Raw genomic sequence first — 57,671 nt, forward strand, 5'->3', positions numbered from 1 at the left:
GGCTTCCATAAACTTATTGGTTTGGTCACCTCTAGTTTAGGCCGATTCCCGCTTTTTTCCAATTCAAAACATACTCTTAAAAATATTGGATGGGTTAGGTAAAACCCGGTGAAAGCGAAAACGACCTGCGGCGACACCTGCGCGGGCACCTATTTCCGGAACTGGCGGAATTAGCCGGTTTTGCGGGAGCCGCCGTTTACCAGCGGCCACGGGAGGAAACGGTGGAGTTTCTGATCGAGATGGGCTGGGCATCAATAAATGCCCCATTAAAGCGTTTGCCGGAGAGATACCCGACACGGCAGTGGTGCCGCTGGAAGCGCAGCAACTAATGGTGCAGTACGACAAAGGAATGTGGCGCTATGAGATGGTGGAAAAGCTGCTGCCTTGATACCCAAGACAAGTATAAAAGCAGAAGTCGCTGAAATCAAAAATCTCAGCGGCCTTCGCTTTTATGCGCATTCAGGTTGTATGGCCCCTGTTATGTTCCAGGTGGACTTGCTGCCATTAACTGGAGGGTTTGTGATGGCAGATTTAAGTAAGTTGCAAGGCCACTGACTCCAGCCACACTTATGCAGTGGCGGAGAACTACCTCTCCAGGGACTTTGCAGTTGAGAGATGGCTAAGAAATGGATGTCGGACCTGACCTACATCAGAACCTGGAAAAGCTGGCTGTACCTGACGGTGGTGCTGGACTTGGTGGACAGGGAGGTGTTGTTACCTGGCTGCTATGCTGGAAAAGCTCCTCAAGCAGGGGCTGCATCTGGTCATCAAGATTAGAAAGAACATGAAAAACATGCTCCTAAGCCTCTCCGGCAAGCTAAACCTGAGAAAAAGAGGCACTGTTGAGGCCGTCAATAACATGCTGATGCGTGTCTGTGATGTTGACCACTCTCGCCACAGAAACCCGCTTAATGCCTTAGTACACAACCTCGCCGGCCTGAGCGCCTATACCTTTCTCGACCTTCAAAACAAAAAATTTAACCCGGCTCGTATAGTAGCTTAATTCCCGGGTTCACGTTAATTAATATTTATCACAGTAACTGCACCATTAAAAGTAATATGAACTACAGAAAACTAGGAAAAACCGGATTCAACATATCAGAGGTTTCATTAGGCACCTGGCAGGTAGGAGGCCGCTGGGGAGAACCGTTTAACGAGGTAAACGCAGCGCGTATCATCAACAAAGCCATAGATCAGGGCGTAAATTTTATTGATACGGCTGATGTATACAGTAATGGGGAAAGTGAGGCAGTTGTAGCGAAAGTGGTGAAGAGCCGAAGTGAAGAAATTTATATTGCTACCAAGTGCGGCAGGCAAATTCAGCCGCATACGAATGAAGGTTATACACCAGAAAAGCTGATTAGCTATGTGGAAGCCAGCCTCAAAAATATGAAACTGGAAACGCTGGACCTGCTCCAACTGCATTGTCCACCGACGGAAGTATACAGAAGGCCTGAAATTTTTGAGACCTTTGACAAGCTAAAGGAGCAGGGGAAAATACGTAACCTAGGTGTAAGTGTGGAGATGGTAGACGAAGCGCTGATGGCCATGCTGTATCCGAATGTGACGACGGTGCAGGTTATTTTCAACTTGTTCCGCTTAAAACCAAGTGAGAAGTTCTTTGCTGCTGCGAAAGAAAACGACTGCGGCATTATTGTACGGGTGCCACTAGCCAGTGGCTTGCTCACAGGCAAAATGAGCAAAGGCACCCAGTTTGGCGTAGACGATCACCGTCACTTTAACCGCAACGGCGAAGCCTTTGATAAAGGAGAGACTTTCTCGGGTGTGAATTTTGATTTAGGGCTGGAGGCGGTAGAGGAACTCAAGCAGCTGTTTGCTGGGCAAGAGCCTTTGGCGGCATGGGCGCTACGGTGGGTGCTGATGTTCCCGGAAGTAAGTACCGTTATTCCAGGCGCCTCTAAGCCTGAACAGGTCGACTCGAACATTAAAGCTTCGGGGCTGCCTGCACTTTCAGAGGAGCAGATGCAGGGTGTGCGGCAAGTGTATGACAGGTATATCAAACCTTCGGTGCACCAGCTTTGGTAGAGACATTAAGTTTATAAATTATCAAAGCCGAACAACTGTGCTATCATCACAGTTGTTCGGCTTTTTCCTATTTCTCCCTTTGAAGGTAGGGCTGATTCATTCTTCGTTCTTTGTCATCCTGTAAGGATCTTGTTAAGAAGGAGCATCTGCTTAACCTCCTTTCAACCAAGTTCCTTAACAGAATGACATGAAATTTTAGTGTTTGATTTTTAAAATGAAACGGCCCTACCTTTGAAGGTAGGGCTAGGTGTGATGAACTTTTTATGGCGGCGTGCTCGGCATGTTCTATAGTGGGTGAAGGTAGGAAGTACAGCAGACCTTTAATGCTGCAAATAATCTCTTCTAATTTTGTAACGAACTAGGCTCATCCTACTCTAATAGGTGTAAACCAAAAACAAAAGAAGATGAAAACACGCCAATCATTAACTTCATGGGCTGTAGGGACAATAGCATGTCTTGCCCTCTTCGCGGCCCCTGCCGCCGCACAGGACAGCCCCAAGCTATCGGACGCCGAAGTGGCTTCGGTGGCCGTGATTGCCAACCAGATCGACATTGACCAGGCCGAGCTGGCTAAGCAGAAATCAAGAAACGAGGACGTGCTGCAGTTTGCCCAGACCATGGCCAGTGACCACCAGGCGGTGATTGACCAGGCGGCGGCCCTTGTCGGGAAGCTGGGTGTGACACCACAGGAGAACGCCATGGGAAAGCAGCTGCAGGCTGCCGCTGAGAAGACAAGGGAAATGCTGCGTGCCAAGTCCGGCGAGGCCTTTGACAGAGCCTATGTTAACAACGAGGTTGCCTACCACAAGGCTGTCATTTCGGCAGTGGAGGATCTGCTGATACCTGAGACGGAGAACCCCGAGTTAAAGGCGCTGCTGCAAACCGTGGTGCCCGCACTCAAGGAGCACCTGGAGCATGCCCAGATGCTACAAAAGCAGTTATCAGGCAAATGAAGGCGCCAGCGGTACCCATGAAAAACACCCTGCTCCTCCTATGCTGTCTCACCCTTTTGAATGGCCTCCTGCCTTCCTTCGGGAGTAGCTCCCTTGGGAGCCACAGGGTTGAAATCGTCCAAATGAGATTCCAGCCTGCTGAGCTGTCGGTGAAGAAGGGAGACACGGTGGTCTTCGTAAACAAGGATGTTGTGACGCACAACGTGACGGAGGAGTCAGGCAAGTCCTGGAAGTCACCCGCCCTGGCTAGCGGAGAGTCCTGGATAGTGGTTGTGAGCCGGACCTCAGATTACTACTGCAGCTTTCACCCCATGATGAAAGGAAAAATCCTTATAGAGTAAGCTTACGCTCAGTACAGCAAGCAGTCCAGCCGCTCATTTACCGTTTTGATTGCAGTTGTATCCATGGCTGACCCTACTCAGAAAGGTTCGAATAGTTTCTGATTAATTAGAGGCCTCATATGCAAATTCTCAAGCTTTTTGTGATGCGGGCCTGCTTGCTGCTCTTTTGAATCAGGCTGATGATGTGCAGTGTTTCATCACTTTTCGTTGTGCCCCGCTTCCGCCAGAAGGGAAGCCAAGCTTTGAATTATGGATAGCTTTGGTACGTGGATTTTAAAGGAGGTAACTCTTGGCCCCTTATCTTGATGTAATCAACTTAGAAGAGTTTATTGAGTAGAAAAACAGATAAAGCCAACTACTATCAGGTGGCTTTATCTGTTTTATACTTTGTATACGGTGCTGTACTGCCTCAGTCCTTTAATTTTTCTGTACACCTGAGGGAAGCGGTTGAGGTGTAGTTGTAGGGCCAAAGACTTTTATCTTTCCGTCCTTCACCTGCATCCTGTCAATAAAAACGACCCGCTCGTCTCCGGTCTTGGTTGTTCTGCCGTGGTAGACAATGAACATCTCTTTGCCATCAGGGGAGTAGGTGATGCTGTTGTGCCCTGTACCCGTTACGGAACCGCCTTCATCGGTGTTCCGCTGCAGCACGGGGTTGTTAGCCGCCTTTGTATAGGGACCTAAAGGCGAAGTAGCGGTGGCGTATCCCACGGCATAATGCTGTCCGCCAAAATAGTTAGCCGAATACATGATGTAATAAATACCATCTTTCTTGAACGTGACTGAACCCTCCGTCCAGCGGCGGTTTACTTCGTGAGATGTCACCGAGCGGCTTTCCCATTCAGCCTGTTTGTCGCTGAGGCTGATGGGCGGGCGCAGCAACAGCACCGGTTCGCCTATAACGCCGGAAAAGTCCGGCTTCAGTTCTACGCCATATACCCAGCTTTCCTCTACTTCTTTAAACCAGTTTTTCTTGCGTGCCCAATCGGCAATTTCGCTCTCCACGGGGTGCTTGTATGCCGCGCGGGAGTAGTACAGGTAAGCTTTGCCGTCGGTGTCTAAGAACACATTGGCGTCAAGGACAGGATAGCCCGGGTCGAATACCGGCTTGTTGGCCAGATCAACGAAAGGTCCTGTGGGTTTATCCGCCACCGCCACTCCTATGCGGAAATTTTCTTCTTCGTGGCTTGGGTTTATCTTCCATTGCGCACTGTAAAACATGTAGAACTTTCCATTCACCTCATATACTTCGGGCGCCCAATACGCACCACCCCAACTGGCAGCAGGGGCACTCCAGCCGTTGCTGTTATCGTGGAAGTATACCTGACCTTCCGGCTGCCAATGTACCAAATCTGTAGATGAGTAAGCGGCAAAGCCTTTCTCAGCTCCGCCGCCCGTGCCATACATATAATATGTACCCCCGGTGTACAGCACGTAGGGATCTCCCAGTTGCACGTTAAGCGGGTTTGAAAAGGTCATCCTGGTTGTAGCAGCCTGTTGGGTTGTCTGGGCTGAAGCAGGAGGCAGAGCCAGCCCTGCGGAACAGAGTAAAAACAAAAGCAGGGTCTTCTCCATAGGAGCGATGGCATTCCTTCGTAATACAGACAAGCTACTTTTTCCATAACAGGAATCCTTGGGACAAAGAATTTTTAACATAAAGTACTTATAATAAGGAGCGACATAGACGGCTAAAACCCATGAGGAGGGAAAGAGCTGTCTTGAAAGCAAATTACAAAAATTCCACGCAATGCACTGACTTACCGGCTCAATTCACGTTGCTAAAGCGCTCATTCACAATGAAAGTTGAATTTTCCAATGCATCAATGGGCAGGGCTATTGAGTTTATGCTCATCATTTAGCCACTTATGGGTTTCCGAAGGCCTCTTATCTGGTTTCTCAGCTAATGACTTCTGCGTATATCCCTTCTCTTTTAAAACAGAATTGATTCGCATAACTATATCAGTATAAAGCCTGGTGAAGATCTTAACATCTTTAGGCGTTCTGGCTAAAATTCTCTCTGCCACTTTACTTCTCATAATAATTTCAGTTATAAAACTATATCATCACTACCTAAGTATGTCAGAAGCTTAACCTGAGGGAGTTGCACTTATTATGATTGGTGAGAAATACCGGTTTATGATTATTATCATCAACTACAAGTATGTACACTTCTTTTGAATAGCTATGAATTATTAATATGGCTAAAAAATAGCTATTTATGATATTACGGCTTATTTTGCTTCTGGAGTACTGTGTTTGGTTCTTGAACTAAACCAATAATGTACTTATGGCTTATTTGTTAAAAATTAGGATGAAAAGAAGCAGGAGTGTATTCCTTCTGGACACGGTAATGAAATACTCGCTAGACATGATCTGCACAATCGATGCGGACGGATGCTTTAGGGAGGTGAGTGAGGCCAGCAGGCACATATTAGGCTACGATAGCGGAGAGTTAGAGGGTAAGCAGTACCTGAGCTTTGTCCATCCTGAAGATCGTGCCATGACAGCAGGCATAGCTCTCGGCCTGGCTGGTGGTGAGCCCGCCGTTAGCTTCACCAACCGCTATATCCATAAGTCGGGAGCGGAGGTTTGGCTGACATGGTCTGCCGTTTGGTCCTGTGAAGAGGGCCTGCTCTTCTGCATAGCTCGGGTTTCAACTGAGGCCAATTTCGCCAAGCAGGAGCTGCACGTGCGGGCGGAGCTGTATAATGCGCTTTTAAAGCACGAAGAAGACATGCTGGCCCTTCTTGACAGCCGCTTAAACTATAAATACGTAGGGGGAACCACTCTGAAAGAGCTGGGATATGCCCCGGAGCAGCTGTTGGGTTCTAACGCCAAAGACTTCATACACCCGGAGGATGTTCCCAAGGTGCAGGCCTCCCTAATTGAGGTGCTTGAATCTGAAGGCTCTGTTTCGGTGCCGCACTTCCGATTCAGAAATGCCAAGGGAGAGTGGAGGTGGGTTGAAACGGTTGTCAGCAACCGGCTTGCCGACGCATCCATCGGGGCGCTTGTAGCCAACTCGCGCGACATTACGGAGCAGAAGGCAGCCGCCCAGAAGCTACAGGAAAGCGAGCTGCGCTTCAGGGCGCTGTTCGACAATAACCCGGACACAGTGCTGGTAGAGAACAGAGAAGGGATCGTGTTAGATGTGAACCGTGCAGGTGAAGCATTGTTGCAGCTTAAAAGGCATCAGGTAATAGGCCGCCCCCTTGCGTGCTTTCTCCCCCCTAGTGCCGCGAGTGTCTGTTTAGAGCATTTAAGGACCGCCTGCTGTGGAGAGATCGTGAAGTTCGTGTTAGAGATTGAAGAAGGCCCGGAAAGCAAAGTATTGGAGGTCACCAAAATACCTGTCAGCGTTGACGGGGAGGTTGTTGCCGTTCACTCCGTTATAAAGGACATAACGGCAGTTAACCGGTATCATAGCACCGTCAGGCAGCATGCGGATAAGCTGAACACTATCTTTGATAGCATCACGGATGGCTTCTTCATACTCGACAGGGACTGGAACTTTGCCTACATCAACAGGGAGGCGGAGCGGCTGCTGTCCCTGGACCGGAAGCACCACATGGGAAAAAACGCGTGGCGCGAATTTCCGGCTGAAGTCAGCGGTGAGTTCTTCCGGCAGTATCACCATGCAGTTGAGACAGGGAAGGCCGTGCATTTTGAGGCTTACTACGGCGGCACCAACAGGTGGGTGGAAGTAAAGGCTTTTCCTTCGGAGGAGGGGCTGTCCATTTACTTCGACGATATCACAGAGAAGATGAGCTCAAGACAGGAGCTTGAGAAACTCTCGTTGGTAGCCAGCAAGACCACAAATGGTGTCATCATCACCGACAGGATGCGCAGGATTGAGTGGGTAAACGAGGGGTTTACCAAGCTTACGGGATACTGTTTAGAAGAGGCTGTGGGGAAGAGACCGTCTGAATTGCTGCACAACCACACCACAGACACTAGGGCTTTCGAATCTGTAAGCGATAAGATGATGAGCGGTGAACCAGTGTCTTTTGAAATCCTGAACAGCAGAAAAAACGGGGAAGAGATATGGCTCTCTGTGCAGGTAAATCCTATCTACGACGAGAATGGAGTCCTGTCAAAGTACATTACCATACAGACTGACATTACGCAAAGGGTAAAGTCACAGCAGGAGCTTGAGAAGCTCTCGCTGGTGGCAAGCAGCACGGACAATGGCGTCATCATCACAGACGCCGATGGGCTGACAGAGTGGGTGAACGAAGGTTTCACCAGGCTCACGGGCTACACCCTCTCTGAAACGTTGGGGAGAAAGCCCGGAGACCTGCTGCAGGGCCCGGAGACCAATGAAGCAGCTGTCAGGGTGATGCGTGAAAGCCTGAAACAGGGCATTCACTTCAGTGCAGTGCTTGCCAATTACAAGAAGTCGGGTGAGAAGTTCTGGGTCTCGATGGACATTACGCCTATCTATGGTAGCGCCGGCGTAATCACACAGTTCATCGCTATTCAGAAAGACATTACATTTAAGATGGAGGCAGAAACTAATCTGTTAAAAATGGCGCAGGATCTTTATGCTCACAACAAGGATCTGGAGCAGTTCACCTACATCGTGTCCCACAACTTAAGGGCGCCAGTCGCCAATGCCCTCGGGTTTGCCAACCTGCTGACCAGAATCGACAAAGGAACGAAGGTGTTTGATACATCCTTGGCTAACCTGAAAGAGAGCGTGTTCAGGCTAGATACGGTCATGAAGGACATGACACGATCCTTAGCATACGCGACAGCAGGAGGACTCTAGAGCAGGAGCAGGTGGATGTAAAGCTAACAGTGCAGCAAGCGTTATCATCTTTGCAGGAACCGCTCCTCAAATGTGGCGGCATGGTCATGGATGATATTGAGGAGGAACTTCACGTCAGGGCGAACAAGGCGTACCTATACAGCATATTCTATAATTTGCTATCAAACGCCATCAACTACAGATCAAGGGATCGTTCCCTTGTGGTGCACATCAAGTGCTTCGGCAACACGGAGAAGGGCACGCTTATCTCCTTCTCCGACAATGGGTCTGGTTTTGATATGGATAAGGCGGGCGACGATGTTTTCAAATTGTACAAGCGGTTCCATACCGATAAAAGAGGAAGAGGCATTGGCCTGTACTTAGTGAAGACACATTTAGAAGCGATGGGCGGGCATGTGGAGGTTAGCAGCCAGCTTGGAGTAGGTACGAAATTCTTGATTTATTTACCTAAAAACTGATATGGAAGTTTTCATCATCGACGATGACGAGCTAAGCCTTTTTCTAACCGAGAATATGCTGTTGCTGGAGGATGAGACGCTTGGCATCAAGGGCTTTCTTTCGGGCGCAGAGGCTTTGGAGGCTTTAAGCTCAGACGGTATACCGGATCTTATTTTCCTGGACCTGAACATGCCTGTCATGGATGGGTGGGGCTTTCTGGATGCGCTGACACCACTTGCACCGGGGCTTCGCAAAAGCTGTAACATCTACATTCTGACGTCTTCTCTTGCTCCATCAGATGCTGCCAGGATCACAAAGTACCCTTTTGTGGCAGGTCTTATTCATAAGCCGATAGAAAGTGATGAATTGAGGACTATTTTCTCTCAACACAGAAAAAAGTAACCATAACAGTTTGCAAAGCGGTTCAGAATAATGGTAATGCATGTGCAGAATATAGCCTACTCCAAACCGGAAGGATGTTGGGCAACAAGTACTGCCAGGTTTGGCAACAGAAGACTTACAGGTTCATCTTTCTTTCGTAATCGCCTCAGAGGTTAATGAGAGGGGATTACGAAAGAAAAATGTTAAGTAGGGAATGTCAGGTAATCTATTGTTCAATGCCACAGCATGTCAGCTTACATCCTGAATATTATACTTAATTATTCTAGTCTACTTATACTTCGGCTGATAACCACTCAATATTAAACCCCCTCTGAAATGATGTCATTTCCCGACGGCAAATAGATTTGCCATTTAAGTACAATTCCCTTCACCCATCGCATAGCACCTAATATGTATAAAACTTTCCATGAGCTTGATTCAATGTTTCCGGGATAGTGGAGTACGCCTGCTTCATACCTCCCAGGTCGATGATGATGCTATCGAACACCACGCCGGGGTCAATCATGTATATTTTCAAAGTATGCTTTCCCCTGTTTAGATGCCCATACTTTACCTGGCGCTCTGCGGCGTTTCTCAGCACGTTCTGCTTCCACTCATCGCTTCTGCCAAAGGTGCGGAAATCCACTACTTCTACAGGGCCGTCATCAATGGAGACAGCATAACGGAGGCTGTAGTCGCTGGTAACCGGATGGGTCGGCAGCGTGGAGACAGTGATGGTTGGTGCCGCCGCTGTCAAAGTATAAAAGTCATAGGCCACATAAGGCGCGTTCTCTTTTACGCCTGCCGTTTCTTTTACAGGTGCTATCTGCAGTGGCAGCGCCATCAGCGACTTGCCAGTATGGCCGAGATCCTCTACCAACTTCCACCCTTTTGCCTGCCTGTCGGTTTTGCGGCTGTAGTCTTCCGCGAAAATGGAGACATAGCCATTGCTTTCGACAAAGCCCTCATACGCAGCCAGGTCCGACTCGGCAGCGTTTGACGCTTTCACCTCTACCTTGAATACCTTTCCTGCACCTTTAAAAGTGATATGCCCTGTTGATTCCGCGCGTTTAGGCACTTTGCTCCAATCGATGCTGACCCAAATGCGCTGTTGCTTTTGCCCGAAAGTAGGTGTTAGCTTACCCCGTTGTTCCGAGAGCTTTATCCATTTGTCGGACGCAGTTGCTTTCCAGGACACTGCCTGGTTGCCTGTCAGGAACAGATCCACAAAGTACTCCTGCCTGCTCCACTCGTTGAAGGCCGGCAGAGCCAATCGCTGCGCAGAGATAAGTGAGGAATCTGCTGTCACGAATCCCTCCGGCGCGATGCTCCATTTTTTGGAGCCGTCTATATTTATCTCCGGCAGTTCAGGCTCCTGGTAAACAGGCAGGTCCCGGGGCTTCATCGACATGATGCCGTTCCATTTGCCGTTCGCCAGCTGCTGGTTATAGTAGTTCGTTTCCTCCACGATGCCCTCGTAGGCTTGGCGGGAGAGCCGGGCGTAGTCGCTGGCACTGGTTCTGTTTTGTCTGGCATACAGGTAACTCTTGTCCCGATAAAGAAATTTTTTATTTATGAGCGAAGCTCCCACTACCGGATAGTACACCAGTTGGTAGAAGGCATCTGCATCTTTAGCAGGTAGCTGGCTGCGCAATTCTTTTACCTGCTTCTCCAGGGTTTCATACTTGTCTATCCGTTTCTGCGCCTCGTCGCCAAAGTAGAAGTGATTGTAGGCCGTCAGTTTGGTTGGTGTAGTGGGTTCTGTGCGGCTCCAGCCCATGAACTCCGGCCTCCGTTCAAAAGCCAGGTCGTAGTATTCCCACAATACCTTCGTGATGGGGCCTGATTTTGCTTCTCCGAATGTCTCTTCCACCCACTGGTGCAGATGCTTTTTCACAGCGCTGCTTTCCTGAAAAGCGGTTGCATCGTAGGCCATATCCAAAAACAGGCTGATGTTATACTCCAGCGGCTTTATGTCCCCAACGTTCAGCACCCACAGCCGGTCGGCTTTCATGTTATAGGCTTTCATCATTTCCTCTCTTATCAGGGCCGGATGCGTAGAGCTGAGCCAGAGGTAATCGTGGGGACGGCCCCAGTAAGAGGCGTGGTAGTATACGCCCGAGCCGCCGCTGCGGCATTGCTCCTGTGGATTGCTTAGCCGGTGAATATAGCCATAGTTGTCGTCAGGCCACACAATGGTGATGTCCTCGGGTAGCTTCAGGCCCTGGTCATAAATGTCCAGCACCTCTTTGTAGGCGGTGAAGGCCTGCGGAACAGCGGCTATGTTTTTATTCACATGCTTTTCCAGCATCTCCCGCTGGTCTGCAATAATCTTTTCCAGCATGGCCGCTGCCTCCGACGCGTTCTTGGCACCCTCCATGCCGCTGTCATGCACGCCCCGCATGCCCATGGTATAGACGGCTTCCATGTCTTTGGCCTCCTTCACCCGCTTCTCCCAGTACTCCTGCACAGCCTGCTTGTTGCTGAAGTAGTCGAAGTCGCCCATCGTTTTCTCGTCCCACTCGTCCACGTTGTTGCGCAGCATGGGTTCGGCATGCGAGGTGCCCACCACAATAGCATAGGCGTCGGCCACTGCAGCATTGGCCGGGTAGTGAAAGAAGGCCTTGGTGCTCGGGTGCATGGCCGGCCAAATCAGGTTGGCCTTCAGGCGCAGCAGCAGCTCGAAGATTCTGGCGTAGGTGTTCGGGCCAATGTCTTTGATGTCCTTGTCCATGCTCCGAGCCGCCCACGGCTGGAGGCCCCAGTCCTCGTCGTTGAGAAAGATGCCTCTATACTTTACAGTGGGCGGCCCTTGCACCAGCGCTCCTGCCGTTATAAAGAGATTGTCCTGATGCCTGGGCTTCACGTCGGCCCACCAGTACCAGGGCGATACGCCCAGCCGCCGGGAGAGCTCGAATACCCCGAATGCTGCTCCCCGGCGGTCGCTTCCTGCAATCACCAAAGCCTTATCTACGCCGTCGAAGGGCTTTTCCACTACCGTGATGCTGTAGCTCTCCCACTTCCCTTTGATTTGACTGATGTTAAGCGCTTTCCTTTCGGCCAGTTGTGCTATCAAGGCGGACTGCCCAACCGTGCCGATGATGACCGGGTAGCCGGAGATATCTTTCCAACTGCTGCTGCTTTTTACTTCCGGTTTAACGCTGGTTACTCTTTCCACGTCTCTTGCCAAAGCCTCCGCTGCAATTCCAACCACCTCTGCATCCTGAGCATCTATAAAAACAATAGATGCTTTAGCTGAATGAACGAGTGGGAAAGCTCCTTGCGTGGCATCAGCAGCGACTTTAATGTTGTTCTTTGCGAGCTCCTGCGACTGAAGTTTGCTGCCTGTCAGGCAAGAGATAAAAAAGATAATTACAGCTACGCTATTTTTCATGAAGAATAAGGTGAATTTTAGGGTATTGACAATTAAATAGTTACCTCAGAAGTCATAGCTGCTCATCCACCGTCTTTTCTGCATTTGATTAAAAAGAAGGGATAGTTTTCATCTACTTCTGTGATTTCAAACAAGCCTGCTTTGCCGAACTCCGCCTGAATAGATGCTTTGTCATAGAAAAACATCCGCACGCCGCCGAACATCTCATAGCGGTCCTTGCTTATGAACTCGCCTTTGCCATAGGTAGGCGCTTGTTTCGATATGGCTGTAAAGACCATGTAGCCCTTTTCTGACAATTGGTTATAGCAGTCACGGATGAGCCTTTCTCTTTCGCTGCTGTCGAGCAGGTGAATCAGGGCATAGCAAAATATGCCATCATACCTGCAGTCATCGAAGGGCATATCCGTTACAGAACCATGATAGATGGGCATAGCTGCTCCATAGTGTTTTCTGGCCATTCCTATAGCAGTTGCGGATATTTCAATGCCTGTCACAGCAATTCCTGCCTCTATGAAAACCTGCGCGTTCCGCCCATACCCGATGCCGGGTATAAGGATATTCTTTACTGATTTTTGAAGGAAAAAATCCTTTGTGAGTACGGCGGAACGGGATGGGGCAAAGCCCCACATTTCCTTTTTTTCAATGAAGCTGGACTCCCAAAACTCAGACTTTTCAGTTTGATCTATCATAGTTTCTTTTCAGTGTATTATTGAGTTGTGCTGTGTTAGAGGCTTTATATCTTTATTTTGTTGAATTCCATCCACCGGTTTGCGGTTTGAATCCAGTACTTGAGGAACTCTTGGCTTAGGAACTGATTGGAGAAATCATCAAACCGCTGAACGTGAATTCCTGTATAGTGCAGCCAAATTGCCAAACCACCATAAGGGATTAACCTTTTTTCTTCTTCTAATATGGAAGCAATTGACTCATAGCCTCGATAAAAAGCAGCTCTTTTCGCTTCAAAGCCTTCCTTGCTTGGCTCATTTCTGTAAAGCGTCATAAGGCTATAAGCAATGTCCAGGAACAACCATCCATTCCCGCAGTTGTCAAAGTCGAAAATGGTGATCTCGGAACCGTTTTTGACTTTCATGTTCTCATACCATAGGTCAAGGTGAACTATCCCATACCTTAGAGCCTTGGAATCTGCCTTTTCGAACTCAGAAGAAATGATGGAGTTCGCCCGCTCAAAATACTGCATTTCAGCGGAAGGCCCGGGAAAATGGCTTCTTGCAGACGCAAATGCCCAGCTGACAAGTGTGTTCGCGTCATAGTTTTCTCGCTTGACAGTTCTACCAATTGTCAGTTGATGCATCCTTGCCATAGTCACGCCAAGCTGGTAACTGACCTCTTCCGATGGCACTCTGACAGACTCCCCTTCGGCAAAGGAGAACAAAACCGCGAAGCGTTCTCCTTCAAAGGCTGTAATCCGGTTGATATAGTTGCCGTCACAGTCCTTTATGGGATAGGAGACCAAAATGCCGTTTTCATCGAGATACTCCAATAACTGCAGTTCTTCCCTTATCTCGCTTTCAGTTCGCCAGCCAAGGCAATAAACCCTCAGCACAAACTTCCCATCAGAGGTGGTAATCAAGTAGCTGTGATTTATACCGGTTTTCAGTATCCGGCAAGTAGTGTTTCGGTCAAATCCATAATGGTCGACAGCAAATCCTGCCAGATAATCCGGTGAAAGGATGGAGCTGATAGCTGGAGCGTACTTCATTCTATACTGTCTCTAACTAGTATAAATAATCGGCTACAACGCATCGCCGAACAACAACAGTTGGCCACTCGGAGCTGAATTAACGAATATACTGTATATCAAACAGATTGTAATAAAATGTCGTTTACCTTTCCTCTTTCCGGAGACAAGCCTGTATAAGGGGGCCCGTCGGGATACCCATTTTGTTTGGACTACCTTGTCCTGTGGCCGGATCGCAAGGCTACCTTTGCACTGAAATGAATGGCCATAAACTTTTGTTTTGGTGTGTCTTGAACGGTGTACCAGTGGGATTCCCGACTTCCTTTCTTCTAATGAAAGAGAAATAATTGGGAGCATTTGAATTGATTAACTCTCGCGGGTTCTCTTACACCAGTCGAACTGAGCAATTAGAGTCGAGTAGATGTAGCGTTGTTGTTCTTTATGGAACTTGTGACAAATAGAATTGTCAGGTAATCTTCTAAGAAAAAGACTGGTCCAAAACAACCAGGTAGTTCTTCAAGCAGACGAAATACCTTAGGGAGTTAACTAAGAGGAAAGAGAGTAGAAAGGCCTTAAAATCAATAAGTTTGTGTGCAAATTGCGCGCAAACAAAAAAGCCACTTAACGATTTAACTCGTAAGTGGCTGATTATTAAGCTCCCCCTCCTGGGCTCGAACCAGGGACCCCATGATTAACAGTCATGTGCTCTAACCAACTGAGCTAAGGAGGAATTTGGTAGGTCAATAACGGCTTTTCCGCTGATTGATGCTGCAATATTACGGCAGTTTTCGATAGGACGCAAGCCTGCTTCCAAAAAAAGTTTGCTACAAGTATAAGCTGCTGTAAATCAACTTCAAATTTTCAGTTCAAAATATACAGGATCGAGCCCGACATGGTGGTCTGGTACTGTTTTAAGCCATACGTAGCAGGCCCCGCCATTACATTACCCTGAAAGTTGAACTGTGAGCCGCAGCACGTATCCACAATAAACAGGTTCGACTGATCGACTTCTACCTGCGAGCAGGGTGCGGTAGGATCGTAAGGGCAGGCACGTTCAAAAGCAGTGTAAAGATTGGCGTTCTGGCGCACCAGCAGGATGCCCTTGTAGCCGCCCTCCAGGTATACGTAACCGCCATCCTGCCGCAATTCCGGGTATTGCAGGCTGCTCACGTTTATCTGAATGTTTACCGGCACATCGGGTATATAAGGGTTAATGCCGGTGTCTTTGCAGCCTGTAAAAACCAGAAACAGGAGCGACAGCGCTATCCATAGTTTACTCATAGGTATAAAATCCTTTACCTGACTTGCGGCCGTGGTGGCCTGCATCTACTTTTTGCTGCTGTATGCGGCTTGGCCTGAACTTGGCGTCATACTGAAAAGCCTCGAACATAGAGGTAGTAACAGCATAGTTGGTATCCACGCCAATCAGATCCATGAGCTCGAAAGGCCCCATTTTAAAGCCGCTGGCCTGCATCAGCTTGTCTATAGTCTGCATGTCGGCTACGTTTTCTTCCAGCAGCTTCAGGGCTTCAACATAAAAATGGCGCGCCACGCGGTTCACGATAAAGCCGGGCGAATCTTTGGCCATTACGGGTGTCTTATTCAGCTTCAGGGCCAGTTGCCGGACGGTTTCGGCCACTGCCGGAGAAGTAGCGGCGCCGGATATCACCTCCACCAGCTTCATCAGATGAGCCGGATTAAAGAAATGCATCCCTACCACACGCTCCGGGTTCGGCACAGGCGCCGCTATCCGGGTGATAGGGATAGAAGAAGTGTTGGAGGCAAGTATGGTGTTCGGGTGATTGATAGCGGCCAGTTCCTGAAAGATACTTTGCTTCACCTCCAGGCGCTCTACCACCGCCTCCACAATCACATCGCAGCATAGTTGCAGCGTATCGCCGGTAAACGTAAGGTTGGCGAGAGCGTTTTGCTTGTCCGCTTCGGTTAGTTTACCGCGTGCAATGCCCTTGTTTATACTTTCGGAGGTAGTGGTTTGCGCCTTCTGCAGCACCTGCTCATTTATATCGAACAGGATAGTTTTAAAACCAGCCAGCGCACAAATCTGCGCGATGCCCTGCCCCATGGTGCCCGCACCCACTATGCCGATTGTCTTTATCTCCTCCAAGGTCATTCTTTATTAAATTGATGAAGGTTATACTGCTGCCCGAACTGGTAAATTAAGGTTAAACCATGCTCTCTTTTATCGTCTTGAAAGATTCTCTCCAATTTGATTCGGAGCACCTGGCAGGAATAGGTAATAAGCTGATGCGCCTTGCTCACAAGATCCTGTCAGGATGACAGAAAAAAGAAAAGAACATCATTTCTATACTTCAACCTTTCAACAACACCACCATTCACTCATTCAAAACTAAATAACACCTTCAAACTGCCGCAGGAAGCGCACATCATTTTCGGTAAACAGGCGCAGGTCTTTTATCTGGTACTTGAGCATCGAAATGCGCTCGATACCCATGCCGAAGGCAAAACCTGAGTATTCCTGCGGATCGATGCCGCTGCTTTCCAATACGGCAGGGTCTACCATGCCGGAGCCGCCAATTTCTACCCAGCCGGTGCCTTTACAAATGTTACAGCCTTCGCCTTTGCAGATCAGGCAGGTGATATCTATTTCGGCGCTTGGCTCCGTGAACGGGAAAAACGACGGACGGAAACGCACCTGCGTGTCCTGACCAAACATCTCTTTGGCAAAATAATAAAGCGTCTGCTTGAGGTCGGCAAAGCTCACATCCTTGTTTACATACAAGCCCTCTACCTGGTGAAACACCATGTGTGCCCGCGCCGAAATGGCCTCGTTACGGTACACACGGCCGGGCATGATGCTGCGCAGTGGCGGTTTCTGATTTTCCATCAGGCGCACCTGCACCGTAGACGTATGAGTACGCAGCAGGTGCTGGCGGTCCGGGCTGAGAAAGAAGGTGTCCTGCATTTCGCGGGCCGGGTGGTTCTCCGGGAAGTTCAGTGCCGAGAAGTTATGCCAGTCGTCTTCCATCTCCGGCCCTTCAGACACGTTAAAGCCGATCCGCTCGAAAATGCGCACTATCTCGCGGCGCACCAGCGACAGCGGGTGGCGCGTGCCCAGTGTATTGGGTACTGGTGGCAGGCTGAAGTCGAAGGTTTGCTCGCCGGCATTGTTGGCTGCGGTGCTGGCTAATTGCTCCTGTGCCTGATCGAAGCGCTCCTGGGCCTGGTTCTTCAGGCCATTCAGCTCCTGGCCTACCTGGCGACGCTGCTCAGGCGCAACCTGCTTCATATCGTCAAACAGATCGGCAATACGGCCTTTGCGGCCCATGTATGCAATCCGGAACTGCTCCAATTCAGCCGCATTACCCAGTGGCGCGGTTGCTATTTCTTGTGCTATTTGTTGTATTTTCTCCACCATCATATGCAAAGATAATAAATTGCAGCTTTCAGCTTCATGCTCGTCAGCTTCCTAATGTATACTAAATAATTTTGAGGTGCTAAACAAGTATAATGGTAATCCTGCCCCATACCTGTTCCAATATCTCAAAGCTATTTAGCACCCATACTTTTACCTATACTTCGCAAACGCTGGAATGCCGGGTGCAGGTATAAACAGGGAGGGGAAACACCGATCCGGAGAGTTTCTGTTTTGGTTTACCGACGCAATCCTGCGGTTTACCGACTTTCTGCCAAGGCAAGCCTAATTGTTGTTGTGCAGCGGAACGTGTTGCTGTACTTTTAAATCAGAAATTAACACCTAAAAACATGGAAGATAACAATATGAAATCAACGGAAAAGTATGGCAACGGATGGGAGCACCCGCGCCGGAGAAGTAATGGCAGGGTGGCAGGAGGCCTGGTGCTGGTAATAGTAGGACTGGTCATCCTAGCTGTTAAAGTGCATGTTATTTTTCTGCCCCATTGGGTGTTTTCGTGGCAGATGTTCCTGATTGTGCTGGGCCTGTTCCTCGGATTCCGCCATGGCTTCCGCAGGCCAGGCTGGCTGGTGTTAATGCTGATCGGCTCTTATTTTCTGCTCAGCGACTTCTTTGAGGCTACCTTTAACCTGCACCTCTACTTCTGGCCTATTCTTATTATTTGTATCGGCCTCTGGATAATGCTGAAACCCAGGAGAGACTATCACCCCGGACAGTTCGGCCGTCGGACGAGAATGCCCGGCCCGCCGGATTTCGCGGGCCCCACAGCCTCCGGCAACTATAATAACCCTGCTACAGACAAAGATGTTTCTACAGAGGATTACGTGGATGCGACCACTATTTTCGGAGGCACGAAAAGAACCATCATCTCTAAGAATTTTAAAGGCGGCGAGATAGTAAGTGTATTCGGCGGCACCGAACTGAACCTGACGCAGGCAGACATACAGCACCCGGTTGTGCTGGAAACCACACAGATTTTTGGCGGCACCAGCCTGATTGTGCCGGCGCACTGGGAGGTAAAATCAGAAGTAACAGCCATCATGGGCGGTGTAGACGACAAGCGGCCTGTTATGCCGCATGGCTATGAACCAAATAAAGTCTTGGTGATTAAGGGGCTGACGTTATTTGGCGGCCTCAACATCAAGAACTATTAAATAAAAGGACACAAGTATCCGGGCATTAGACACAAGACTTTTCAAGTATAAAGTTATCGTTGTCAGTCGTTTGGATAGAAGGGCCGCTAACCGAAGTATAATTTAAATCGAACCTGTTACTTAAAGGGTAAAGAGCATGTCTTCTCTCCGCATCGAATGGGTTTACCTGGGATGGGCGCTGCTGTGGGCAATGGTGCAAACCATCGTACTCCGGCAGGCCGGCCTTAACCTGCCGATAGCTGCCTCGGATGCCCTGCTCACCAACCTGCTGCTGGCAGGAGGAGGCTATGCGGTAGGTACCGGCCTTCGCTTTTACCAGCCGGGTATCAAGCAAAGTGCTTACCTGCTGGGCTGGAGCCTGGGCCTGGCAGTTATCTGTACGGCCTTGTTCTTCTGGCTCACCCTGAAGCTTTTTAAAGGAGAGCTGGCCTACCTGGAACTGGTGGAGGCAACCATACTGGTGCGGGTGGCTTTTGCCTGGCTGACGCTGTTGTTGATGCTCCTCCTGAGCTGGTTATGGTTTTATAACCGTGCACAGCAGCAGGCCGAGGAGCGCAAAGCCGCCACCGAGAAAATGGTGCGAGAGGCCGAACTGTTTAACCTGCGCCAGCAACTGCAGCCGCACTTCCTTTTTAACAGCCTCAATTCCATCAGCGCCCTGGCCGGCGCCAGGCCAGAACAGGCGCGCAAAATGATTCAGCAGCTATCGGATTTTCTGCGGGGCACGCTGCGCAAAGACAACCAGCAACTGATGGCGCTGACCGATGAACTGCAACACCTGCAACTGTACCTGGAAATAGAGAAAGTGCGCTTCGGTCATCGTCTGAACACGGTTATAGATATGGAGGAAGCAAGTATGGCTATGCGCCTGCCTGCCCTGCTGCTGCAGCCGGTTGTTGAAAATGCCATCAAATTCGGACTCTATGACACAACGGGTGACACAACGATAAAACTCCGTGCCGGCGCTGAAGGCAATTATTTACTTATCAGCATCGAAAATCCTTATGATCCTGCTTCGCTGCGCCCGCAGCAGGGTACCGGCTTCGGGCTGGACTCCATCCGGCGACGGCTATACCTGCTGTATGCCCGGCACGACCTGCTGACTACTGCGCAGGAAGGCAACCTGTTTATCACCAACCTTAAAATTCCGCAAATCCCATGATTAAGTGCCTGATTATAGACGACGAACCGCTGGCCAGAAGCCTGGTGCAGGAATTCCTGCAACACCATCCGGATATTGAAGTGGTACAGGAGTGCAGCGATGGGTTTGAGGGGGTGAAAGCCATTATGCAGCACCAGCCCGATCTGATATTCCTGGACATCCAGATGCCCAGAATTACGGGCTTTGAGATGCTGGAACTGCTGGACACAGCGCCAGGCGTTATTTTCACGACTGCTTTTGATGCTTATGCTATCAAGGCGTTTGAGGCTAATGCAGTGGATTATTTACTGAAGCCGTTCAGCCAGGAGCGTTTTGATGCTGCCGTGAAAAAGTGGCTGATGCAGCGGAGCAATAAATCTGCAAATGCTGGCGGAAGTATGCCGCAGGAGGATGCGGTGCAGCAGCCCGAGGAACAGGTGCGCATTGTGGTAAAGGCCGGCAACGACATACGCATTATACCTGTGGGCGATGTGCTATACCTGGAGGCTTATGATGACTATGTAAAAGTACACACCGCCTCCGGCTACTTCCTGAAAAAGAAAACCATGGGCTATTACGAACATACTTTGAGCCCCACGCAGTTTGTAAGGGTGCACCGCTCCTTTATGATTGCCCTTTCTCAGCTCACCCGGATAGAGCCTTTCGAAAAAGACAGCCATGTGGCTTTGCTGAAGAATGGTGTGCGCGTACCGCTGAGTAAAACCGGATATAGCAGGCTGAAAGCGGTGTTGGGAATATAGCCGCAGCTAAGCTGCTACATAACTAAGTGCCAGTAGGTTATACAAGGCCCAAGGAGCCGTTTGGTTTGGTCAGGTAAAAACGCCTGTTAGGATATAAAAATGAGGCGCTTGGCTAATATCTCAGGAGATATGTACTGGAAACTTTGGCCATGAAAAATGTTTCCATAGTTTTGTGCGGATATTAAACTCATGAATACAAGCGAATTAACTGTAGCAGAAAGTAAAATTACCGAAGCGGCTTTTGAGCTATTCTGCCAGAAGGGCATCAAGAGCGTGTCGATGGATGACATTGCGCAGCACCTGGGCATGTCGAAGAAAACGATTTATAAATGGTTCGAAAACAAGGATAAGGTAGTGTATGCAGCCTGCTATACTTACCTGACAACGATAGAAGGCAGGTGTGAGAATATTACGGCAGCAGCTGATAATGCCATTGAAGAACTGCTGCACCTGATGGAACTGAATAAGCATGTTTTTACCAAAATTCATCCTTCCATCTTTCATGATCTGCAGAAGTACCACCGCACCAGTTGGGAGCTGTGGGTGAGCCACAAGAACAACTTTATACTACAGCATATCAGGCAGAACATTGCGCGCGGCATGCGGGAAGGGTTGTTCAGAAGCGATTTGGAAATAGACATTGTGGCCCGCCTGCGCCTGTCGATGATTGAAATGCCGTTTAACCCGGCGCTGTTTCCGCCGCACCAGTTTGATGTAACCAAAGTGCAGCTGGCCAGCCTGGGGCACTACATGCTAGGCATGGCCACCCTGAAAGGACATAAGATGATTAATGCTTACAAGCACATAACGGAAGAAGAATAACCCCCACTACCTACCTATCTGTAAAATTATGAAAAAGAATATTAGCCTGGTGCTGGCAGTTGTTGCCTGGCTGGGTGCCGTAAATGCCCGTGCGCAGGAGGTGCCGTCTTTCAGTCTAGGGCAAAGTATAGCGTATGCGCTGCAAAACAGGGCCAGTTTAAAAGCTGTGCGCAACCAGCAGCAAATCGACAAAGCCAAGATAGGCGAGATACGATCGATAGGCTTGCCGCAACTGAATGCCGCCGCAGAAGTAGGCAACAACTTTATCCAGCAAAAAACGCTTTTCGACCCCAGCGCTTTTGGCGGAGCACCTGCCACCCTGGACCCTTTTGTGATTACGCCGGAGCAACTCGCCTCCGGCCAGCCGATTACGCTTAATCCTACTTATACGACGCCGGAGCCGGAGCCCGGCAGCGGTTTGCAGGCGATAACGTTTGTGCAGCCATACACGGGCAGCCTCGCGGTAACCGGCAGCCAGTTGCTGTTCGATGGCTCTTACCTGATTGGCCTGAAAGCTGCTAAAACGTACGCCGAACTGTCGCAGAAGAGTGCGGTGCAGAGCGAGATAGACGTGGCAGAGCAGGTAAGCAAAGCCTATTACGGTGTACTCGTCAGCCGCGAGCGCATGGAACTGCTGAACCAGAACCTGGTACGGCTCGATACCCTGCTGAGCCAGACCCAGGTCATGTTCCGCAACGGCGTGGCGGAGAAGCTGGATGTGGATCGCCTGCGCGTATCGCTCAACAACCTGGTAGTGGAAAAGCAGAAAACAGCGCGCCTGCTGGAACTGAGCGAAAGTCTGCTCAAATTCCAGATGGGGCTGCCCCAGAACCAGCCAATCCAACTAACGGATGAGCTGCAGGAAGTAGAAGTGGAAGTGGCGAAGGTAAATCCGGCCAGTTTCAACTACAGCAGCCGCATTGAATATTCCCTGTTGGAAACGCAGCAGGAACTGGCCAACCTGGACCTGCGCAACAAGCGTTCGGGTTACCTGCCCAAGTTATACCTGAACGCCCGCTACGGCTACAACGGAGTGGGCAATACGCTCGGTGATGTGCTGAACGTGCGTGCAGGTGCCAACAACATGATCGACCGCAACTGGTTTGATTTCGGGTATGTGGGCGCCCAACTGCAGGTGCCGATTTTTGACGGCCTACGCAAACTCTACCAGATACAACAGGCCAAACTTACGCTGGAAAATACTAAGTATGGCTTTGAAACCCTGCGCCAGAGTATAGACCTGCAGCTAAAACAAGCATCCACTGACCTGACTAACTCGCTGGATGTGCTTAAGTCGCAGCAGGAAAACATGGAGCTGGCCCAGGAAATAGCCCGCGTCGCCAAGATAAAATTCCAGGAAGGCGTTGGCTCAAACCTGGAGGTGGTAACCGCCGAAACAGACCTGCGCCAGGCTCAGACCAATTATTACGCGGCCATCTACGACGCCCTCATCGCCAAAGTGAATCTTGACAAAGCTACCGGCACACTGCTATCTAAATAAAACTATCGGAAAACCATTTGCTCCTATCAAAATGAAAAGAATAACAGGAATCTCTTTTGTAGCCCTGCTGCTAAGTATGGCGGCCTGCAACAAAGGCACCGATAAAGCAACGCAACTGGCCCAACTTAAAGAGGAACAGGCAACTATACAAAATAAAATAGCAGATTTAGAGGCAGAACTAAAGGCCAATGGCAAAACGGTAGCGGTAGAAAAAAAGACAGTGCCGGTGTCGGTGGCCTCGCTGGAGCAGGATACGTTCCGCCATTACCTGGATGTGCAGGGCAAGGTTGATTTCGATAAGAATGTGCTGGTAAGCGCCAGAGTGCCCGGCGTGCTGACCAGCGTGCGCGTAGAGCCGGGCGATCGGGTGGCCAAAGGACAAACCATGGCCACGATTGATGCGCTGGTGCTGGAACAAAGTATAGCCGAACTGAGAACCCGCATGGAGCTGGCCAATATCGCCTATCAAAAACAGCAAAACCTCTGGAACCAGAAGATTGGCACCGAAATGCAGTACCTGACAGCCAAAAACAACAAAGAGGCGCTGGAGCGAAGCCTGGCAACCCTGCAGCAGCAGCGCGAGCAGTATAACATCAAAGCCCCCATCAGCGGCGTGGTAGACGAGGTGATACCTAATGCGGGCGAGGCTGTAGCGCCCGGCATCGGCATTATCCGGGTGGTAAACACCCAGGGCAGCAAAATTGTGGCGGAAGTATCGGAGGCATACCTCTCAAAAATCAGCAAAGGCGATGAGGCCACGGTATACTTCCCTGATCTGGATAAAGAAATAGCCGCAACGGTGGATGTAGTGAGCCAGGTCATTAACCCCACCAGCCGCACTTTTACCGTGGAGCTTCGCCTGAAAGACAGACAGGATATAGCGTTACGCCCGAACCTGGTGGCGGTGGTGCAAATCCAGGATTATAAAAAAGAAGGCACGATGGTGGTGCCTGTTAACCTGGTGCAGCAGGACGGAAATTCCGCTTATGTGTATGTGGCCCGGAAAGACGGCGGCCGCTACGTGGCCGAAAAGCGCGAGGTGAAAACCGGAATGACTTACAAAGGCCAGGTAGAGGTACTGAGCGGGCTTTCGGCCGGAGATCAGGTGATTACGGCCGGCTACCTGAACCTGAACGACGGACAACCTGTGGTATTTGACCAGCCTGCCAAACTAAGCCAGAAGTAACCTGCTAAAGTATAAAACTATGAAACAGTTTAAGCCAACCAACTGGGCCATCGATAACAGAACAAGTATCTACATCATCACTGTTATTCTGGCTATTGCGGGTATATTTTCTTATGTCAATCTTCAGAAAGAGAACTTCCCCGACATTGTAATTCCAACCATTTTCGTGGGCACGGTATACCCCGGCACCTCACCTTCCGATATGGAGAACCTCGTGACTCGGCCCATCGAGAAAGAGATAAAAGCTATCTCAGGCGTGAAAAAAGTAACTTCCAACTCGGTGCAGGACTTCTCGATGATTACAGTGGAGTTTAATACAGACGTGGAGGTAGCTGAAGCCAAACAGCAGGTGAAAGATGCGGTAGACAAAGCCCGCGCCGATTTGCCCACCGACCTCGACCAGGAACCCGACGTGCAGGAGATTAATTTCTCCGAATTTCCAATCATGTATGTGAACGTATCAGGCAACTATAGCCTGGGCCAGTTGAAGAAGTATGCCGAGGATTTGCAGGATCGGATTGAAGCAGAACCTGAAATTACCCGTGTGGATATGATTGGCGCGCTGGACAAGGAAATCCAGGTGAATGTAGACCTGTATAAAGCGCAGGCCTCTAAAGTTACCCTGGGCGATATTGAGCGCGCTATTGCCTACGAGAACATGACTATCTCGGGCGGCAACATTACGGTAGGCGAGATGAAACGTTCGGTGCGTGTGGTAGGCCAATACGCAGACCCCAACCGGATTGGCGACATTGTGGTAAAATCCTTGTCAGGGGCCAATATCCAGTTAAAAGACATTGCCGAGGTAAAAGAAGGCTTTGAGGAGCAGGAAAGTTTCGCCCGCCTGGATCACAAGCCCGTAATCACGCTCAACGTCATCAAGCGAAGCGGCGAGAACCTGATCGAAGCGTCCGATAAAATACGTGAGACGGTGGAGGAAATGAAAGGCACGGTACTGCCGAACGATCTCAAGATTACCATCACCGGCGATCAGTCTACCATGACGCGCCATACTTTGGATGATCTGATCAACACTATTATCATCGGCTTTATACTGGTAACCATCATCCTCATGTTTTTTATGGGCACCACCAACGCACTGTTTGTGGGCCTGTCAGTGCCGATTTCGATGTTCCTGGCGTTTATTGTTATGCCAATACTGGGATTCTCACTGAACATGATTGTGCTCTTCTCGTTTCTGCTGGCCCTGGGCATTGTGGTGGATGATGCCATCGTTGTGATCGAAAACACGCACCGGATCTTTCATAACTCAAATTTAAGCGTGGTGAAATCAGCGAAGGTGGCCGCAGGAGAAGTGTTTGTGCCGGTGCTGGCGGGTACGCTCACCACGGTAGCGCCGTTTTTGCCGCTTGCTTTCTGGCCAGGCATTGTGGGCAAGTTCATGTTCTTTCTGCCTATTACGCTGATCATCACGCTGCTGTCGTCACTGGTCGTGGCCTTTATCATCAACCCGGTATTTGCCGTATCCTTCATGAAAAAAGAACATGAAACCACGGTGTCTCCAAAAGCGCGCCGCAGGTTCCTTGTTCTGAACATACTCGCGATAGTTGTAGCAGCCGCTTGTTACCTGGCAGGCTGGTTCGGCACCGCCAACGTCATCCTGCTGGTAGTGGTGCTGATAGCGCTGAATAAGTATGTGTTTACGCGGATGATCAACAGCTTTCAACGCAACGTGCTGCCTCGCTTCATGAACGGGTATGAGCGCCTGCTGCGCTGGATGCTGGTGGGCTGGCGGCCCGTGTGGGTTTTTGGAGGCATTATCGTGCTGCTGCTTTTCTCAGTGTTTCTCACCGCCGTACGTCCGCCGCAGGTGGTGTTCTTTCCACAGTCTGACCCTAACTTCGTGTATACTTACATCAACCTGCCTGTGGGCACCGACCAGGCAGTAACGGATTCTGTTACCAAAGTGGTGGAAAGGCGCATTTACAAGGTAATTGGCGAAAATAATCCGGATGTGGAATCCGTTATTTCGAATGTAGCCATTGGCGCAGGCGACCAGAACGAGCGCAGCGTAACGCCGCAGTCGCACAAGGGCAAGGTAACGGTGGCTTTTGTAGAGTTTATGGATCGCACCGGTGACACGCCAAGCAGCGCTTACCTGACCCAAATCCGGGAGGCAGTGAAAGGAATCCCCGGCGTCGATATTACGGTTGACAAAGAACAAAGCGGCCCGCCGGTGGGCAAACCTATCAGCGTGGAGATTTCGGGTGAAGATTTTCCAGGCCTTATCGCTTTGTCGAAGCAGGTGGAGCAGTATATCGATCAGCAAAACATTGCCGGTATCGAGGAACTGCGCTCTGACCTGGAAGACAGCAAGCCGGAAATTACCATCAACATAGACCGCGAGCGTGCCAACCGCGAGGGCATCAGCACCGGCCAGATTGGCAGTGAAATCAGAACAGCTATTTTTGGAAAAGAGGCTTCTAAATTCAAGCGCGACGAAGATGAATACCCGATACAAATCCGCTATGCGGAACCCTACCGCGACAACATCGATGCCCTGCTGGACATGCGCATTACGTACCGCGATATGAACTCGGGGCTGATTCGCCAGATTCCGCTATCCTCTGTGGCCAGCATAGACTATACTACCTCATATGGCGGCATTAAGCGCAAAAACCTGAAACGCATGATTACACTGGAGTCTAATGTACTGGCGGATTACAATGCCAACGAGGTAGTGCAACAGATTGAAAGTTCTCTGGAAAACTTCCAAACGCCTGAAGGTTTTGAAGTGAAGATGGGCGGACAGCAGGAGGAGCAGCAGGAAACAGCGCAGTTTTTGCTCATTGCCCTGGTGGCAGCTTTCTGCATCATCTTCCTAATCCTGGTAACGCAGTTTAACTCGCTGTCCAAACCGTTTATCATACTTTCTGAAGTACTTTTTAGCATTATCGGTGTGCTGCTGGGCTTTTCTATTTTCCGGATGGATGCTTCTATTGTAATGACGGGCGTGGGTATTGTGGCGCTTGCCGGTATTGTTGTAAAAAACGGCATACTGATTGTGGAGTTTACGGATGTGCTGCTGGCAGAAGGCAAGGAGCTGAAGGAGGCGATTGTAGAGGCAGGCAAAACGCGCCTGAACCCTGTGCTGCTTACGGCTACCGCCACCATACTTGGCCTGGTACCGCTGGCACTGGGCATTAACCTGAACTTTTATACTTTATTTACTGAGTTTGCGCCGCACTTTTTTATGGGCGGCAACAGTGCTGCCTTCTGGGGACCGCTGGCCTGGACAATTATTTTCGGCCTGGGATTTGCTACGGTGGTAACGCTTCTGATAGTGCCGGTCATGTACCTGCTCAACGAGAAGCTGAAAGACAGACTTATCGGCAAAAAGGAAAGGGCAGCAGCGCTTCAGCTAAAGCAGGAGCAACTGCCCCTAAACGGAAAAGTTAGAGAATACACCATTTAAACTTATGCTTACTACTACAACCAACGCGATTGAAACGGAGGTTATCCGTATCATCAGCAAAACCAAGGAGATACAGCCAGACCGCTTAAAAGCGCACAAGCGCCTGTCGCAGGACTTTGGCTTCGATACGTTAGATCTGGTGGACATTATCCTGAAACTGGAGAAGAAATTCCATATCACCATTCCGGATGAGGTGCCGATTGACACCGTAGGCGATTTACTCAATTTTGTGGCCACCCATACTTACCACAAGGCGGGGTAGGGATTTTTACAAAAAAGTATAAAAAAGGGAGAGCGAAACAACTATGTCTCGCTCTCCCTTTTTATGTAGTAGCCAGCTGGTCCGCAATGAGTTACCTCTCCCGGTCAGGCGATTCTGCAAAAGCCTGGTGTATTGTTAACTTCCACGCAGTATTGTGGCAGGGCAGCTGCCTGTCAGTTGCCATTTAAGGTTATTTGTCACAAAAGCGAGTAAACGGCTCTGATGGCGGGTATTGGCAACAGCAACTATGGCAGACCTATACCTGCAGCCTCCGGCTTGCCGGGCTTTATTTCCAGTATTATTTAAGGACGCGAATTAAGAATGGCCGGGTGCAGGTGTGGTAACCCGGGCGGATAATGAGGGTAACAGATACAGTATAATTTCTCTATAGCAACAGGTTAATAGACCGAGATACGAAATGCTTTCAGCTTTTTGTCCAGATTTCTGGCGTCGCCGGAAATTTTATCGAGCAGCGCCCAGAAGCGCGGTCCGTGGTTTTTCTCTACTGTATGCGCCAGTTCATGCAGGATAACGTAATCGCAGAGAGCATCGGGCAGGCGCATCAAATGTAAGTTCAGGTTGATGTTGTTGGTCTCTGAACAGCTGCCCCACCGCGATTTGGCATTCTTGATGAACACATTGCCATACGTGAAGCCAAACTTTCTGGCAAAATAAGCCACGCGCTGCGGCAGGTACTCCTTGGCCTCATGGCGGTACGCCTCCTCAATCGACTTGCGGATAAATTTCTGAATGCTGGCGTCGCGCACATTTTTATGCGCAGGGTAAAATACGTTGATGTAACCATCCTGCAGCACGGAGCGCATGGTATACTGGGCATGCGTCAGCAGGCGCAGTGTATGGCTTCTGGTGCTAAACTCCGTGGCGTGGTCGTACACCGTTACCTTTTCCTCATGCTGCTGCATAAGGGCCTGGTTTTCTTTAATCCAGTCGGCTTTGGTGTAGATGAGTTGTTCCGCCTTCTCAAAACTGATGTGCGGTGGTACTGCTACGCGCACTCCTTTAAGCGGGCGCACGCTAATGGTAAGGCGCTTTGCCTTGTCGCTGCGCTCTATCAGTACCTTGCCTATTCCGTCGATTTGCAAATTGACAGAAGTTAATCGTAAAGATGATGTATACACTCGGGCTAAAAGTTAAAATACAAATTTAAGTGGTCAAATATAGAGAATAAATTAGTTATAAAGCTATAGATGGCAGGTGTTTTTTCTTAAAATATTTTAAATTATTGCATTCAAATTGTACTATATTTTAAATACAAGAATATTTATTGGAATATTATTATTTATGGCGAATACTATAATAAATACAAAAACCAGCACAGGCAGATTATAGTTCATCCGCTGCACTGGTTTTTGTATTTATATATTTCCTAGCGTATGTTTCCGCCGGTTGGCCCGTCGTCGTTGGTGTTTTTAGGCATACGGCTGCTATCTGTGGTGGCAGCGCGCAGGGTGGCTTCATTGGTGTTGGTCGCGGTACCTTTGTCGTTTTCGTCGGTAGCATGGCCCTGGGAGGTGTGTTTGCCCATGGGCTTGCCTTCTTCTCCTTCCTGCCGGCTGCCAGGCCCGCCTGCCGCGGGGTTCGGGTCGTTACGGTTTCTGTCGCTTACTTGGCGGTACTGCGCGCCTATGTGTTTGTCCGGAATACGGCCTGTTTTCAGGTCGCCTTTGGTGTCTTCTGCTGTTTTTCCCCAGTCTTTTTTGTTTGCTTCCATTTTAGTGAGGGTTAACTATACATCTGTTTTCGTTTGAATTTGCACCGCACCCTCTGTCGTATCGCTATACTTGGGCGTGCCGAATGAGGGATCAGCGTTGTGCGTGGCATCAGGCTGCGTGCTTTCAGGCTCCTGTACGGGTATAGGCCGCGTGGCTTCCCACTCTTTATATTTATCCAGTTCGGATTTAATACTGGACATAAACCATGCCAGCAGCGTTGCGTCGTCGAGCAGGCCCACTACCGGGATAATGTCCGGGATTAAGTCCAGGGGCATGATAAAGTAAATAATCACGGCAACGCCGCCCACCAGCGAAGTTGTGGGAATACCCTTATACTCACCCGAGGTAGCCGCTTTTATCATTCGCGACAGCAACTGCAGGCTTTCCCAGGCTTCGGCAGCCAGAGCGCCCACGCTTTGCTTGGCAGTGGCTTTCTTAAATGCTTCGTTCAGCAGCGAAGCTATCTGTGAGGGATGTTTGAGGTACTTCTCGGCTTTGTTCAGGATGCTTTTAAATAAAGGGCTGTCAGCAATGCTTTTGCCTTCTGGTCTTTGGTTTTCCATACTTATCAGGTACGTGCTTAAGGGTGTTACATTATATTTGCGCATAAAGCGCCTGCTCATCCGGTGTTTCAGGCACCATATGGCAGTACCCTGCTATACTTGCTGACAGTAAAATTGTTGTGCACAGGCTATAAAACAAAAGCCCCGCAGGGCAACTGCGGGGCTTTTGTTTTATAAACGGCAGGTTGCTACATCACGCGGCCTGCCGCATAAAAATTATTGCGGTAAAACGATTCTTTCAGAGAACTTACCCGCACGCCGCCATTGGTAGCCGCATGTATAAACTTGTTGTTTTTGAGATAAATGCCCACATGGAAAATAGGCTCTTTCGGGCTTCGGCGGAAAAACACCAAGTCGCCGGTACGCATTTTGTCGCGCTTAACGCGGTGCACATCTGCAAACATAGAGCGGGAACTGCGGCTCAGGTCAATGCCGTACACCTCGCGGTAAATTCTGGAAACAAAGCCCGAGCAGTCGGTGCCGCTTTTTGAACTGCTGCCATAGCGGTAAGGAGTACCGAGCCATTTGGCTGCAGTCTGTACCAGGCGTTTGTTTTTGTTGGTGTCAAAATGCAGGCCGAGCCTTCTGGAATAAAAGCCTTCTTCTACTTCTGCCTTCGGAGCTACAGGCGCAGGATCGGGCAGTTTCAGTTCAAGGGCCTTTACCACGTCCTCCGGCGAATGGATGGTGTAAGGAGTAATTGTTGGCGCCAGCGCAACTGGTTCAGGCGTTGCCGACTTAGCCGGCGCAATTTCGTAGAAGTACGACAAGGCCAGCGACAGCACGGCAAGGACACTCAGCGTAATGTGTTTTGTCATGGGGTTTAGCTTGTTTGCAGCCTGCCAAAGCAGGCCAACAGTTTCACCTTATACTTGGCTGCAACAACCGGGAATTGCATTTAATTGCCGGACTGCTGCATACACAACATGTACCGCTTTAATGGCAGCGCGCAAAGATAAGCGCAATAGTCCAAATTGCCAAACAAAATTAAGCTGGGGTTGGCCTGGAAAAATATGGTATCTGCTTAGATAAAAGGCTTTTCGCTGGTTAAGGTGCCGGCTGCGTATTTGGAGGATAAATAAAAGTACAATTCCTGGAGAATTGACTATGGAATATAAAATTGTAGAACGCTCTTTCTTTGCCCGTATTGCACGCATGGTGCTCAAAAGTAAAAACGTAGCCATGGTGCTGGGCAAAAGTATTCATCTGAGTGGTGTGAGCCGCGAAACTTTCCTGAAAGACGAAGGCTGGCTGGCACACGAACTATGCCATATCCGGCAGTTCCGGGAGCATGGCTATTTTCGGTTTCTGTGGCTGTACCTGCGGGAGTCGATGCGGGTAGGGTACTATAACAACAAGTATGAAGTGGAAGCGCGCGTGGCCGGCATGAAGCACCGCCGGCACATGAACCCTGCCGGCAAAGCTGCCGGCGCCATCGATCCCTCCGGCCTGCCCTTCCCTATCGACAGTAAAAAAGATGAGTGACCCGCGCCTGCAGTGGGCGGCCTTTACCGCTTATCTGCGGGCCGCCCGCCTGGAGCTGTTTTTAACAATGTGGCTACCCAAGACGTTATATAATAGTAACTCATGTTTAACCACAAAACAAACTTAAAATGTCTGATAAATTAAAAGGAAAGAAAGTGGCCGTACTGGTAGAAGAAGGATTTGAACAGGTAGAACTTACCAAACCCATGCAGGCGCTGAAAGATGCCGGCGCGGAGGCGGACATCATCTCTCCAAACAAAAACAGTGAAATAAAAGCCTGGAACCATACCGACTGGGGCGATAAATTTAAAGTAGATAAGAAACTGAGCGACGTAAAAGCAGAGGATTATAATGCCTTGCTGCTGCCCGGCGGCGTAATGAACCCGGATAAACTACGTGCCAACAAAGATGCAGTAAGCTTTGTAAACAAGTTTATGGAAGCCGGAAAGCCCGTTGCCGCTATCTGCCACGGTCCCTGGACGCTGATTGAAACCGGCAAAGTACAAGGTAAAAAGATGACCAGCTATCCGAGCCTGCAAACCGATCTCAAAAATGCCGGCGCGGATTGGGTTGACCAGGAAGTAGTGGTAGACAAGGGGCTGGTAACTAGCCGGAATCCGGATGACATTCCGGCGTTCAATAAAAAAATGGTTGAAGAGTTTGCCGAAGGCAGGCACAACAGATAACCTGTACTATAGCAAGTATAAAAGCGGCCTGCCGGAAATTATCCGGCAGGCCGCTTTTATACCTGGCGCTCATATTTGCTTCTTCTTTGCTTTTACATCAATATAGCTGATGACAGCGGACGGCTTTATACTTTGCATAGCATGGATTAGGTTCCCAGGCAAAAGTGATCAGGGTGCTTACGGCGTGGCCACAATGTTGAGCCCGATATTTACCTCCGGGTAAATGGTTTGGTTCCCCAGCGATTCGTCGGAACGGTACACGAGGCCCCATTTGGTGCGATCGAGGTTAAAGTTGGCCCTGGCATGCAGCAGGTTATCTTCAAACGTAACTCTGGCCGGGAAAGACACGCTTTTAGTCTGCCCTTTAATGCTGAGGTTGCCCGTAATGCGGTGTGTCGGATTTCCGACGTGCCGTTCGTCATACTTGCGGGTGGCGGCCTGCTGCCCTGAACTGTCTATCGGCACAACGGCCGTTAATTCGAAAACAGCAGCAGGATAATGTTCTACGTCGAAAAAATCAGCGGATCGCAGCTGCCTGGTGAGCTTCGCATTGGTTTCGGCATCAATGCCTTTGTCGTCGGAGCGCAGGGCCGCCATGTTCAGCACAATGGTGCCGCCTGCTAATAACTTCTTATTCCTGTATAGCTTGCCACTCTGTATATAAAACCTGCCATTGTGCCGCCCGGTCATTTTGGCGCCTATCCATGTTATCTCGCTTTTAGCTGTATCTATTGTCAATGTATCCAGCGGTGCCATCGTTATTTTCTTTTCAAATACAGCGTCGCTTATTACAGCCTCGTCTGTTTTTATAGTGGTATCGCAGGCAGAAGCGATAAATAGCAGCAAGGCGGAGTTAAAACTATAGAAAAGGTGCCGGGCGCTGTAACGCATGGTGTAATATTTTGAGGTGAACTGCCTGAGCTGAAACAGGGCTTTACCTGAAAGGTACGCTATAGCTGCTAAAAATGATATAACTGCGGCAATTTGCAGAAGTATGGCAAGAGATACCATCCACAACAGGTAAACAAAACCAAAGTAACAGAAAAGGCAGGATAACGGCTTGGTATGGCATCAGAACAAATCTGATTCGGATAGAAGTATGATTCAGATGCAGCCCCCTTTCTATCAGCTGTTTATAAATTTTTACCGGCTATACTTCTGTTTTTGGAATGCTTGTTTTGCGCGGGTACTTGGTATTCTGCAAATGCTAAAATTATTCAGTTTTTAGCTCGTCTGTTAAGAGAATGTTAAGAAAGAAGGCTGTATTTAACAGGTACTTAACAATAAATCGTGGATAAGTATGGGTAATAAACAAAGTTGTCCACATTTGGCTGCGGCCCGGGAAGGCGAAATAATGCAGCAGGCGGCACCTGTTTTTACTTATCCACTTTGCTAAACTGCCCTGCTAAACATCTTAGCTTTTGTATTGTTTTCTGTTGTCTCAGATGGCCTGTTCAGGGGTGCGCTGCCGGACGGAATTCCTGCTTTCTGCTGCAACATCGGAAAATAAACAAGTGCTGCAATTTATTTTTGCTGTAGCTGCCGCAGCTTTAAACCTAAGCTGCGGCAGGCCTGTTAAATTTGTGCTATGTTAAAAATTGCCTGGTCTGATATCTTTGCCCACAGCCTGCCCGCCGGTCACCGCTTCCCGATGGAGAAGTATGATCTGCTGCCGGAGCAACTGCTCTATGAAGGCACCATTACCACAGAAAACCTGTTTGCGCCGGAGCCGCTGCCGGAGCAGTTTATACTCGATACCCACGACGCCACCTACTGGCAGCGCCTGCGCGACCTGCAACTAACACCCTCAGAAGTACGCAAAACGGGCTTTCCGCATTCTGAAGAATTGATAAAGCGGGAAATGGTGATTATGAACGGCACCTTGCAGGCTACAGAGTTTGCGCTGGCACATGGCATCGGGATGAATATTGCCGGCGGCACGCACCACGCGTTCACCGACAGGGGCGAAGGTTTTTGCCTGCTCAACGACATTGCCATTGCCGCCAATTACCTGCTCAGGTATAAAGGTATCCATAAAATCCTGGTCGTGGATCTGGACGTACACCAGGGCAACGGCACCGCGCAGATCTTCCGGCAGGAGCCACGGGTATTCACTTTCAGCATGCACGCCGGCCACAACTATCCGTTTCACAAAGAAACCTCTGATCTGGACATACCGCTGGCCGCTGGCACCGACGACAAAACTTACATGGCTATACTAAAGGAAACACTGCCGCGCCTGTTGGACGAACAACAGCCAGAATTCGTGTTTTTCCAGTCGGGGGTGGATGTGCTGGCTACAGACAAACTGGGCAAACTAGGCATGACGATAGCCGGCTGCAAAGCCCGCGACCGCCTGGTGCTGGAATTATGCCGGAAGAACAATTTGCCGGTGACGGTAAGTATGGGCGGCGGTTACTCCAGGCAGATTGCGCACATCGTGGAGGCGCATGCCAACACATTCCGGCTGGCGCAGCAGCTATACTTCTGAGTTAGAGTGTTAAATAGTTAGCGGATCAAAAAACAGCAAATAAATGGTTGTGAAATTATCTCATTCTTCGGTGGTGCGTTCGTCAGCGTCGCGCTTTTTGCCGCGAAGTATAAGACGAAGTATAAAGTAGACAACAGGCGCCAGTGCCAGCACCAGTATAAAGAAAATAGCCACTTTCAGCACCTTTATGAAAAGGGAAATGGCAAGGGCGGAAAGCAGTATGGAGACAGCGAAGAGCGCCCAGGATTTAATGTTGTATTTAGCCATTACAGAATGTTGGGAAGGTGATTTATAAACCTGTGGCTGGCGCTGCAGCGTTTTTATGAGTCCTGGTTTGCTGAAATTATACTTTATACCGAAGTAAAATGTTAATTCCTGAGCAGCACCAACTGCCATCGGAAGGCCCACATCCAGCGCAGCGTATACTTGCTGATACCGGCCCGCTGCACCAGTTGCTCCAAATCCTGCCTGCTAAAGGCACGCCACACCGAAAGCGGGGCATCGTGCTGCACCAGGTGTGAGCCGGATAAAACGATGGTGATATACTTAATGGAATAGTAAGCAAACCAGTGGCGGTGCAGGTCGTTGATGATAACGGCCAGTTGCGCTTGCCGGTACAGCTGGCTGAACATGTGTACCAACTGCGCATCGGTGAAATGGTGGCAAAAAAGGCTGCACACCACCACATCATACTGCTGCTGTGCAAACGCTTCCGAAAAAACATCATACTGCGCCATGCTTATTTCGGGGAAGGCAGCACAGCGTTGCCGGGCATACGCTACCATAAAAGCATTCGCATCCACCCCTGTCAGCTCTACGGCTATACCTTTGCGCCGTGCCCAGCCGGCAATGCTTTTGAGCGTATCGCCACCGCCGCAGCCAATATCGGCAATGCGCAGCGGCTGGTTTTTATACTTTGCTGTCAACTTATTAAGCGCGTCAAGCACTACTTTGTGCCCGCCCAGCCAGTTATTAATCACCTCCAGTTCCTGCAGGTTGCGGCGCAGCTCCTCACCCGACAGGGTCAGGTCATCCATGAGCTCCCGCTGATTAGACCGATTTTGCAGCATCCGCATAATGCACTTTCAGTAACATTGATTCCAGGGTAAGACCGGGCCCGAAGGCAAAGCTCAGCACGGGCTCATTTTTGTCTTTAATAGTCAAATCTGCCATCAGTTCCTTCAGTACAAACAGTACCGTGGCCGACGACATATTGCCAAACTCGCGCAGCACCTGGTAAGCAAATTTGTTGTTCTCGCGCGTTATGCCCAATTCTTGCTCAATTACCTCCAGTATGCGCCGTCCGCCGGGGTGTATGGCAAACAGACTAATTTCGTCAATAGTCATTTTAAGCCCCTGCAGCAGCCGGTCGGTCAGCTCTTTGATGCCTTTTTTGATGAGATCAGGTACGTACGACGAGAGTGTCATTTCAAAGCCGGTGTCGCCGATGTGCCAGGCCATCTCGCGCTTACCGGCCGGTGCCAGGTCGCAGTGGAACGACTGCAATTCCAGACTCACTTCCGGGCATGGCGCTCCCTGCATCAGCACGGCGGCGGCCCCATCGCCAAACAAGGCATTCGACACCAGGTGATCCTGCTCGGTATACTTCTGGAAATGGATGGTGCATATTTCGGTACAGACCAGCATCACCCTGGCCGCCGGGTCAGCTTTGCAAATAGCATCGGCCAGCTTAATGGCGTTAAAAGCGGCATAGCAACCCATAAAATTCACAGCAGTGCGCTGCACGGTAGTTGGTAATCCGAGTCGTTCAACCAGCTCTATATCCAGGCCGGGCGCATACATGCCGGTGCAGCTCACTGTAATCAGGTGCGTCAGCTCAGAGAGGAGAGGGCCGGAAATCCGGGACAGGCAGTTTCGCACGGCTTCCTCCGAGAGGTCTACGGCGTAATGCCGGTATAAGTCCATGCGCTGCTGCACTGTCGGGAAAGGCTCCAGTGTAGGTGTGTTGGGAAAGAAAGTGAACTCACCATTTCGCCGGGTATAGTCTTCCAGTACGCTGTAGCGCTGGCCGATGCCTGACACGCGGTACAGGGCTTTCAGTTTGCGGGTGTCGCGCGCATCAAATTGCAGCGCCGCCGCCATAAAATCCGCAATCTGCATCTGCGGTACTTTGTGTGGCGGGTTGGCCGTGCCGATGGCGCATATGTAGCTCTTCATACCTGGTGTGTCGTGTTGCGTTGATTATGTTTCGGGGAAATGCAAGTAACTGATAAACCGCAAAAGTAAGCAATGGTTATATCGGAGAGATTGATTGTCGTCAGGCACCTTACACCTTAGCAGCGCTAAACACGAAATACGACAAACGAAACACCTTCCTAACTACGCAAGCAACTGCTTATTAGATATAAGCAACGGCAGCAAGGCTGTCAGAAAGGGAGCCCATGGGTCTGGCGCATGATGAGGCGTACCGCCGGTGGCATAAACCGCAAAGCGCCCACCGCCATTTCCGAAAGTATAGGGCTGCCGAAAAGCTGCTGCACGGTGCGGCCCACCCGCAGGCGGTTTTCAAACTGCTGCCGCCAGGCACGGCTGTAATTCTCTTCCAACTGCGGCCGGTTTCGGCCATTATCAAAGTAGCGCAGCACCTGCTCCGAGGCTATTTTACCCGAATGCATCGCCATCGCCATGCCGTTGCCGCAAAGGGGCGTAATCATGCCTGCTGCGTCGCCGCACATCAGCATATGGTTTTCGATGCAGGTTTTGGTGGCGAACGATATCTCGTTTATCACTTCCGGCTGCCTGTACAAAAATTCTGCCTCTTCAAAAATATCGCGCAGGTGCGGGTTGCGGTATAGTATGGCCTGCTCCATACCTGGTATACTGCCGTGCTTTCTTAAATTCCGGCGCGTAGTGAGATAACAGAAACAATAACGCCCGTTTTCGATGGCCGAGATGCCGGCATAACCATCCCTGAAATTGTGCAGCGCAATCAGGTCCTTCGGAAAATCATACTTGATATGGTACTTTACGCCAATATAAGGAGAGCGGGCCCGGAAGAAGCGGCGGTTTAGCTGGCGGTCAAGGTTGGCGCGTTTGCCGTATGCGCCGAGCACGACGCTGGCTTTCACCGTGTCGCCACCAGACAGCTGAAGCGCAAAAGCATCATCGGTAAAAGTTACCTCCTGTACCGTTTGCTGTAGTATAAAGCGTACACCCTGCTGCTGTGCCTGCTGGTAAAGGAAATTATCAAACGTATAGCGGCTGATGCCAAAGCCGCCCAGGTCTAGGGCAGCGTGCAGGGTACTGCCGGAAGGTGAACTGAGCATAAAGCGGTTGATATGTGCAGGTTGCAGTGTGGCCGGATCGGCGCCAAGCGTCCGCAGCCAGGGCAGCACTTCGTTAGATACATACTCGCCGCACACCCGATGAAAGGGGTATCGCTTTTTTTCGACCAGCACCACAGCACGGCCCGCCCTGGCCAATGCCATGGCGCTTACCAGCCCGGCCAGTCCACCGCCGATTATTGCTACATCAGTCAATATAAGTTTGATTTAGTTACGAAAAATGCGCAAAATTTATTTTTATATTTTGATGATTATTAATTTTGTGCTTTGCCGGGAAAAGTATCATTTTATACTTTAAAAATATTGTGGCTGGCACCTTCGTGCCTGTATTTGCTTTCTGACTTAATCTAATCTGAACAAAGGGCAGTGTAAGTTTATGAATTCCTTTGATTTATGCGGCATAAAGCATGAACAAATTACAGGCACAACCGTTTTATAAATCAAACGACTCTTGTTTAATATTGAAAATGAATTTAAATACCTTATATGAAACAATTTATACTTTCGGTGTGCATGTGTATGGCTGTGCTTACGGCAACAGCGCAGGCCCGGCCGCCTGTGGTGGGGCAGGTAACACAGGCAGATAAAGAAAAACCGCTCAGTGTAGAACAGGTAGACCAGGATATCTCTATTTACCCTAACCCCAGTGAGGGCATATTTACTATTTCGGTTTCTAATTTAAGCGCTCATACAGCAGATTTACGCATCTTGAATGTAATTGGCAACGAAATCCTGCACGAGAAACTGACGCGCGGCGAAGGGCAGTTTGCTAAAACCATAGACCTGAGTAACCTTGCAAAAGGCCTGTACTATGTGAAACTCGAAACGGACAACTTCAGCGCTGTCCGGCGGGTTATCATTAAATAACTTAAAGCAGCTATTTTCAGGCGGCAGCTTCCGGTAAGGGGCTGCCGCTTTTTTGTTATACATGGCACAACCCTTCTAATCCGGCCACCGCCATGCAGGCAACTTAAAGCAACCGCCATTTTATGGTTTGTTTGCATCCGGCAGGGCTCCGTGTGGCTGCTTTATTCTTCCGGCAGAATGGCCCTGGAGACATAACCCGTAAAGGCAGCAGTGTCTTTCCGGATACGTGCTTTTACAAAAATAGCATTCGAGGAGGTGTCCAGTACTTGTATAAGCTGGGTGGTATCGAAATGGACAAGCGGCATGCCTTCAAAACTGGGGCGGCTGTACAACTGGCCGTTGATAAGCGACCTGGTAACCAGCAGCACATCGGCCGGCAACGGCGGCGCTACGCCTGCCTCACTGGCATCCGTTGCCGCCGAGCTGGTATACTCTGCAACATTCCTGTTCCGGTTGCAACTCACAGCCAGGGTTAAAGCGACAAGCATACTGGCAAGCAAAAGGACTTTCATGGGCAACAATTAGGTAGTTCCTTATATATAAATATAGGGGTGTGGCGTAAGAAAGTTGCAATTCTTTTGATAATGTTATGCAGAAAACAAGCAGGCGTACTTTAGCAGGTAAACAAAAATGCCCTATACTTATAGTATAGGGCATTTTTGTTATACTGGTGGCCCCGCCGCGAATCGAACGCGGATCTAAAGTTTAGGAAACTTCTATTCTATCCGTTGAACTACGGGGCCAGGCATTTTGGCAGGCAAATCTACTTTATTTCTGCTTGCCAAGCAAATGCAGCGCCGCCCCCCTGGTTAATAAAACGCAATAGCAATTCCGAACGCGATAACCGTAAGTACCAGCCCCACCATAAATATCGCATACGAAATGCGCAGCACCCTGTACTTGCGGTTCAGAACCTCACCCAGATAATAAATATCCGTGATCATGTTGTTGTAAAGCGATTTTTTGTCGCGCATGATTTCGTGCATGCCTTTTTGGAAATCTTCGAGGGGCAGCTTTGTAAAATTGCCGAAAAAGAGCAGGTTAACATTGCGGCTGTTGATCTTGTCTTTGTTCTTTCTTTTAAAAGACAAGCTTGTTACTTCGGGCTGCGCCGAGATGATGGCGAAAACCACCGAACCCAAAGCGGTCAGCAGCAGGGTGCCGACAGGTATGATAATAGAACGGTGCTGTGCAAAATCAGTACCTTGCGTCGAGGTTTTGGCGCTCAGGTAAGTAATAATCACGGAAAGGATAATGGCATTCAGGCTTATCATCATGTTGGCCTTGTTGTCGGCAATGCTGCTGAGGTCCAGATGCGTTTTATAGGTATTGCGAAACATAGTTTCGATGCCGCGCTTGGGCTGGGCGAGCGTTTTGCGGCGGCTCTTGTCCCTTTTCTTCTTTTTATTTTCTTCTTTGCTGAGTCGTTTGCGCTGCTCCTGTATGTTCAGCCCTAACTGTGCGGCAAATTTCTGCTGCGCCTGTACAGAGCTAAAAGAAGTAGAAAGCAGAAAATCCATCTGGAACTTAGCCCATTCCCGATCAGTAAAAAACAGGTCCAGGAAGATCTCCCACTCCACGCGGAGCAACTCGGCCGTGGCCGTAAAGATAGACTTCCCGATGTTGGACATGTCTGCATCTGCCAGCAGCTCCTGCAGTAATCCCTGTGGTTTTACGTCAGACTGGGTAGCTTCAATGCAACTGTTGATGCGGGCAATGCGCTCCTGCGGATAGCCGTGTGCCTGCAGCCATTCGGTGGCCAGCCGTTTGCTTTCTTCTTCGTGCCCTTTATAGGTGTTGATGTAACCGGTATCATGAAACCATGCCGCCAGTACCAAATCTTGCAACTCGTCTTGCGGCAGCTCACTCAGTTCGCCAAGCGCCTGCGCTTCTGTTACGGTTTCAAGTGTGTGCCTGTAATTATGGTAAACCATCTTTTTTGAGAGACGCTTTTTAAAAAGCTGCAAAACGTACTCACCGGCTTCCTCAATTATTGTTGGTTCTTGCATAGGGCTAAATATTCTGTGGCGGAACTGTAAATGATGCGCAGAGCGCATCAGGTAAAAACAGGCGTACACCTGTAACAGGCGGTTACGGGAACAGCAGTTTTTTGTTAGCAAACTGACCTGCTATACGCGTAGCACCCGCCTGCTGACCAGTCAACAACAAATTTTGTTTCCTCTCGTTATCAAATTCAGTCCTGCCTGCCTGCTGTGGCATCGCATCTGCAGAGCAACGAGGCGGTGGACGAACAGCCCCGGTAACCCGCTGCGTAAACCTGCCTGCACTGTGGCGCATCCACCTACAAACGCCATGTTCTTCGGCTATCGCTGCCACACATGCCGCACCGGCAGGATAGTTTCGTATACAATAACGTAACTATGAAAGAAAATTATACCCTGAAAACGTTTCTGATTAACCCCGTAGTACTGCTGCTGCTAATGCTGCTCCTGAATGGCTGTGTGAACACAAGCCCATACTACAGCCCGCAGGCAGCCGATTGGGAACAATCCAAGCCTGACCCAAACAGCAAACTGCTTTACACGGTGTTCCTGATCGGCGACGTGGGAGAACCCAGCATAGACAGCACACAGGAACCAACCCTGAAGCTGCTGCAGCAGCAGATGAACGCAGTGGGGGAGCAAAGTGCCACCATTTACCTGGGCGATAATGTGTATTACAACGGCCTGCCGGAGCCCGATGCATTTGACAGGGAAGTATCGGAGGCGCGCATGAACGAGCAGCTCGATATCCTGAAAGGCTACCCCGGCGAAACATACATGATAGCCGGTAACCACGACTGGAATCACAGCGGCCGCGGCGGCCTGGAAGCTGTGATGCGGGAACAGAACTATGTGAACGCATACCTTGAGAAGAAGAATATTGTGGTAGGCAACGATTACTACGTACCCGGCAACGGCTGCCCCGGGCCTTATGAAGTAAGGCTAAGCGACAACCTGGTGCTGATAGCCGTGGATTCTGAGTGGTGGCTGTTTCCTTTTAACAGGCCGTACGGCAACAACAGCAGTTGCGGCGCTACCACCGAGGCTGATTTCCTGGTAAAACTGGAAGACATTATCGAGAAAAACCAGGGCAGCGACATTTTGGTAGTAGCCCACCATCCGCTGAAGAGCAGGGGCGCGCACGGGGGCTTCTTTACGCTGAAAGATCATATTTTCCCGCTTACCATGCTTCGCGACTGGATGTACCTGCCCCTGCCCGTCATCGGTTCCATTTATCCTTTTGCCCGCAAGTATGGCGGCATTCTGGAGGACATTCCCCACCCGCGCTACCAGGCTTACATCGAGGGGCTGCTCAATATCTTTAACAAGTATGATAATATTACGTATGCCGCCGGCCATGAGCACGCGCTGGAGTATTTTAAGCATGGCGATACACCGCTGATCGTGAGTGGATCCGGCAGCAAAAACCAGTACGTAAAGCCGGGCGGCGATGCCTTGTATGCGCAGCGTATACAGGGCCACGTGAAACTGCTGTATTACGATAACGGCCAGGTATGGGCAGAATACTGGGTGCCTGTTGGCGATGGCTCGACCGGCAAGGTTACGTACCGCACCCTGTTGTACAACAAAAAGCCGGGTAAAGAAAAGCCTCCCGTGCAGGATAAAACCAATTATGCCGACAGCACCATCACCATTGCGGCCAACACGGCGTATGAGGCAGGTGCAATACAAAATGCTTTGCTGGGCGACCACTACCGCCAGGAGTGGGCCACGCCCGTAGAGGTGCCGCTGCTGGACATGAAGAATGCTTTTGGCGGGCTTACGCCATACCAGAAAGGCGGCGGCAAGCAGACCACCACCCTGAAGGTGCGCAACCCTGATGCCCGCGAATTTAAGCTCCGCAGTATAAATAAAAATAATTCGATGGTGCTGCCGGAGTATCTCCGCAGAACAGCGGCGCGTAACCTGCTTCAGGATCAGGTATCGGCTCAGCACCCGTACGGCGCCCTGGTGGTACCTGATCTGGCTGATGCGGCCGGCGTGTTCCATACTAATCCCCAACTGGTATACATCCCCAATACGTCTTACCTGCGCCAGTACAAAGATGAATTTGGCAACACCTTGGCCTTGCTGGAGGAAGATCCGGATGAGAACCATGAGGATGTCGCCAGCCTGGGTAATGCCACCAACCTGGTGGGTACCGATAAAGTGCTGAGCGAGCTGAAAGAAGACAACGACAACGAAGTAGACGAGCGGGAGTTTGCGCGCGCGCGCCTGCTGGACATGCTCATCGGCGACTGGGACCGGCATGAGGGGCAGTGGCGCTGGGTAGAGGATGAAAAAGAAGGCAAAGGGGATCGCTACATTCCCGTGCCTGTAGACCGCGATCAGGCCTTCTTTAAAGCAGACGGCATCCTGCCCTGGCTGGCCACGCGCAAATGGGGTGTGCGCAATGTGCAGAACTTCGGCTACGATTACAGCGATATCGTAGGCCTGAACCTGAGCGCGCTCTCCCTGGACCGTACCTTCAGTTCCAGCCTTACGCGGCAGGACTGGGTAGAAATTGCCCGCGACATCAAAACAAACATGACGGATGCCGTGATAGAGAAAGCTGTAGCGCAATTACCGGAAAATATACGTGCTGTATCAGGGCCTGAACTGATTGCCAAACTTAAGTCGCGGCGCGACAAACTGCCCCGGGCGGCGGAACAATACTACGAGCGCCTGGCCAAGGCAGTAGATGTGGCCGGCAGCGACAAACACGAACGCTTTATTGTGGAACGCCTCAATGATGACGAAACGCGGCTAACGGTGTATAAAACCTCGAAAGAAGGCGAGATATTGGACTCACTCTATCAGCGCATCTTTTATACAAACGAAACAGAAGAGTTGCGGCTGTATGGCCTGGGCGGTGAAGATGAGTTTAAGGTTACCGGCTCTGTTGATAAAGGTATACGGGTACGGATAATAGGCGGCGGCGACGAAGACCTGATTGTGGACAACTCGGAGGTAAGCGGGCCCGGCAAGTATACAGTGGTGTATGATACTGAAACCGGCAACAGGTTTGACTTCGGGCCCGAAACAAAAGACGAAACATCTTTTAAAGAAGAGGTAAACGTTTACGACCGCGACAACTACAAAATCCCGTATGTGGGCCCACGCTTATCCTTAGAGTATAACGAAGATGACGGCTTGTTTGCAGGCGCCGGTATACTTGCCCGCACACAGGGCTTCCGGAAACAACCTTATGCCGCACAGCACCTGCTGGAAGCCAATTACGCATTCCGCACAAAATCATACAATGTGCATTATGCAGGCGATTTGCGCCAGGTGCTGGGGCCATGGAGCATTCTGCTGGATGGCCGCATGCAGGGGCCCCACTACCGGCGCAACTTCTACGGGCTGGGCAACGAAACCGTGCAGAACCCCGCGCAGGATGATGCCTACTACCAGGTGCAATACGAGCGCCTGCAGCTGAGTACCATGTTTTATAAAGATCTGACTTCCTTCCTCAAAGCCGGCATTGGCCCCACCTACGATCGCTTTAAAGTAACAGGGCCTGCCGGCGAGAGCTTCCTGGTAAATGAAGCCCGCGCTGGCAGGCTGGAGCCCGGCCTTATAGATGCCGGCAGCGGTGCGTTTAATGCGCAGCATTACCTGGGTGTGGCATTGTTTGCGAATATGGATGTGCTGGAAAGTACCGATGAGGCCAATCCCCGGATAGGTATGCGCTGGCACAACAGCATCAGTTTTAACAAGCAACTGGGCGGTGGTAATCTGAATTATACAAACCTCAGCTCCGCCTTCAGCTTTTATCTTACGCCCAATTTTCCGTTTCAGCTTACGTGGGCCGGCCGCATCGGGGCATCACACAATTTTGGCGACTTCCGGTTTTACCAGGCCAGCACCCTGGGCGGCACCGACAACCTGCGCGGATACCGCCGCACACGGCTGGCGGGCCGCTCGGCTCTGTATGCCAACATAGATGCACGCGTAGAGCTGTTTAACTTTAACTTATACCTGACGCCTGCTGAATTTGGTGTGCTCGGGCTCTACGATGTCGGCGGTGTGTACAATGATAATGATCCCCGTGAGCACTTTTTCCGTAGCCTGCATACAAGTTATGGCGCCGGCATCTGGACGGAATTGCTGCAACGCAACGTGGTGTCGCTGACCTATGCCGTAGGCGATTATGACAAGCTCTGGACACTGAACTTTGGCTTCTTATTTTAAGGAAACGCACTTATACTTAATCTTACCTCTATGAAAAAAAACTACTTTTTGTTGCTGGCGCTGGTGTTGTGTTGCGGGCAGCAGGTGCTGGCGCAAGGTCCCGAAACTGAAGTGCTGGAAGAGTTTGCGACGCCCAGCGTAATTGGCATGGGCAAGAGCAAAGGCATCAATATCGGTTATGAACGCCTGCCCCAATTCGACATTGACTCAGAATCTGATAATCCCGATATTGGTAATGGCAGTGGCCGTGTGCGGCGGAACAACCGTTTTTTTGTGCGGGCGTTTGCCCCAGTCGTCAACAAGCCGCAGACAAAGCTTATTCTCGGGATAGACTATAAGTTTGAAGAGTATAACTTCGGGAATGTAACGCCAGCAAACTACAGCCTTTATGAAAATCTGGAGGATAAAAACCTGAAGAGCATCGGCCTGCAGTTGGCTTACCTCCATTCGATAGATGCAAGAAGGTTTTACCTGATACGCGTAAAAGGCGAGGTGAACGGCGATTATACTCATGATAACCTCAACTTTTCGGATTACTTTAAAACAACCATCGATGTAGCTTATGGCTGGAAAAAAGCCCCCACCTATGCGCTGGGTATCGGGGCGGAAATCGGTTATACTTTCGGGCGCAAGAGCATTTACCCGGGTATACTTTTCAACAAGACTTTTAATGACAAGTGGGGCGTGGAATCTATTTTTCCGGCCAATGTGAAGGTGCGTTACAACCTGAACGAAAAAACGCTGTTTTATGGCGGTTACAGGGTAGAAGGCGCCGCCTATACCCTGCGGGTACAAGATCCGCCTTTGTCGGAGTTTGAGAAAATTGAACTGCGCCGGACCGATATCAAAGCCATGTTGCGGGTAGAGCGTGAAATTTACGATTTCCTGTGGTTTGCCGTAGAAGGTGGCTTCCGGCAATATTACCGCAACAGGGTGTTTGACGACATTGGCTCCAGGAACGAACTCATCAACAACGATCTGGCCGGAGCCGGCTATATTGGCGTGGAATTATTTGCCGTGCCGCCACGCAGGCTGATAGAAAGAATGAAGAACCGCTAGCCAAGTCAGGTATAAAACAGGAGAAGGAGATACTGCCGGGGCTTTTCTTTTGTTGATACTTCCTTTTACCTTACCAGGAATTTGGCAGAACAACTTATACCTGCCTGTAAACGCACTCGCAGGAATGGTACAAAATACAGGGGCTGCGCCATACTTACTGTGAAACAGCAACATGCGCTACCCTACTTGTCTCCTTTACGATCCGGGTTCATACCTGCCGACACCAGGCTGCGCAGGTAATTATAGCTCTCATACTGTGCCCGGATATGGGCAGGCGTGTCCGGGCGTAAATAACTGTTGTCTACGGTCCGGGCTTTGGTATCGTCGGCCAGCTGGAAGTCGATGATGGTGCGCACCTGTTCCTTCAGGTGCTGCTGCAACAACGGAAAGGCTACCTCTACGCGGCGGTTGAGGTTGCGCGTCATCCAGTCGGCGGAGGCCACGTAGTATAGCTCGTCGCCCTTGTTATGAAAGATGTACACGCGGGCATGCTCCAGGTAACGGTCCACGATGCTGCGCACTTCAATATTGTCGCTCAGCCCCTCCACGCCGGGTACCAGGCAGCAGATGCCGCGCACCAGCAGTTTTATTTTCACGCCTGCCTGGCTGGCCGCATATAATTTTCTAATCATACGCTCATCCTGCAGGGCGTTCATCTTCAGGATTATAACAGCAGGCAGCCCCTTTTTTGCATTCCTGATTTCGCTGTCTATCAGCTGCACAAAACTTTCGCGCATGTTGATGGGTGCTACCAGCAGGTGCTTAAATTTTTTGTCCGGCTGCCCGTCCAGCAGGAAGTTAAATACCTGCTCCACATCTTTGGTCAGGCGCTTGTCTGAGGTAAAGAGGCCGTGATCGGCATATATCGTGGAGGTGTCTTCGTTGTAATTTCCTGTGCTGAGGTAAGCATAGTTCACCATTTTGCCATGCTCGTTGCGTGTTATCAGGCCCAGCTTGGAATGTACTTTCAGGTCCTGCGCGCCAAAAATAACATTGGCTCCCGCTTTCTGCAGTTTACCCGCCCAGAAGATATTGGATTCTTCATCAAAGCGCGCTTTCAGCTCCACTACCACCGTTACCAGCTTGCCGTTTTTGGCCGCCCTGACCAGCGCTTTGGCAACCGCTGATTTTTCGGCCACGCGGTAAAGGGTAACACTGATAGCGGTTACCTTCGGGTCTTCGGCAGCCTCGTTAAACAGGCGCAGTACATAATCAAACGACTGATAAGGATAATGCACCAGGTAATCCTGCTTTTGCATGGCGGCCAGCATACTTGGCTCCTGCTCCAGCAGCGGGTGCACCAGGGTTGGCTGTGGTTTATACTTGAGTTCAGGTAAATCAAAATCCGGGAATTGAAAAAAATCGCGGAAGTTGTGGTACTTGCTGCCTTCCACCAGTTCCTCCTCCGTAATGCCCATGTGGGCCATAATTATACTCAGGAGTTCCTGCGGTGTTTCGGGATCGTAAAGCAGGCGCGCGGGATAGCCGGTTTCACGCTTTTTCAGGCTCTTGCGTATCTTCGCCATCAGGTCGCCTGACACTTCCTCCTCAATGTCCAGCTCTGCATCCCGCGATACCTTTACGGCATGTGCCTCAAAATCTTTATACTCCGGGAAAAGCAGCGGCAGGCAGTAGCGGATCACGTCATCCATAAACATAACGTAGCGCTGCCCGTCTGTGGTGGGCAGTTTTACAAAGCGGCCTCCGTGTTTTTTGGTCGGAAGTTCCAGCATCGCAAAACGTTCAGGCTTTGCATCCGCCTGGACAGGGGCTGTCATTTTTACGCCCAGGTATACCGTCTGATCTTTCAGGAAAAGGTGCAGGTTGGTATCATCCAGCGTAATAGGCAGCAGCAGCGGCTGCAGTGCCTGCTCAAAATAGTTTTTCACCCACTCCTGCTGGGCTGCGTTCAGGTCGTTTTCTGTCAGCAGGTGTATGTTTTCCTGATGCAGCCCGGTCAGTATCCCTTCTCTGAAAATTCTGCCGAAGGCCCGCTGCTGGCGCTTTACCTCTTCTATTACCTGCCCAAAAACGGCGGCAGGATCATCTTCCAGTTTTTCTCTCGTTTTCCTCTTCAGTTTGATAAGGCGCTTGAGCGTGGCCACGCGCACTTTAAAGTATTCGTCGAGGTTAGCCGAGAAAATAGCCATAAACTTGATGCGCTCCAGCAGCGGCACCTTTTCATCCTCAGCCTCCTGCAGTACCCTGTAGTTGAAGGCAAGCCAGCTCAGCTCCCTGTTAATGGAAGGGAGCTCCTGCTGAGGGTCTTCCTGTACTTGTATATCTTTGTCCATGTTGATAAAGCTGAGGCTGTAACAGATGTGGCTGTTGCCGACACGCGCTGGGTGCTATTTGTAGTTTTTTGGAAAGTCGAAAAACAGAAAGTCGGCATTGTCGCGGCTGATGTCGCTCCAGTTATCGCAATCGAACTGCAGAGCAGCCACACCGGTAGTAGGCAAACTGGCCAGGTTCTCCGGCGAGAGCATGTTGGCAAAATCCGAGAGTGCCTCGTTGTGGCCTACCAGCAACAGGTACTGTACCGCTGCAGGCGCTTCCTGCACCACCTCCAGCAAGTCTTTCTTGCCGGCGGCGTATATGCGGTCGTTTACTTCAATGTCGCGCGGCTCATAGCCAAGCTCTTTTCCTACAAGCATGGCAGTGGTAATAGCCCGCACGGCAGGGCTTGACAAAATCAGGTTGGGGTGAATACCCCGGGCGGCCAGTTCCTGGCCCATGAGCAGTGCGTCAGCGCGGCCCCGTTTACTCAGGGGCCTGTCGTGGTCGCTGAGCTGTTCAAACTTCCAGTTAGATTTGGCATGCCGCAGGATGTATAGCGTCTTCATATAGTTTCGTATTTACGCACCGGTAGCCTTGCTACTTACTGAAACTATACGCAAATGGTTGTGCCGCGCTGTGGTGCAGCCAACATGATTTTACCGGAAAACAATGCTGCAAAAGCTGGCCGGAGCGTAACTAAAAGATGAGGCACCAGCACTGTTGTAATCTGCTGGCATGGGCTTATACTTGTACTTCCTTCTGTACATGAAAGTAACGAACTGCAACCCCGCACCAGCAAGGCTTCATTTATGCTTGTACCTGATAAGTAAAAAGCTCGTGGCTGCTATATCCGGCAGCCACGAGCTTTTATACTTATCAGGTTTATACTTGCTTACACGTTGTTTGGGTAACGCTCAAAATGGATTTCTGCCACGCGGCGCTGTAGTTCGTCGCGCAGCGCTTCAATGTTTATTTTGTTGGTGGCGGAGATAAACAAGGCAGGTGCATGTATCTTGGCCATGTAAGTCGCTTTCAGATCTTCTAAAGAAGGACGTACCTCGTGGCCTTCTTCCTGCAACTCCTGTTCGCGCTGTGCCAGGTACAGGTCAATCTTGTTGAAGACCAGCAGCACCGGTTTGTCGGCGGCGTTTATATCTTTCAGCGTGTCGTTTACCACGGCAATGTGCTCCTCAAAAGAAGGATGCGAAATATCCACCACGTGTACCAGCAGGTCGGCTTCACGGATTTCATCCAGCGTAGACTTAAACGCCTCGATCAGTTTGGTAGGCAGCTTGCGGATAAATCCTACGGTGTCGGAGAGCAGGAAAGGGATGTTGCCGAGTACCACTTTGCGCACGGTAGCATCTACGGTGGCAAACAGTTTGTTTTCGGCAAATACCTCCGATTTGGAGAGCAGGTTCATCAGCGTCGATTTGCCGACGTTGGTATAGCCCACCAGTGCCACGCGTGTAATAGCTGCACGTGCTTTGCGCTGCTCAAAATTCTGTGTTTCAAACTTTTTCAGGCGCTCTTTCAGCAGCGATATTTTGTCGCGCACAATACGGCGGTCGGTTTCAATCTCCGTCTCTCCTGGGCCCTTCATACCAATACCGCCTTTTTGTTTGGAAAGGTGCGTCCAGAGGTTGGTGAGGCGTGGCAATAAATACTGGTACTGGGCCATTTCGACCTGGGCGTGGGCCTGGGCTGTTTTGGCACGCAGCGCAAAGATATCAAGTATAAGCAGGCTGCGATCGACTATTTTTACCTGCAGCTCGCGCTCAATGTTGCGCACCTGCGACGGACTCAGGTCATCATCAAAAATAACCATGTCGATTTTGTGCTCTTTTACAAAAGCATTAATCTCATTCAGCTTTCCGGTGCCCACAAAGGTGCGGCTGTCGGGTTTGTCCAGCTTCTGTACAAAGCGCTTCACCGCTTTAGCGCCCGCCGTTTCCGTCAAAAAAGCAAGCTCATCTAAGTATTCAGTAGTTTGCTCCTCTGTCTGGCGATAATTGGGCACAGCCACCAGCACGGCGGTTTCCTGTGGCTTGGCCGTTTCATAAAATTGTTGTTTGCTCATTCAGTTTCTTTTAAGCGTCATAGTATAAGCTGCCGGTTTCTCTGCATCCTGTTCGCCCGGGCCGGCCGCATTCGTATGAATAACGTTGTTGACGTCATTCAGGCTGCTTTTGCTGATGGTCAGAACAGCAAAAGTAGCTTCTGGTAAGCAGTAACGCAGGGCAGGCAGGGAAGACTTGCCTGGTTACAGCTCATTCAGATGATTACGTGCAATTTACTTTAATTTTTCTGATGCTACGGCTAAAATGGCTAACTTGCTTCCTTTCAGCCGTAGCACCTGTCTTCGCGATGAGCTAGTATATGCGCATAGCCCTTGTGATCAATACTTCCTGGAATATCTATAACTTCCGGATAGACCTGGTGCAGGCATTGCTGGCCGACGGGCATGAGGTGGTGGCTGTTGCACCCTGCGATGCCTATTCCGGGAAACTGGAGGAGGCCGGATGCCGGTTTGTGCCGGTACCCATGGAGCAGGGCACCAATCCTGTTAAGGATCTGCTGCTTTGCTGGCGCCTCTATCGTACCTATAAGCGCCTGCGGCCGGATGTGGTGCTGCACTACACCATTAAACCCAATATTTATGGCGCTGTTGCGGCACATTGGGCGGGCGTTCCGGCTATAAACAACGTATCCGGACTGGGTACAGTCTTTATCACCAGAGATTATGTTTCTGCCATTGCGCTCAGGCTGTACAAATTCGCTTTCCGGTACCCGGCCAAAGTGTTTTTTCAGAACGAAGATGATCGGAGGCTTTTCCTGCGCAACAGGCTGGTGGGCGAAAGTATAACGGCGGTGCTGCCGGGTTCGGGTGTTAACCTGCAGGCATTTGCACCGGCAGATACATTTAAACGCAACAAATCCTTTGTCTTTCTGATGGTGTCGCGGGTGTTGTACGACAAAGGTGTGCTGGAGTTTGTGGAGGCCAGTAAACTGGTGCAGGATCAATTTCCGGATGTACAATGCAGGCTGCTGGGTAAAATAGATGAGCGCAGCCGCTCCGGCATCAGGCGCAGCAAGCTGGAAGAGTGGCTGGCTACCGGCGTGATTGAATACCTGGGCACGACGGATGATGTAGCCGCCGTTATCGCAACCGCCGATTGTGTGGTGCTGCCCTCGTACCGCGAAGGTACACCGCGGACGCTCCTGGAGGCTGCGGCCATGGCCAAGCCGCTTATCGCCACCAATGTGCCCGGCTGCCGTGAGGTAGTACAACATGGCGTAAACGGCTATCTTTGCAGCGCACGCAGCGCAGCCGCATTGGCCGAAAAAATGAAACAGATGCTGCAACTAGGCGAGGCGGACCTGAAGCGCATGGGGCAGGCCAGCCGCCAGCTAGCCGTCATGAAATTCGATGTTCGGATTGTGATTCAAAGATATAAAGAGGCCATTGCACAGGTAGCCTCCCAAGTGATAGTATAAACCGACAAGTGGTATAGTTTGATATGACAGGGTAGCTGTATCATGAATATCTACTTGCTTATAGTATTTTTATTCAGCACAGTAAGAAATTAGCACATTAAACATAATGGATCACCAACTTTTTCATATTGAAGGACTGATAGAATTTACGCCGCGCGTGTTCCGGGATGAACGGGGTTATTTTTTAGAGACCTTCAGCCAGAAGTGGTTTGCGCCCTTCGGCCTGCAACCTGCCTTTGTGCAGGACAACCAGTCGGTGTCAGGTAAAGGCGTTTTACGTGGGTTGCATTTTCAAAAGCCGCCGCATGCGCAGGCCAAACTGGTGCGGGTAGCAACCGGCAGAGCACTGGATGTGGTGGTGGATTTGCGCAAAGGTTCGCCCACCTATGGCCAGCACCTTACCTGCCTGCTGGATGCCGTATCACATAACCAGTTTTACATTCCGGCTGGCTTTGCGCACGGCTTTGTGGCGCTGGAAGATAACACCACTTTTCTGTACAAATGCACCGACTACTATGCACCGGCCACAGAAGGCGGCATCCTGTGGAACGACCCGGCATTAGGTATAGATTGGGGTATTACGGAGCCGCTGGTATCGCCGAAGGACGAGGTGCTGCCGCTGCTGCAGGACTTTGACTCACCCTTTTAGTTTGGCTTAGCGATTTACGTAGCACGACACACGATTCCGGGAAGAAGTATAAAAGGTGAAAGTATAAACCGGAGGCCTTATACTTTTTACGGCTTCGGGTAATTTTTGCCGGCATCGTCTAAAATCAGAACCCAGTCGTTGCCATAGCCACTTCGGGGCGGAGTGAACTTCTTGCTTCCCTGATTTTGAACCGGGCTGATGGCTTGTGCTACGCCGGTTCTGGGATCAAACCAGTAGCCTGTTAAGGAAGCGCCTGTTATTTTGCCCAGGTTTACGGTAAATGGCTTTCCGGTAGCAGCATACACGAAAAGGTAGCCTGTACCGTGGGTGGCCTGTATGCGTTCTGCCGCCGGCAGGTTGTTCTCCACAACCAATGATTGATCGGGCACTCTGTCGGTGAGCGGGCGGGATTCCATCAACCTGCGCAGGAACTTCATCTGGCTGGCGCCGGGTAATTCCAGCGCTTGTTGCCAGTAGATGTGCGGATCGTTTACAGATTCCCGGTTGGGAGCATAAAACTGCCATATATCGTGGCAGCCATATGTGTGCCCGAAAGCGCCCGAAAAAACATCCAGGTAGGCATACTTACGCACATCATAAGCGCTGGAGGTGCCCAGATCTTTTGCGTTGAAGCAAACCGGATGATCTTCATAAATCGGTTCAGCGTCTATCACCGGTTTTGCCGGAACCAAGTTGTAAACGGCTTGTATTTTATCGTAAACAGGCATGTCGCGGCAATGCCCGTTCTGCAGCATATTGAAATCGAGCCAGTCATCCTTGTGAAACCATTGCGCAGAACCCATGTCGGTACCTCCGCTAGGATGGAAGCTTATGAGCGCTTTGTCAGCACTGCCCGTACCTTCTGCAATTCCTTTGGCCATGGCACGCCACACTTTTTCATGCACCACGTTTTGTGGGTTGCGGTCGCCACCTAAAATCCAGACGATGTTCTTGCGGTTTTTATAGCGGTTTCCGAGCCATTTGCCATATACTTCTGCATTTTCGGGAGTAAAAACTTCCGGGCCTTTTCCCCAGCTGCTTTTCCTTAGTTTATCTCCCCAGGTGGGCAGCAGCCCGATAACCAGGCCATACTTATCTGCCTGGTCAATGATATAGTCAACATGTTTAAAGTAGGCTTCGCGGGGTTTTGCGGGATCATCGTTTTCCAAAGGCAGTTCACCATAGGCATTGGGCGTATGCAGCCCGTCGAATTCGGCCAGCGCTACTGCCTGAATCACCGTAAAGCCCTGCTCTGCCCTGCGCCTGAGGTACTGGTCTGCCTCCTCGCGGTTGAGGCGGTGAAACAACTCCCAGGCGGTATCTCCCAGCCAGAAGAAAGGCTTGTTTTCGCGCAGCAGATAGCGCTGGTTGGGGCTGACACGAAACTGAGCAAAGCAGTTCCCCACCATGAACAGCAGCAGTAAACAGGTATAAAGCCTTTTCATAAGTGTTGTTTAAAGAGAGAATCTTATTGACAAAAGAAAGTATGACAAAAGACCGGGAATTAAGATGAAACAGAGGTACAAATAGTATACTTCTGTTTCGTTCACCCGCAACTTACAGCAACTCCACCACTGTCTCCAGGCCCATGCCGCGGGAGCCTTTTACCAGCACATAACTTTCCTGCACGGGATGCTCCTGCAGCCATTTCGCCAGTTCCGGTTTTGTAGCAAAGTATAAAAACGCATCATTCACAGCCGCCGCGTATTGCATGTCTTTGCCGCAGAGCAGCACTTTGTCAAACGATTGTTCGGCTACCACTTCGCCCAGCGCGCGGTGCTCGGCTTCACTTTCAGCGCCCAGTTCAAACATATCACCCAGTATAACCACTTTCTGCGGCGCATGCATACTTCCGAAGTTGCGCACAGCGGCAGCCATCGAGGTCGGGTTGGCATTGTAAGCATCCAGAATGATGGTATTGCTGCCTTTTTGCAGCACCTGCGAGCGGTTATTGACTGGGCTATAGTTGGCGATGGCGGCATTGGCTTTTGCCAGCGGTACGCTAAAAAACTTGCCTACCGTGGCAGCGGCGGCCATGTTCTCGTAGTTGTAGCTGCCCACCAGTTGCGTGTGCACCTCGTTGCCTTCCTCATCCTGATACACCACGTAAGGCGAAGACTCCAGCAACTCGCTGTGGTAATAATCGCCGGGGGCAGGATAGGTGATTTTATTTTCGATGCGGCGGCTCATGCGCAGCAGGTGCTCGTTGGCGGTGTTCACGAATACGGTGCCGTCGTGCTCCGCCAGGTATAAGTATAATTCACTCTTGCCGCGCGCCACGCCTTCCAGGCTCCCAAAGCCTTCTAAATGCGCTTTGCCGATGTTGGTGATGAGGCCGTGCGTGGGCTGTGCGATGCTTGAAAGCAGTGCAATTTCGCCGATGTGGTTGGCACCCATTTCTATTATCGCCATTTCGTGCTCCGGCCTGATGCGCAGCAGCGTAAGCGGCACCCCAATGTGGTTGTTGAGGTTGCCCTGCGTGTAAAGCGTGTTATACTTTTGACTGAGCACAGCATGTATGAGCTCTTTGGTGGTGGTTTTGCCGTTGGAGCCCGTAATGCCGATAACGGGTATGCTGAGCTGGCGGCGGTGGTGGCGCGCCAAATCCTGCAGCGCCTGCAGCGTGTCTTCTACCACCAGCATGTTGTCTGCGGCCATACTTGGGTCGTCCACTACGGCATACTTCGCTCCTTTTTCGAGGGCTGTCCAGGCAAATTTTGCTCCTTTAAAGTTAGGCCCGTTCAGGGCAAAAAACAGGCTCTGGTCCTGCTCGGCGCGCGAGTCGGTACTGACGTGGCGGCACTCCAGGTACTTTTGATACAACAAGGCGATATTGTTCTGCATGAATTAAGTAATTTTATCCTGAACAGATGCTTTTAGGGCGGCCACCTGCGTTAGCGTATGTATAAAGTATAAACATGCGCTTGTGCAGCGTGCCGATACTGTGGCAATATACATGCAAATCCCGAAAAGCGACAGCGCTGCCTGTTGTCTCCATGCAAAACATCCTTTAACTTGAACGAGAAAGCTGCTCACGAACCATGAAGAACGCCTTCGCCCTGCTGTTTATACTTTGGTCTGCTACCGCTGCCCGGGCGCAGGATTCGCTGCAGTTCCGGCTGCGCACCGATGTGCCGGTTGTTACGGCCACTGGCGCGCTTTCTGACCCGTGGAGCGGTGGCCTCAACACGCCCCAATTCTCTACCATCGACCTGAACAAAGACGGGCAACCGGATTTATTTATTTTCGACAGGATGCTGCAGAAAGTGTATACCTGGCTGGCCGTGCAGGAAAACGGGACGTGGCGCTATACTTATGCACCAGAGTATGAGGTGTTCTTTCCTGAGGATCTGACATCGTGGGTGTTGCTGCGCGATTATGACTGCGATGGCCTGCCCGATATTTTCACGAGCACGCCGCTGGGCATCCGCGTGTTCCGGCAGGAGGATACCGGAAACGGGCAATTGAAATTTACGCTGGACGAAGAAGCGCTCCTCTATGGTGACCGCAACATCAACCTGCAAATGAACAGCGCCGATGTGCCTGCTATAACTGATATGGACGGCGACGGCGACTTGGATGTACTCATCACCGAGTTTTCGCTGGGATATACGCTGGAGGCCTACCGCAATGTGCAGGCCGAGGAAGGGCTGCCCTGCGGCACGCTGAAGTATGTGCAGCAAACCAACTGGTGGGGCGGCATATCTGAGTGCGAGGATTGCAACAGCTTTGTGTTTAATGCCTACTGCCGGCTGGCCGCGCCGCAGCACAACGGGCACAGCGGCTCCTCGCTGCTGCTGCTGGACCTGGATGCCGATGGCGACAAAGACCTGCTGATGGGTGGGCTGATGTGCAACGACCTGGTGCGGATGCTGAACCAGGGTACGCCGGACAGCGCGATCATGAGAAGTTTCGATACCAATTTTCCGGAGGCGAAACCGGCCAGCTTCAACATCTTCCCGGCTGCTTATTACGAGGATGTTACCTTCGATGGTACGCCTGACTTGCTGGTAGCGCCGCAGTCTACGTATGAGCTCAACAACATCAACCTGGCACAGTCGGTGTGGCTATACCGGAATGAAGGCGCAGCAGATAACCCGGAGCTTGATTTTGTGCAGGATGATTTTCTGCAGCACCAGATGATAGACCTGAGCGAAGGGGCTTTCCCGGCTTTTGCAGACCTGGACGGCGATGGCGATCAGGATATGCTGGTTGGCAACGACGCCTCTATGCAGCATGGCAGCTACAACGCTTCTATCAGTTATTATCAGAATACCGGCACTGCCACAACCCCGGCCTACACGCAGGTTACAGATGATTATCTTAACCTATCCTCCACCCTTCTCAGAAGTATAAATCCTGCTTTTGCAGATATGAACGGTGATGGCGCAACGGATCTAATCCTGACGTACCAGCAACCGGAAGCTGGTAAAACCAGCATTCAATACATCCCCAACACTGCGGCCCAAGGTGCGCCGATGCAATTCAGCTTTGCAAGTATAAAACTGGTGATGGCGGTGGAGCCCGGTGATGCGCCCGCTTTTTTTGATGCCGATGAGGACGGTGATTTGGATATGGTGCTGGGTAAAGCGAGTGGCATTCTGCCCTTTTACCGCAATACAGGTAGTGCCGGCCAGCCTGCTTATACTTTAGAGGAAAACAGCGTAGGTAACATCGGCCTGAATGCACTGCTGCGCAACCTGCGCCCCGCCGTGGCGGACCTGGACGGAGACGGACAACCCGACTTGCTTACAGCAGACGACAGCGGCACCCTCAGTATCTACCGGAACTTCACCCAAAACTTAAATGACGAAACAAGCCTCACCGCCGAAACCCGGCTACTGGAAAACTCATTAACCGGGCAACTGTACGAGACACGTTTGGGCAAAGACCTGAGCATTGCTGTCGCTCCGCTGGGTGGCGCAAACAAACTGTATGTAGCTATCGGAACACAGGGCGGCGGTTTATACTTGCTGGAGCAGACTGCCGGAAGCGGAACCACAACGGAAAACCCACACGAAACGCTCACGCTGCAGGTATACCCGAATCCCGCCGACAAAGCTACCTACGAGGCAGCCTATGCACAAGCCTCATTGCCTGTTTCACTGGAAATGTATGATGGGATTGGGCGACTTGTATATCAAACGCTAGGCAGGTATA

At 50.5% G+C, this 57,671-nt stretch carries 46 protein-coding genes, 2 tRNA genes and 1 pseudogene (1 of these 49 running past the window's edge); 24 read left to right on the forward strand and 25 right to left on the reverse strand.

Translation table 11 applies throughout. From position 1 onward, the window contains the following. Nucleotides 1-715 precede the first annotated feature (715 nt). From I2I11_RS00005 to I2I11_RS00020, 4 genes and pseudogenes are all read left to right on the forward strand, one after another. A pseudogene (locus I2I11_RS00005) lies at nt 716-1,003 on the forward strand (transposase); the annotation flags it as partial. Between the two features lie 56 nt (nt 1,004-1,059). Next, on the forward strand, nt 1,060-2,046 hold the full coding sequence (locus tag I2I11_RS00010; RefSeq protein ID WP_196265622.1) for an aldo/keto reductase: 987 nt from the start codon (nt 1,060-1,062) through the stop codon (nt 2,044-2,046). Between the two features lie 404 nt (nt 2,047-2,450). Further along, the gene (locus I2I11_RS00015) at nt 2,451-2,999 is read left to right on the forward strand and encodes a DUF4142 domain-containing protein (protein WP_196265623.1); all 549 of its coding nucleotides are present in this window, start codon (nt 2,451-2,453) and stop codon (nt 2,997-2,999) included. 17 nt (nt 3,000-3,016) lie between these two features. Next, entirely contained in the window at nt 3,017-3,340 is a 324-nt protein-coding gene (locus tag I2I11_RS00020) for a plastocyanin/azurin family copper-binding protein (RefSeq protein WP_196265624.1), read from the forward strand. Between the two features lie 417 nt (nt 3,341-3,757). On the opposite strand, the gene I2I11_RS00025 is transcribed toward I2I11_RS00020, so the two are convergent. Then, entirely contained in the window at nt 3,758-4,819 is a 1,062-nt protein-coding gene (locus I2I11_RS00025) for a glycoside hydrolase family 43 protein (protein WP_230679805.1), read from the reverse strand. 808 nt (nt 4,820-5,627) lie between these two features. Between I2I11_RS00025 and I2I11_RS00030 the strand changes: the two genes are divergently transcribed. The 3 genes from I2I11_RS00030 (at nt 5,628) to I2I11_RS00040 (ending at nt 8,951) form a co-directional block, all read left to right on the forward strand. Next, nucleotides 5,628-8,111 (forward strand): PAS domain-containing protein, encoded by a 2,484-nt coding sequence (locus I2I11_RS00030; protein ID WP_196265626.1) that lies wholly within the window; start codon nt 5,628-5,630, stop codon nt 8,109-8,111. A gap of 86 nt (nt 8,112-8,197) precedes the next feature. Beyond that, nucleotides 8,198-8,569, forward strand: a complete 372-nt coding sequence (locus tag I2I11_RS00035) for a sensor histidine kinase (protein ID WP_255531339.1) — start codon at nt 8,198-8,200, stop codon at nt 8,567-8,569. A gap of 1 nt (nt 8,570) precedes the next feature. After that, nucleotides 8,571-8,951 (forward strand): response regulator, encoded by a 381-nt coding sequence (locus tag I2I11_RS00040; protein WP_196265628.1) that lies wholly within the window; start codon nt 8,571-8,573, stop codon nt 8,949-8,951. Between the two features lie 385 nt (nt 8,952-9,336). Here I2I11_RS00040 and I2I11_RS00045 read toward each other — a convergent pair whose 3' ends face one another. The 7 genes from I2I11_RS00045 to pheS form a co-directional block, all read right to left on the reverse strand. After that, complete coding sequence (locus I2I11_RS00045) at nt 9,337-12,324, reverse strand: glycosyl hydrolase 115 family protein (RefSeq protein ID WP_196265629.1); 2,988 nt, start codon at nt 12,322-12,324, stop codon at nt 9,337-9,339. Between the two features lie 62 nt (nt 12,325-12,386). Beyond that, on the reverse strand, nt 12,387-13,013 hold the full coding sequence (locus tag I2I11_RS00050) for a class I SAM-dependent methyltransferase (RefSeq protein WP_196265630.1): 627 nt from the start codon (nt 13,011-13,013) through the stop codon (nt 12,387-12,389). Nucleotides 13,014-13,057: 44 nt separating this feature from the next. After that, complete coding sequence (locus tag I2I11_RS00055; RefSeq protein WP_196265631.1) at nt 13,058-14,044, reverse strand: phosphotransferase; 987 nt, start codon at nt 14,042-14,044, stop codon at nt 13,058-13,060. 635 nt (nt 14,045-14,679) lie between these two features. After that, nucleotides 14,680-14,753, reverse strand: a tRNA-Asn gene (locus I2I11_RS00060). Nucleotides 14,754-14,884: 131 nt separating this feature from the next. Beyond that, nucleotides 14,885-15,304 carry a Rieske (2Fe-2S) protein gene (locus I2I11_RS00065; protein ID WP_230679806.1) on the reverse strand — a complete coding sequence of 140 codons (420 nt, stop codon included), beginning with the start codon at nt 15,302-15,304 and terminating at the stop codon, nt 14,885-14,887. Beyond that, the gene (locus I2I11_RS00070) at nt 15,297-16,154 is read right to left on the reverse strand and encodes a 3-hydroxyacyl-CoA dehydrogenase family protein (protein ID WP_196265632.1); all 858 of its coding nucleotides are present in this window, start codon (nt 16,152-16,154) and stop codon (nt 15,297-15,299) included. Before I2I11_RS00070 ends, I2I11_RS00065 begins: the two co-directional genes overlap by 8 nt. Before the next feature lie 237 nt (nt 16,155-16,391). Then, the gene (pheS, locus tag I2I11_RS00075; protein ID WP_196266429.1) at nt 16,392-17,420 is read right to left on the reverse strand and encodes a phenylalanine--tRNA ligase subunit alpha; all 1,029 of its coding nucleotides are present in this window, start codon (nt 17,418-17,420) and stop codon (nt 16,392-16,394) included. A 347-nt stretch (nt 17,421-17,767) separates the two neighbouring features. On the opposite strand from pheS, the gene I2I11_RS00080 reads away from it, so the two are divergent. From I2I11_RS00080 to I2I11_RS00115, 8 genes are all read left to right on the forward strand, one after another. Further along, nucleotides 17,768-18,592 (forward strand): LiaF transmembrane domain-containing protein, encoded by an 825-nt coding sequence (locus tag I2I11_RS00080; protein ID WP_196265633.1) that lies wholly within the window; start codon nt 17,768-17,770, stop codon nt 18,590-18,592. Between the two features lie 136 nt (nt 18,593-18,728). Continuing rightward, complete coding sequence (locus I2I11_RS00085; RefSeq protein ID WP_196265634.1) at nt 18,729-19,754, forward strand: sensor histidine kinase; 1,026 nt, start codon at nt 18,729-18,731, stop codon at nt 19,752-19,754. Further along, entirely contained in the window at nt 19,751-20,494 is a 744-nt protein-coding gene (locus tag I2I11_RS00090; protein ID WP_196265635.1) for a LytR/AlgR family response regulator transcription factor, read from the forward strand. Before I2I11_RS00085 ends, I2I11_RS00090 begins: the two co-directional genes overlap by 4 nt. 189 nt (nt 20,495-20,683) lie before the next feature. Continuing rightward, a complete protein-coding gene (locus I2I11_RS00095; RefSeq protein WP_196265636.1) occupies nt 20,684-21,316 on the forward strand; it encodes a TetR/AcrR family transcriptional regulator in 633 nt (210 codons plus the stop codon). Nucleotides 21,317-21,344: 28 nt separating this feature from the next. Beyond that, nucleotides 21,345-22,817 (forward strand): TolC family protein, encoded by a 1,473-nt coding sequence (locus I2I11_RS00100; RefSeq protein WP_196265637.1) that lies wholly within the window; start codon nt 21,345-21,347, stop codon nt 22,815-22,817. A 31-nt stretch (nt 22,818-22,848) separates the two neighbouring features. Next, the gene (locus tag I2I11_RS00105; RefSeq protein ID WP_196265638.1) at nt 22,849-24,003 is read left to right on the forward strand and encodes an efflux RND transporter periplasmic adaptor subunit; all 1,155 of its coding nucleotides are present in this window, start codon (nt 22,849-22,851) and stop codon (nt 24,001-24,003) included. A 19-nt stretch (nt 24,004-24,022) separates the two neighbouring features. Then, nucleotides 24,023-27,439, forward strand: coding sequence for an efflux RND transporter permease subunit (locus I2I11_RS00110; protein ID WP_196265639.1), 3,417 nt, complete (start codon nt 24,023-24,025; stop codon nt 27,437-27,439). 4 nt (nt 27,440-27,443) lie between these two features. After that, nucleotides 27,444-27,701 (forward strand): acyl carrier protein, encoded by a 258-nt coding sequence (locus I2I11_RS00115; RefSeq protein WP_196265640.1) that lies wholly within the window; start codon nt 27,444-27,446, stop codon nt 27,699-27,701. 398 nt (nt 27,702-28,099) lie between these two features. Here I2I11_RS00115 and I2I11_RS00120 read toward each other — a convergent pair whose 3' ends face one another. From I2I11_RS00120 to I2I11_RS00135, 4 genes are all read right to left on the reverse strand, one after another. After that, on the reverse strand, nt 28,100-28,804 hold the full coding sequence (locus tag I2I11_RS00120) for a M48 family metallopeptidase (protein ID WP_230679807.1): 705 nt from the start codon (nt 28,802-28,804) through the stop codon (nt 28,100-28,102). Between the two features lie 284 nt (nt 28,805-29,088). After that, entirely contained in the window at nt 29,089-29,433 is a 345-nt protein-coding gene (locus I2I11_RS00125; protein ID WP_196265642.1) for a hypothetical protein, read from the reverse strand. A gap of 15 nt (nt 29,434-29,448) precedes the next feature. Further along, complete coding sequence (locus I2I11_RS00130) at nt 29,449-29,997, reverse strand: YkvA family protein (protein WP_230679808.1); 549 nt, start codon at nt 29,995-29,997, stop codon at nt 29,449-29,451. A gap of 188 nt (nt 29,998-30,185) precedes the next feature. Further along, complete coding sequence (locus I2I11_RS00135; protein WP_196265644.1) at nt 30,186-30,815, reverse strand: C40 family peptidase; 630 nt, start codon at nt 30,813-30,815, stop codon at nt 30,186-30,188. Nucleotides 30,816-31,104: 289 nt separating this feature from the next. Between I2I11_RS00135 and I2I11_RS00140 the strand changes: the two genes are divergently transcribed. Both I2I11_RS00140 and I2I11_RS00145 read left to right on the forward strand, forming a co-directional pair. Further along, nucleotides 31,105-31,482 (forward strand): hypothetical protein, encoded by a 378-nt coding sequence (locus I2I11_RS00140; protein ID WP_196265645.1) that lies wholly within the window; start codon nt 31,105-31,107, stop codon nt 31,480-31,482. A gap of 128 nt (nt 31,483-31,610) precedes the next feature. Continuing rightward, a complete protein-coding gene (locus I2I11_RS00145) occupies nt 31,611-32,168 on the forward strand; it encodes a type 1 glutamine amidotransferase domain-containing protein (protein ID WP_196265646.1) in 558 nt (185 codons plus the stop codon). Nucleotides 32,169-32,345: 177 nt separating this feature from the next. Here I2I11_RS00145 and I2I11_RS00150 read toward each other — a convergent pair whose 3' ends face one another. Then, nucleotides 32,346-33,059 carry a YceI family protein gene (locus I2I11_RS00150; RefSeq protein WP_196265647.1) on the reverse strand — a complete coding sequence of 238 codons (714 nt, stop codon included), beginning with the start codon at nt 33,057-33,059 and terminating at the stop codon, nt 32,346-32,348. Between the two features lie 697 nt (nt 33,060-33,756). On the opposite strand from I2I11_RS00150, the gene I2I11_RS00155 reads away from it, so the two are divergent. After that, a complete protein-coding gene (locus tag I2I11_RS00155) occupies nt 33,757-34,659 on the forward strand; it encodes a histone deacetylase family protein (protein ID WP_196265648.1) in 903 nt (300 codons plus the stop codon). Nucleotides 34,660-34,719: 60 nt separating this feature from the next. Here the strand turns inward: I2I11_RS00155 and I2I11_RS00160 are convergent, their stop codons facing one another. The 4 genes from I2I11_RS00160 to I2I11_RS00175 form a co-directional block, all read right to left on the reverse strand. Beyond that, entirely contained in the window at nt 34,720-34,926 is a 207-nt protein-coding gene (locus I2I11_RS00160) for a hypothetical protein (RefSeq protein WP_196265649.1), read from the reverse strand. Between the two features lie 101 nt (nt 34,927-35,027). Continuing rightward, a complete protein-coding gene (locus I2I11_RS00165) occupies nt 35,028-35,696 on the reverse strand; it encodes a methyltransferase domain-containing protein (protein ID WP_230679809.1) in 669 nt (222 codons plus the stop codon). Between the two features lie 13 nt (nt 35,697-35,709). Beyond that, nucleotides 35,710-36,837 carry a type III polyketide synthase gene (locus tag I2I11_RS00170; protein WP_196265651.1) on the reverse strand — a complete coding sequence of 376 codons (1,128 nt, stop codon included), beginning with the start codon at nt 36,835-36,837 and terminating at the stop codon, nt 35,710-35,712. Nucleotides 36,838-37,046: 209 nt separating this feature from the next. After that, nucleotides 37,047-38,159, reverse strand: coding sequence for an NAD(P)/FAD-dependent oxidoreductase (locus I2I11_RS00175; protein WP_196265652.1), 1,113 nt, complete (start codon nt 38,157-38,159; stop codon nt 37,047-37,049). 291 nt (nt 38,160-38,450) lie between these two features. Here I2I11_RS00175 and I2I11_RS00180 point away from each other — a divergent pair, with 291 nt between their 5' ends. Next, nucleotides 38,451-38,831, forward strand: a complete 381-nt coding sequence (locus tag I2I11_RS00180; RefSeq protein WP_196265653.1) for a T9SS type A sorting domain-containing protein — start codon at nt 38,451-38,453, stop codon at nt 38,829-38,831. Between the two features lie 161 nt (nt 38,832-38,992). Here I2I11_RS00180 and I2I11_RS00185 read toward each other — a convergent pair whose 3' ends face one another. From I2I11_RS00185 to I2I11_RS00195, 3 genes are all read right to left on the reverse strand, one after another. Next, nucleotides 38,993-39,343 (reverse strand): hypothetical protein, encoded by a 351-nt coding sequence (locus tag I2I11_RS00185; RefSeq protein WP_230679810.1) that lies wholly within the window; start codon nt 39,341-39,343, stop codon nt 38,993-38,995. Between the two features lie 156 nt (nt 39,344-39,499). Then, nucleotides 39,500-39,574: transfer RNA gene (locus tag I2I11_RS00190), tRNA-Arg, on the reverse strand. A 66-nt stretch (nt 39,575-39,640) separates the two neighbouring features. Beyond that, nucleotides 39,641-40,840, reverse strand: a complete 1,200-nt coding sequence (locus tag I2I11_RS00195) for a Pycsar system effector family protein (protein ID WP_196265654.1) — start codon at nt 40,838-40,840, stop codon at nt 39,641-39,643. Nucleotides 40,841-41,212: 372 nt separating this feature from the next. Between I2I11_RS00195 and I2I11_RS00200 the strand changes: the two genes are divergently transcribed. Both I2I11_RS00200 and I2I11_RS00205 read left to right on the forward strand, forming a co-directional pair. After that, nucleotides 41,213-45,028, forward strand: a complete 3,816-nt coding sequence (locus I2I11_RS00200) for a BamA/TamA family outer membrane protein (protein ID WP_230679811.1) — start codon at nt 41,213-41,215, stop codon at nt 45,026-45,028. 30 nt (nt 45,029-45,058) lie between these two features. Next, nucleotides 45,059-46,087 (forward strand): DUF6268 family outer membrane beta-barrel protein, encoded by a 1,029-nt coding sequence (locus tag I2I11_RS00205; RefSeq protein ID WP_196265655.1) that lies wholly within the window; start codon nt 45,059-45,061, stop codon nt 46,085-46,087. Between the two features lie 182 nt (nt 46,088-46,269). On the opposite strand, the gene ppk1 is transcribed toward I2I11_RS00205, so the two are convergent. From ppk1 to hflX, 3 genes are all read right to left on the reverse strand, one after another. Further along, entirely contained in the window at nt 46,270-48,381 is a 2,112-nt protein-coding gene (gene ppk1 / locus I2I11_RS00210) for a polyphosphate kinase 1 (RefSeq protein WP_196265656.1), read from the reverse strand. 54 nt (nt 48,382-48,435) lie between these two features. Continuing rightward, the gene (locus tag I2I11_RS00215; RefSeq protein ID WP_196265657.1) at nt 48,436-48,930 is read right to left on the reverse strand and encodes a SixA phosphatase family protein; all 495 of its coding nucleotides are present in this window, start codon (nt 48,928-48,930) and stop codon (nt 48,436-48,438) included. 326 nt (nt 48,931-49,256) lie between these two features. After that, nucleotides 49,257-50,444, reverse strand: coding sequence for a GTPase HflX (gene hflX, locus I2I11_RS00220; RefSeq protein ID WP_196265658.1), 1,188 nt, complete (start codon nt 50,442-50,444; stop codon nt 49,257-49,259). A 299-nt stretch (nt 50,445-50,743) separates the two neighbouring features. Here hflX and I2I11_RS00225 point away from each other — a divergent pair, with 299 nt between their 5' ends. Both I2I11_RS00225 and rfbC read left to right on the forward strand, forming a co-directional pair. Next, entirely contained in the window at nt 50,744-51,862 is a 1,119-nt protein-coding gene (locus I2I11_RS00225; protein ID WP_196265659.1) for a glycosyltransferase family 4 protein, read from the forward strand. A gap of 106 nt (nt 51,863-51,968) precedes the next feature. Further along, on the forward strand, nt 51,969-52,511 hold the full coding sequence (gene rfbC, locus I2I11_RS00230) for a dTDP-4-dehydrorhamnose 3,5-epimerase (protein WP_196265660.1): 543 nt from the start codon (nt 51,969-51,971) through the stop codon (nt 52,509-52,511). 86 nt (nt 52,512-52,597) lie between these two features. Here the strand turns inward: rfbC and I2I11_RS00235 are convergent, their stop codons facing one another. Together I2I11_RS00235 and I2I11_RS00240 are read right to left on the reverse strand one after the other, a co-directional pair. Continuing rightward, nucleotides 52,598-53,956, reverse strand: coding sequence for a glycoside hydrolase family 140 protein (locus I2I11_RS00235; protein ID WP_196265661.1), 1,359 nt, complete (start codon nt 53,954-53,956; stop codon nt 52,598-52,600). Nucleotides 53,957-54,068: 112 nt separating this feature from the next. Beyond that, a complete protein-coding gene (locus I2I11_RS00240) occupies nt 54,069-55,355 on the reverse strand; it encodes a UDP-N-acetylmuramoyl-tripeptide--D-alanyl-D-alanine ligase (protein WP_196265662.1) in 1,287 nt (428 codons plus the stop codon). A gap of 197 nt (nt 55,356-55,552) precedes the next feature. Here I2I11_RS00240 and I2I11_RS00245 point away from each other — a divergent pair, with 197 nt between their 5' ends. After that, on the forward strand, nt 55,553-57,671 hold the 5' portion of the coding sequence (locus I2I11_RS00245) for a T9SS type A sorting domain-containing protein (RefSeq protein ID WP_196265663.1). 107 nt of this gene lie beyond the right edge of the window; only the first 2,119 of its 2,226 coding nucleotides appear in the window; the start codon lies at nt 55,553-55,555; its stop codon lies off the right edge, out of view.

Origin of the sequence: Pontibacter rufus, from assembly GCF_015694705.1 — a bacterium.
Taxonomy (GTDB): Bacteria; Bacteroidota; Bacteroidia; order Cytophagales; family Hymenobacteraceae; genus Pontibacter; species Pontibacter rufus.

Bases quoted from the DNA above. Each gene is read 5' to 3' on its own strand.
- I2I11_RS00145 (WP_196265646.1), top strand. From the start codon at position 31,611: ATGTCTGATAAATTAAAAGGAAAGAAAGTGGCCGTACTGGTAGAAGAA.
- I2I11_RS00110 (WP_196265639.1), top strand. From the start codon at position 24,023: ATGAAACAGTTTAAGCCAACCAACTGGGCCATCGATAACAGAACAAGT.
- I2I11_RS00040 (WP_196265628.1), top strand. From the start codon at position 8,571: ATGGAAGTTTTCATCATCGACGATGACGAGCTAAGCCTTTTTCTAACC.
- I2I11_RS00070 (WP_196265632.1), bottom strand. From the start codon at position 16,154: ATGACCTTGGAGGAGATAAAGACAATCGGCATAGTGGGTGCGGGCACC.
- I2I11_RS00055 (WP_196265631.1), bottom strand. From the start codon at position 14,044: ATGAAGTACGCTCCAGCTATCAGCTCCATCCTTTCACCGGATTATCTG.
- I2I11_RS00200 (WP_230679811.1), top strand. From the start codon at position 41,213: ATGAAAGAAAATTATACCCTGAAAACGTTTCTGATTAACCCCGTAGTA.
- hflX (WP_196265658.1), bottom strand. From the start codon at position 50,444: ATGAGCAAACAACAATTTTATGAAACGGCCAAGCCACAGGAAACCGCC.
- I2I11_RS00100 (WP_196265637.1), top strand. From the start codon at position 21,345: ATGAAAAAGAATATTAGCCTGGTGCTGGCAGTTGTTGCCTGGCTGGGT.
- I2I11_RS00150 (WP_196265647.1), bottom strand. From the start codon at position 33,059: ATGCGTTACAGCGCCCGGCACCTTTTCTATAGTTTTAACTCCGCCTTG.
- I2I11_RS00180 (WP_196265653.1), top strand. From the start codon at position 38,451: ATGAAACAATTTATACTTTCGGTGTGCATGTGTATGGCTGTGCTTACG.
- I2I11_RS00195 (WP_196265654.1), bottom strand. From the start codon at position 40,840: ATGCAAGAACCAACAATAATTGAGGAAGCCGGTGAGTACGTTTTGCAG.
- rfbC (WP_196265660.1), top strand. From the start codon at position 51,969: ATGGATCACCAACTTTTTCATATTGAAGGACTGATAGAATTTACGCCG.
- I2I11_RS00115 (WP_196265640.1), top strand. From the start codon at position 27,444: ATGCTTACTACTACAACCAACGCGATTGAAACGGAGGTTATCCGTATC.
- I2I11_RS00020 (WP_196265624.1), top strand. From the start codon at position 3,017: ATGAAAAACACCCTGCTCCTCCTATGCTGTCTCACCCTTTTGAATGGC.
- I2I11_RS00085 (WP_196265634.1), top strand. From the start codon at position 18,729: ATGTCTTCTCTCCGCATCGAATGGGTTTACCTGGGATGGGCGCTGCTG.
- I2I11_RS00170 (WP_196265651.1), bottom strand. From the start codon at position 36,837: ATGAAGAGCTACATATGCGCCATCGGCACGGCCAACCCGCCACACAAA.
- I2I11_RS00030 (WP_196265626.1), top strand. From the start codon at position 5,628: ATGGCTTATTTGTTAAAAATTAGGATGAAAAGAAGCAGGAGTGTATTC.
- ppk1 (WP_196265656.1), bottom strand. From the start codon at position 48,381: ATGGACAAAGATATACAAGTACAGGAAGACCCTCAGCAGGAGCTCCCT.
- I2I11_RS00160 (WP_196265649.1), bottom strand. From the start codon at position 34,926: ATGGCTAAATACAACATTAAATCCTGGGCGCTCTTCGCTGTCTCCATA.
- I2I11_RS00215 (WP_196265657.1), bottom strand. From the start codon at position 48,930: ATGAAGACGCTATACATCCTGCGGCATGCCAAATCTAACTGGAAGTTT.
- I2I11_RS00095 (WP_196265636.1), top strand. From the start codon at position 20,684: ATGAATACAAGCGAATTAACTGTAGCAGAAAGTAAAATTACCGAAGCG.
- I2I11_RS00240 (WP_196265662.1), bottom strand. From the start codon at position 55,355: ATGCAGAACAATATCGCCTTGTTGTATCAAAAGTACCTGGAGTGCCGC.
- I2I11_RS00015 (WP_196265623.1), top strand. From the start codon at position 2,451: ATGAAAACACGCCAATCATTAACTTCATGGGCTGTAGGGACAATAGCA.
- I2I11_RS00225 (WP_196265659.1), top strand. From the start codon at position 50,744: ATGCGCATAGCCCTTGTGATCAATACTTCCTGGAATATCTATAACTTC.
- I2I11_RS00105 (WP_196265638.1), top strand. From the start codon at position 22,849: ATGAAAAGAATAACAGGAATCTCTTTTGTAGCCCTGCTGCTAAGTATG.
- I2I11_RS00080 (WP_196265633.1), top strand. From the start codon at position 17,768: ATGGAAGATAACAATATGAAATCAACGGAAAAGTATGGCAACGGATGG.
- I2I11_RS00010 (WP_196265622.1), top strand. From the start codon at position 1,060: ATGAACTACAGAAAACTAGGAAAAACCGGATTCAACATATCAGAGGTT.
- I2I11_RS00125 (WP_196265642.1), bottom strand. From the start codon at position 29,433: ATGGAAGCAAACAAAAAAGACTGGGGAAAAACAGCAGAAGACACCAAA.
- I2I11_RS00205 (WP_196265655.1), top strand. From the start codon at position 45,059: ATGAAAAAAAACTACTTTTTGTTGCTGGCGCTGGTGTTGTGTTGCGGG.
- I2I11_RS00035 (WP_255531339.1), top strand. From the start codon at position 8,198: ATGGATGATATTGAGGAGGAACTTCACGTCAGGGCGAACAAGGCGTAC.
- I2I11_RS00045 (WP_196265629.1), bottom strand. From the start codon at position 12,324: ATGAAAAATAGCGTAGCTGTAATTATCTTTTTTATCTCTTGCCTGACA.
- pheS (WP_196266429.1), bottom strand. From the start codon at position 17,420: ATGGTGGAGAAAATACAACAAATAGCACAAGAAATAGCAACCGCGCCA.
- I2I11_RS00235 (WP_196265661.1), bottom strand. From the start codon at position 53,956: ATGAAAAGGCTTTATACCTGTTTACTGCTGCTGTTCATGGTGGGGAAC.
- I2I11_RS00065 (WP_230679806.1), bottom strand. From the start codon at position 15,304: ATGAGTAAACTATGGATAGCGCTGTCGCTCCTGTTTCTGGTTTTTACA.
- I2I11_RS00130 (WP_230679808.1), bottom strand. From the start codon at position 29,997: ATGGAAAACCAAAGACCAGAAGGCAAAAGCATTGCTGACAGCCCTTTA.
- I2I11_RS00135 (WP_196265644.1), bottom strand. From the start codon at position 30,815: ATGACAAAACACATTACGCTGAGTGTCCTTGCCGTGCTGTCGCTGGCC.
- I2I11_RS00090 (WP_196265635.1), top strand. From the start codon at position 19,751: ATGATTAAGTGCCTGATTATAGACGACGAACCGCTGGCCAGAAGCCTG.
- I2I11_RS00185 (WP_230679810.1), bottom strand. From the start codon at position 39,343: ATGAAAGTCCTTTTGCTTGCCAGTATGCTTGTCGCTTTAACCCTGGCT.
- I2I11_RS00165 (WP_230679809.1), bottom strand. From the start codon at position 35,696: ATGGATGACCTGACCCTGTCGGGTGAGGAGCTGCGCCGCAACCTGCAG.
- I2I11_RS00025 (WP_230679805.1), bottom strand. From the start codon at position 4,819: ATGACCTTTTCAAACCCGCTTAACGTGCAACTGGGAGATCCCTACGTG.
- I2I11_RS00140 (WP_196265645.1), top strand. From the start codon at position 31,105: ATGGAATATAAAATTGTAGAACGCTCTTTCTTTGCCCGTATTGCACGC.
- I2I11_RS00050 (WP_196265630.1), bottom strand. From the start codon at position 13,013: ATGATAGATCAAACTGAAAAGTCTGAGTTTTGGGAGTCCAGCTTCATT.
- I2I11_RS00155 (WP_196265648.1), top strand. From the start codon at position 33,757: ATGTTAAAAATTGCCTGGTCTGATATCTTTGCCCACAGCCTGCCCGCC.